The sequence below is a fragment of the Acidovorax sp. SUPP3334 genome, from assembly GCF_030159055.1.
Taxonomy (GTDB): domain Bacteria; phylum Pseudomonadota; class Gammaproteobacteria; order Burkholderiales; family Burkholderiaceae_C; genus Paracidovorax.
Window position 1 is genome coordinate 1 of record NZ_BQXQ01000021.1, and the last position, 56029, is coordinate 56029.

Annotated in this window: 50 protein-coding genes, 3 pseudogenes and 1 riboswitch (1 of these 54 cut by a window edge); of the genes and pseudogenes, 42 read left to right on the forward strand and 11 right to left on the reverse strand. The window is 68.4% G+C overall.

The genetic code is table 11. The annotated features are described in order from the left end of the window. The 9 genes and pseudogenes from AVHM3334_RS13270 to AVHM3334_RS13310 all read left to right on the forward strand — a co-directional run. Positions 1–124, forward strand: a pseudogene (locus AVHM3334_RS13270) (IS630 family transposase); the annotation flags it as partial. A gap of 49 nt (positions 125–173) precedes the next feature. Beyond that, positions 174–1184, forward strand: a complete 1011-nt coding sequence (locus tag AVHM3334_RS13275) for an ABC transporter ATP-binding protein (protein ID WP_502869906.1) — start codon at positions 174–176, stop codon at positions 1182–1184. Beyond that, on the forward strand, positions 1181–2089 hold the full coding sequence (locus AVHM3334_RS13280) for an ABC transporter permease (RefSeq protein ID WP_284412952.1): 909 nt from the start codon (positions 1181–1183) through the stop codon (positions 2087–2089). Before AVHM3334_RS13275 ends, AVHM3334_RS13280 begins: the two co-directional genes overlap by 4 nt. Positions 2090–2187: 98 nt before the next feature. Continuing rightward, positions 2188–2382 carry a DUF2905 domain-containing protein gene (locus AVHM3334_RS13285; RefSeq protein ID WP_272549218.1) on the forward strand — a complete coding sequence of 65 codons (195 nt, stop codon included), beginning with the start codon at positions 2188–2190 and terminating at the stop codon, positions 2380–2382. 92 nt (positions 2383–2474) lie between these two features. Further along, positions 2475–3377, forward strand: a complete 903-nt coding sequence (locus AVHM3334_RS13290) for an amino acid ABC transporter substrate-binding protein (RefSeq protein WP_284412954.1) — start codon at positions 2475–2477, stop codon at positions 3375–3377. Between the two features lie 170 nt (positions 3378–3547). Continuing rightward, positions 3548–4483 (forward strand): ROK family protein, encoded by a 936-nt coding sequence (locus tag AVHM3334_RS13295; RefSeq protein WP_284412956.1) that lies wholly within the window; start codon positions 3548–3550, stop codon positions 4481–4483. Positions 4484–4526: 43 nt separating this feature from the next. After that, positions 4527–5405, forward strand: coding sequence for a diaminopimelate epimerase (gene dapF / locus AVHM3334_RS13300; protein WP_284412958.1), 879 nt, complete (start codon positions 4527–4529; stop codon positions 5403–5405). Positions 5406–5407: 2 nt separating this feature from the next. Further along, positions 5408–6100 (forward strand): DUF484 family protein, encoded by a 693-nt coding sequence (locus AVHM3334_RS13305; protein WP_284413079.1) that lies wholly within the window; start codon positions 5408–5410, stop codon positions 6098–6100. 216 nt (positions 6101–6316) lie between these two features. Further along, on the forward strand, positions 6317–7258 hold the full coding sequence (locus AVHM3334_RS13310) for a tyrosine recombinase XerC (protein ID WP_284413081.1): 942 nt from the start codon (positions 6317–6319) through the stop codon (positions 7256–7258). Positions 7259–7320: 62 nt separating this feature from the next. Here the strand turns inward: AVHM3334_RS13310 and AVHM3334_RS13315 are convergent, their stop codons facing one another. Further along, positions 7321–8925 carry a methyl-accepting chemotaxis protein gene (locus AVHM3334_RS13315; protein WP_284412960.1) on the reverse strand — a complete coding sequence of 535 codons (1605 nt, stop codon included), beginning with the start codon at positions 8923–8925 and terminating at the stop codon, positions 7321–7323. Positions 8926–9162: 237 nt separating this feature from the next. Here AVHM3334_RS13315 and AVHM3334_RS13320 point away from each other — a divergent pair, with 237 nt between their 5' ends. The 24 genes from AVHM3334_RS13320 (at position 9163) to thiC (ending at position 38167) form a co-directional block, all read left to right on the forward strand. Then, complete coding sequence (locus AVHM3334_RS13320; RefSeq protein WP_284412962.1) at positions 9163–10350, forward strand: class I SAM-dependent rRNA methyltransferase; 1188 nt, start codon at positions 9163–9165, stop codon at positions 10348–10350. Positions 10351–10519: 169 nt separating this feature from the next. Further along, positions 10520–11602, forward strand: coding sequence for a CobW family GTP-binding protein (locus AVHM3334_RS13325; RefSeq protein ID WP_284412964.1), 1083 nt, complete (start codon positions 10520–10522; stop codon positions 11600–11602). Between the two features lie 175 nt (positions 11603–11777). Then, positions 11778–12509: an RNA polymerase-binding protein DksA gene (gene dksA, locus AVHM3334_RS13330; protein ID WP_502869907.1), complete on the forward strand. Its 732-nt coding sequence runs from the start codon at positions 11778–11780 to the stop codon at positions 12507–12509. A 45-nt stretch (positions 12510–12554) separates the two neighbouring features. Beyond that, complete coding sequence (locus AVHM3334_RS13335; RefSeq protein ID WP_284412968.1) at positions 12555–14276, forward strand: STAS domain-containing protein; 1722 nt, start codon at positions 12555–12557, stop codon at positions 14274–14276. A 123-nt stretch (positions 14277–14399) separates the two neighbouring features. Continuing rightward, positions 14400–14945, forward strand: coding sequence for an ATP-dependent protease subunit HslV (gene hslV, locus AVHM3334_RS13340; protein WP_092940642.1), 546 nt, complete (start codon positions 14400–14402; stop codon positions 14943–14945). Between the two features lie 82 nt (positions 14946–15027). After that, complete coding sequence (hslU, locus tag AVHM3334_RS13345; RefSeq protein WP_284412971.1) at positions 15028–16356, forward strand: ATP-dependent protease ATPase subunit HslU; 1329 nt, start codon at positions 15028–15030, stop codon at positions 16354–16356. A gap of 298 nt (positions 16357–16654) precedes the next feature. Further along, the gene (gene mraZ / locus AVHM3334_RS13350; protein ID WP_272569587.1) at positions 16655–17083 is read left to right on the forward strand and encodes a division/cell wall cluster transcriptional repressor MraZ; all 429 of its coding nucleotides are present in this window, start codon (positions 16655–16657) and stop codon (positions 17081–17083) included. Between the two features lie 7 nt (positions 17084–17090). Further along, entirely contained in the window at positions 17091–18020 is a 930-nt protein-coding gene (rsmH, locus tag AVHM3334_RS13355) for a 16S rRNA (cytosine(1402)-N(4))-methyltransferase RsmH (protein ID WP_284413083.1), read from the forward strand. Further along, positions 18017–18352 carry a cell division protein FtsL gene (gene ftsL / locus AVHM3334_RS13360; RefSeq protein WP_284412973.1) on the forward strand — a complete coding sequence of 112 codons (336 nt, stop codon included), beginning with the start codon at positions 18017–18019 and terminating at the stop codon, positions 18350–18352. Before rsmH ends, ftsL begins: the two co-directional genes overlap by 4 nt. Next, positions 18349–20094 (forward strand): peptidoglycan D,D-transpeptidase FtsI family protein, encoded by a 1746-nt coding sequence (locus AVHM3334_RS13365; protein ID WP_284412975.1) that lies wholly within the window; start codon positions 18349–18351, stop codon positions 20092–20094. Before ftsL ends, AVHM3334_RS13365 begins: the two co-directional genes overlap by 4 nt. Continuing rightward, a complete protein-coding gene (locus tag AVHM3334_RS13370) occupies positions 20091–21608 on the forward strand; it encodes a UDP-N-acetylmuramoyl-L-alanyl-D-glutamate--2,6-diaminopimelate ligase (protein ID WP_284412977.1) in 1518 nt (505 codons plus the stop codon). Before AVHM3334_RS13365 ends, AVHM3334_RS13370 begins: the two co-directional genes overlap by 4 nt. Continuing rightward, a complete protein-coding gene (locus tag AVHM3334_RS13375; protein WP_284412978.1) occupies positions 21599–23026 on the forward strand; it encodes a UDP-N-acetylmuramoyl-tripeptide--D-alanyl-D-alanine ligase in 1428 nt (475 codons plus the stop codon). The genes AVHM3334_RS13370 and AVHM3334_RS13375 overlap by 10 nt, the downstream gene beginning before the upstream one ends. Beyond that, entirely contained in the window at positions 23017–24195 is a 1179-nt protein-coding gene (gene mraY / locus AVHM3334_RS13380; RefSeq protein WP_284412980.1) for a phospho-N-acetylmuramoyl-pentapeptide-transferase, read from the forward strand. The genes AVHM3334_RS13375 and mraY overlap by 10 nt, the downstream gene beginning before the upstream one ends. After that, on the forward strand, positions 24192–26354 hold the full coding sequence (locus AVHM3334_RS13385) for a Mur ligase family protein (RefSeq protein ID WP_502869908.1): 2163 nt from the start codon (positions 24192–24194) through the stop codon (positions 26352–26354). Before mraY ends, AVHM3334_RS13385 begins: the two co-directional genes overlap by 4 nt. Next, positions 26351–27637 (forward strand): putative lipid II flippase FtsW, encoded by a 1287-nt coding sequence (gene ftsW / locus AVHM3334_RS13390; RefSeq protein WP_284412982.1) that lies wholly within the window; start codon positions 26351–26353, stop codon positions 27635–27637. The genes AVHM3334_RS13385 and ftsW overlap by 4 nt, the downstream gene beginning before the upstream one ends. Positions 27638–27716: 79 nt before the next feature. Then, positions 27717–28784, forward strand: coding sequence for an undecaprenyldiphospho-muramoylpentapeptide beta-N-acetylglucosaminyltransferase (gene murG / locus AVHM3334_RS13395; protein WP_284412984.1), 1068 nt, complete (start codon positions 27717–27719; stop codon positions 28782–28784). After that, on the forward strand, positions 28781–30241 hold the full coding sequence (gene murC, locus AVHM3334_RS13400) for a UDP-N-acetylmuramate--L-alanine ligase (RefSeq protein ID WP_284412985.1): 1461 nt from the start codon (positions 28781–28783) through the stop codon (positions 30239–30241). Before murG ends, murC begins: the two co-directional genes overlap by 4 nt. Beyond that, complete coding sequence (locus AVHM3334_RS13405) at positions 30238–31263, forward strand: D-alanine--D-alanine ligase (protein WP_284412987.1); 1026 nt, start codon at positions 30238–30240, stop codon at positions 31261–31263. The genes murC and AVHM3334_RS13405 overlap by 4 nt, the downstream gene beginning before the upstream one ends. Continuing rightward, positions 31260–32114, forward strand: coding sequence for a cell division protein FtsQ/DivIB (locus AVHM3334_RS13410; protein ID WP_284412989.1), 855 nt, complete (start codon positions 31260–31262; stop codon positions 32112–32114). The genes AVHM3334_RS13405 and AVHM3334_RS13410 overlap by 4 nt, the downstream gene beginning before the upstream one ends. 16 nt (positions 32115–32130) lie before the next feature. Further along, positions 32131–33360 (forward strand): cell division protein FtsA, encoded by a 1230-nt coding sequence (ftsA, locus tag AVHM3334_RS13415; protein ID WP_092741824.1) that lies wholly within the window; start codon positions 32131–32133, stop codon positions 33358–33360. Between the two features lie 171 nt (positions 33361–33531). Beyond that, complete coding sequence (gene ftsZ / locus AVHM3334_RS13420; protein WP_092741822.1) at positions 33532–34758, forward strand: cell division protein FtsZ; 1227 nt, start codon at positions 33532–33534, stop codon at positions 34756–34758. Positions 34759–34902: 144 nt separating this feature from the next. After that, a complete protein-coding gene (gene lpxC / locus AVHM3334_RS13425) occupies positions 34903–35826 on the forward strand; it encodes a UDP-3-O-acyl-N-acetylglucosamine deacetylase (RefSeq protein ID WP_284412993.1) in 924 nt (307 codons plus the stop codon). A 28-nt stretch (positions 35827–35854) separates the two neighbouring features. Beyond that, positions 35855–36031 carry a hypothetical protein gene (locus AVHM3334_RS13430; RefSeq protein WP_175537689.1) on the forward strand — a complete coding sequence of 59 codons (177 nt, stop codon included), beginning with the start codon at positions 35855–35857 and terminating at the stop codon, positions 36029–36031. A gap of 36 nt (positions 36032–36067) precedes the next feature. Beyond that, positions 36068–36191: riboswitch (TPP riboswitch) on the forward strand. Positions 36192–36304: 113 nt separating this feature from the next. Further along, positions 36305–38167, forward strand: coding sequence for a phosphomethylpyrimidine synthase ThiC (thiC, locus tag AVHM3334_RS13435; protein ID WP_284412997.1), 1863 nt, complete (start codon positions 36305–36307; stop codon positions 38165–38167). Positions 38168–38215: 48 nt separating this feature from the next. On the opposite strand, the pseudogene AVHM3334_RS13440 reads toward thiC, so the two are convergent. Next, positions 38216–38677, reverse strand: a pseudogene (locus AVHM3334_RS13440) (methyl-accepting chemotaxis protein); the annotation flags it as partial. On the opposite strand from AVHM3334_RS13440, the pseudogene AVHM3334_RS13445 reads away from it, so the two are divergent. Beyond that, positions 38672–39103: pseudogene (locus AVHM3334_RS13445) on the forward strand (methyl-accepting chemotaxis protein); the annotation flags it as partial. The pseudogenes AVHM3334_RS13440 and AVHM3334_RS13445 sit on opposite strands and share 6 nt — an antisense overlap. 233 nt (positions 39104–39336) lie before the next feature. After that, entirely contained in the window at positions 39337–39879 is a 543-nt protein-coding gene (locus AVHM3334_RS13450; RefSeq protein ID WP_502869909.1) for an RcnB family protein, read from the forward strand. A gap of 56 nt (positions 39880–39935) precedes the next feature. On the opposite strand, the gene ruvC is transcribed toward AVHM3334_RS13450, so the two are convergent. From ruvC to AVHM3334_RS13465, 3 genes are read right to left on the reverse strand one after another with little or no spacing between them, the layout of a single operon-like run. Next, on the reverse strand, positions 39936–40484 hold the full coding sequence (gene ruvC / locus AVHM3334_RS13455) for a crossover junction endodeoxyribonuclease RuvC (RefSeq protein WP_284413000.1): 549 nt from the start codon (positions 40482–40484) through the stop codon (positions 39936–39938). Between the two features lie 58 nt (positions 40485–40542). Continuing rightward, positions 40543–41547, reverse strand: coding sequence for a phosphatidate cytidylyltransferase (locus AVHM3334_RS13460; RefSeq protein WP_284413002.1), 1005 nt, complete (start codon positions 41545–41547; stop codon positions 40543–40545). Between the two features lie 2 nt (positions 41548–41549). Beyond that, positions 41550–42437, reverse strand: a complete 888-nt coding sequence (locus AVHM3334_RS13465; protein WP_284413003.1) for a lysophospholipid acyltransferase family protein — start codon at positions 42435–42437, stop codon at positions 41550–41552. A gap of 227 nt (positions 42438–42664) precedes the next feature. On the opposite strand from AVHM3334_RS13465, the gene AVHM3334_RS13470 reads away from it, so the two are divergent. The 4 genes from AVHM3334_RS13470 to AVHM3334_RS13485 all read left to right on the forward strand — a co-directional run bounded on the left by AVHM3334_RS13470 (position 42665) and on the right by AVHM3334_RS13485 (position 45670). Further along, positions 42665–43660 (forward strand): Bug family tripartite tricarboxylate transporter substrate binding protein, encoded by a 996-nt coding sequence (locus AVHM3334_RS13470; RefSeq protein WP_284413005.1) that lies wholly within the window; start codon positions 42665–42667, stop codon positions 43658–43660. Then, positions 43657–44016 carry a cupin domain-containing protein gene (locus AVHM3334_RS13475; protein ID WP_284413006.1) on the forward strand — a complete coding sequence of 120 codons (360 nt, stop codon included), beginning with the start codon at positions 43657–43659 and terminating at the stop codon, positions 44014–44016. The genes AVHM3334_RS13470 and AVHM3334_RS13475 overlap by 4 nt, the downstream gene beginning before the upstream one ends. Then, complete coding sequence (locus AVHM3334_RS13480) at positions 44013–44804, forward strand: HpcH/HpaI aldolase family protein (RefSeq protein WP_284413008.1); 792 nt, start codon at positions 44013–44015, stop codon at positions 44802–44804. Before AVHM3334_RS13475 ends, AVHM3334_RS13480 begins: the two co-directional genes overlap by 4 nt. A 68-nt stretch (positions 44805–44872) precedes the next feature. Then, positions 44873–45670, forward strand: a complete 798-nt coding sequence (locus AVHM3334_RS13485) for an IclR family transcriptional regulator domain-containing protein (protein WP_284413010.1) — start codon at positions 44873–44875, stop codon at positions 45668–45670. A gap of 54 nt (positions 45671–45724) precedes the next feature. Here the strand turns inward: AVHM3334_RS13485 and mtgA are convergent, their stop codons facing one another. The 4 genes from mtgA to AVHM3334_RS13505 all read right to left on the reverse strand — a co-directional run bounded on the left by mtgA (position 45725) and on the right by AVHM3334_RS13505 (position 50331). Further along, the gene (gene mtgA, locus AVHM3334_RS13490; RefSeq protein WP_284413011.1) at positions 45725–46459 is read right to left on the reverse strand and encodes a monofunctional biosynthetic peptidoglycan transglycosylase; all 735 of its coding nucleotides are present in this window, start codon (positions 46457–46459) and stop codon (positions 45725–45727) included. A gap of 7 nt (positions 46460–46466) precedes the next feature. Continuing rightward, the gene (gene aroE, locus AVHM3334_RS13495) at positions 46467–47318 is read right to left on the reverse strand and encodes a shikimate dehydrogenase (RefSeq protein ID WP_284413013.1); all 852 of its coding nucleotides are present in this window, start codon (positions 47316–47318) and stop codon (positions 46467–46469) included. A gap of 65 nt (positions 47319–47383) precedes the next feature. Then, on the reverse strand, positions 47384–48244 hold the full coding sequence (locus tag AVHM3334_RS13500; RefSeq protein ID WP_284413015.1) for an energy transducer TonB: 861 nt from the start codon (positions 48242–48244) through the stop codon (positions 47384–47386). Continuing rightward, positions 48241–50331: a ribonuclease catalytic domain-containing protein gene (locus AVHM3334_RS13505; RefSeq protein ID WP_284413017.1), complete on the reverse strand. Its 2091-nt coding sequence runs from the start codon at positions 50329–50331 to the stop codon at positions 48241–48243. The genes AVHM3334_RS13500 and AVHM3334_RS13505 overlap by 4 nt, the downstream gene beginning before the upstream one ends. 137 nt (positions 50332–50468) lie before the next feature. Here AVHM3334_RS13505 and AVHM3334_RS13510 point away from each other — a divergent pair, with 137 nt between their 5' ends. Then, positions 50469–52058 carry a PglL family O-oligosaccharyltransferase gene (locus tag AVHM3334_RS13510; RefSeq protein WP_284413019.1) on the forward strand — a complete coding sequence of 530 codons (1590 nt, stop codon included), beginning with the start codon at positions 50469–50471 and terminating at the stop codon, positions 52056–52058. Positions 52059–52067: 9 nt separating this feature from the next. On the opposite strand, the gene AVHM3334_RS13515 is transcribed toward AVHM3334_RS13510, so the two are convergent. Then, on the reverse strand, positions 52068–52655 hold the full coding sequence (locus AVHM3334_RS13515) for a YqiA/YcfP family alpha/beta fold hydrolase (protein ID WP_284413021.1): 588 nt from the start codon (positions 52653–52655) through the stop codon (positions 52068–52070). A 99-nt stretch (positions 52656–52754) separates the two neighbouring features. Between AVHM3334_RS13515 and rodA the strand changes: the two genes are divergently transcribed. Then, the gene (gene rodA / locus AVHM3334_RS13520; protein WP_284413023.1) at positions 52755–53918 is read left to right on the forward strand and encodes a rod shape-determining protein RodA; all 1164 of its coding nucleotides are present in this window, start codon (positions 52755–52757) and stop codon (positions 53916–53918) included. Here the strand turns inward: rodA and AVHM3334_RS13525 are convergent. Beyond that, on the reverse strand, positions 53915–55276 hold the full coding sequence (locus AVHM3334_RS13525; RefSeq protein ID WP_502869910.1) for an amidase: 1362 nt from the start codon (positions 55274–55276) through the stop codon (positions 53915–53917). The genes rodA and AVHM3334_RS13525 overlap by 4 nt on opposite strands. Before the next feature lie 180 nt (positions 55277–55456). On the opposite strand from AVHM3334_RS13525, the gene tldD reads away from it, so the two are divergent. Further along, positions 55457–56029 carry the start of a metalloprotease TldD gene (tldD, locus tag AVHM3334_RS13530; RefSeq protein WP_284413027.1) on the forward strand. It continues 888 nt past the right edge of the window, so 573 of the gene's 1461 nt are visible here — the first part of the coding sequence; its start codon is at positions 55457–55459; the stop codon falls past the right edge of the window.

Genomic DNA, 56029 nt, shown 5'->3' on the forward strand with positions numbered 1-56029 from the left:
ATTGCGAAAGGGGGAGAAGCTCAAGGAGCGTGTGGATGCGCAGTTGCAGTCGGTGGCTGAAGATCCTGCACTCATCAGGTCATTCTTCAGACACCCATCTGTCGCCTATATTTCTGACTTGTGAGTATTTCTTCGAAGACGCCCACACCGCGGGCGGCAGCTGACGCCACGCCATGCGGTTCCGATCCCTGAACCCCGCGCTCATGGAGCGCCTGGACCCCGAAACCGGCGCGGCCGGGGGCGGCGATTCCGCGCTGCCGGCACCTTCTGCAAGCCCGCTGGGGGCTGAGGCCGTGCCCCCTGCGCTGCTGCGGGTGGAAGGCGTGAGCATCGACTACCGCACGCGCGACACCGCCGTGCGCGCCACGCACCGGGTCGATTTCAGCGTGCACGCGGCCGACCGTTTCGTGCTGCTGGGCGCGTCGGGCTGCGGCAAATCGACCTTGCTCAAGGCCATCGCGGGCTTCATCGCGCCGAGCGAGGGCCGCATCGTGCTCGACGGCCAGCCCGTCACGCGGCCGGGCCCTGACCGCGTGGTGGTGTTTCAGGAGTTCGACCAATTGCCGCCCTGGAAGACCGTGCGCGAGAACGTGATGTTTCCGCTGCTGGCCGCGCGCCGTGCCAGCCGGGCGGAAGCCGCGGAGCGCGCGGCGCTGTACCTGGACAAGGTCGGGCTCACGAAGTTCGCCGACGCCCATCCGCACCAGCTGTCGGGCGGCATGAAGCAGCGCGTGGCCATCGCCCGTGCCCTGGCCATGCAGCCGCGCGTGCTGCTGATGGACGAGCCCTTCGCGGCGCTGGATGCGCTCACGCGCCGCCGCATGCAGGAAGAGCTGCTGGGCCTGTGGGACGAGTTCCGCTTCACGCTGATCTTCGTCACCCATTCGATCGAAGAGGCGCTGGTGGTGGGCAACCGCATCGCCATCCTGTCCCCGCACCCGGGCCGGCTGCGTGCCGAGGTCAATTGCCACCAGTTCGGGCTGCACAGCCTGGGCGGCGCCGCGTTCCAGGCCACGGCCCAGCGCATCCACCGGCTGCTGTTCGACGAGGCCGCACCCGGTGAAGGCGGCGGTGCCGCCGGCTCGGCCGGGCCCGTGCAAGCAAAGGTGCAGGCGCACGAACGGGCCGTGGCTTCGCCGTCCCTGCGCCCGGCCGGGGCCTTGCCGTTTCAGATATCCGTATGACCGCTGCCCTGACCCCTCCCGTGGACACGGTGCTGCGCGCGCGGCCCGAGCCGCCCGTGCGCCCCGAATTCGAAGGCCCGCTCGCGCCCCTGGCCGGCATCGCGCCGGAGCAGCCGCTGCCTCCCTTTGCGAGATTCTGGCAGCACAGTGCCGTGCGGCGCCTGGCCATCCTGGCGGTGCTCGCGGTGCTGTGGGAAGCGCTGGCGCGCTGGCAGAACAACGATCTGCTGCTGCCCACGTTCCTGCAGACTGCACGGGCGCTGGGCGAAGGGCTGGCGTCGGGCGAGCTGCTTGCTAAGGCGGCCATCTCGCTGTCGGTGCTGCTCAAGGGCTATCTGGCCGGCATCGCGGGGGCCTTCGTGCTCACCACGCTGGCCGTGTCCACGCAGTTCGGGCGCGATCTGCTGTCCACGCTCACGTCCATGTTCAACCCGTTGCCCGCGATCGCGCTGCTGCCGCTGGCGCTGCTGTGGTTCGGCCTGGGGCAGGGCAGCCTGGTGTTCGTGCTGGTTCACTCGGTGCTGTGGCCGCTGTCGCTGGCCACCTACGCCGGGTTTCAGGGCGTGCCGGAAACCCTGCGCATGGCCGGGCGCAACTACGGGCTCACGGGAATCCGCTACGTGCTGCAGATCCTCGTGCCTGCGGCGCTGCCGTCCATTCTTTCCGGGCTGAAGATCGGCTGGGCCTTTGCCTGGCGCACGCTGATCGCGGCCGAACTGGTGTTCGGCGCCTCGTCGGGCAAGGGCGGGCTCGGCTGGTACATCTTTCAAAACCGCAACGAGCTCTACACCGACAAGGTGTTCGCGGGGCTTGCGCTCGTGATCCTCATCGGGCTCTTGGTGGAGACGCTGGGCTTTCACACGCTGGAGCGGCTGACCGTGCGGCGCTGGGGCGTGCAGCGCTGAAAAATGGGCCGGGGCAGGCCGCGCTCGCGGCGCACCCATCCGCCGGCCAGGGCCAATCGCGGGGCTGCGATCCGCGGCAAGCCCTAAACTCCCAGCCCATGTTTCGCTGGCTGATCGTCGTTTTTCTCGCGCTGGTGCTGATCAATGGCCTCACGCCGTTGCTGCAGCGCCTGGGAATGGGCCGGTTGCCGGGAGACTTCCGGTTCAGGCTGTTCGGCCGGGAGTGGTTCATTCCGCTCACCAGCACCCTGTTGCTCAGCGCCCTGGCCAGCCTGATCGCCAAATGGGTGTGAGGCCTCCACGCGCCTGTCACCAAACCTCCATCTGCCCTTGCCACACTGGGCGCGCCCGATGTCCCGGCCGCCCCTTTGAAAGTCGTTTTTCCATGTTCCGCTCCATCGCCCGGCTGCTGCCGCTGCTCGCCTGCGCCCTCGTGCCGTTGTCCGCCTCCGCCCAGGTGCCTGCCAACACGCTGCAACGCATTCAGGAAACCCATTCCATCACCCTGGGCGTGCGCGAAGCGGCTTGGCCGTTTTCGTTCCTGGACGACAAGAAGGCCCCCGCCGGTTATTCCGTCGACCTGTGCCTGGCGGCCGTGGAAGAGATCAAGCACACGCTCAAGCTCAAGGAGCTGGACGTGAAATACAAGGTGGTGAGCGGCACGGAACGCATTCCCAAGCTGGAAGCCGGCGAGATCGACCTCGAATGCGGCTCCACCACCAACACCAAGGCGCGCCAGGACCGTGTGGCGTTCAGCAACACCGTCTTCGTGGCGGGCATCCGCGTTCTCGTGCCCAAGGGCGTCAAGATGGATGCGCTGCAGGACCTGGCCGGGCTGCCCGTGGCGGTGAGCAAGGGCACGACGTCCGAGAAGCTCCTGACCCAGCTCGCCGTCAATGAGGTGAAGATGCAGCTCAAGGTGTTCGCCTCCGACACCGAGGCCTACAAGGCCTTCCAGGACGGCACCGTGCGCGCCTATGCCAACGACGATTCGCTGCTGCTCGGCATGGCCGCCAAGAACAAGGCCGCGGACAAGGTGGATCTCAGCAAGTTCGTGCTGTCGGTGGAGCCCTACGCCATCATGATGCGCAAGGGCGACACCGAGCTGGGCGCCGTGGTGGACCGCACGCTGAACCGCCTGTTTTCCAGCCGCGAGATCGATCCGCTGTACAAGAAGTGGTTCGCCAACGACCAGTTCAACCTGCCCATGGCCCGCCTGAGCCGCGAGAGCTTCAGCCGCCCGAACAAGGAACCCGGCGTGGCGATGGTCCTGGGCTACTCCATCTGACCCTGCAGCCCGCAGCGCCGGTGGGCGGCACTGGCCTACATCGCCGTGCGGCCTTGGCGCCGATACTGCCGGGCATCGCCCCCGCCGCTGACGCCGCCCCAGCCGCACTGGCGCGGCGGTTGGCCGGCGCAGGCCCCGCACACGACAGATACCAGATAAGCGAGGTGGAGATGAGAGCATGCATTGACATCGGCGGCACCAAGATCGCCGTCGCCCTGGCCCCCGCGGGCACCGGACTGGCCGAACTGGTGGCCCGCCGCACCGAGCCCACGGCAAAGACCGGTGCCCCCGATGCCCTCGCGCGGCAGGCCCTGCGCATGGTGGACGAAGCCTGCGCCGAGGTCGGCATCACCCGCGCGCAGCTGCAGTCCACCGGCGTTTCCGCCTGCGGCCCCTTCGCGCTGCGCGACGGCCAGGTGGAGCTGGCCACCCCCAACATCTGCGGCGGTCTGGCCGGCCCCGGGCGCGAGGCAACCAACGACTGGACGCAGATTCCCATCCAGGCACCGCTTGCGGCTGCCCTGGGCGTGGTGCACGCGCAAAACGATGCCGTGGCCGCCTTGCTGGCCGAGCGCCGCTGGGGCGCGCTGCAGGGCCTGGACCACTGCGCCTATGTGACCTGGAGCACCGGCGTGGGCGTGGGCCTGTGCGTGGATGGCCGGGTGCTGCGCGGCAAGAGCGGCAACGCCGGCCACGCGGGCCACAGCTTTTCCAGCGACGGGCCGGGCGATGCGATGTGCGGCTGCGGCAACGTGGGCGATGTGGAGTCGCTCGTGGCCGGTAACTCGATGCCGCGCCGGTTCGGCCGCGATGCCGAGCAACTGGTGGACGCCGCCAAGCGGGGCGATGCCGCCGCGCACGCCGCCGTCGCGGGCATGTGCCGGGTGCTGGGCCGCATGCTCTACAACCTGGTGGCCACGCTGGACCTGCAGCGCATCAGCATCGGTGGCAGCGTGTTCCTTCACCACCAGGACTACCTGCTCCCGCCCCTGCAGGCCGAGGTGTCGGCGCACCTGCCGGCGCTCACGGCCGGCGTGCAGCTGGTGCCGGCCGGGCTGGGGCTGCGGGTGGGCGACTACGCGGCGCTGGCCGTGGCCAGCGGCTGAACCGTTACATCGCGGGCCGGCATGGCGACGATAATCCGGCCCCATGCACATCCGCTTCACCAAGATGCAGGGCGCGGGCAACGATTTCGTCGTGATCGATGAAACGCAGGGCCGCCTCGGCCTGACCGCCGCGCAATACCGTTTCCTGGGCGACCGCCACTTCGGCGTGGGCGCCGACCAGATCCTCACCGTCCGTCCCTCGCCCGCCGAGGGCATCGACTTCGAATACCTGATCCACAACGCCGACGGCGGCGAGGTGGAGCAGTGCGGCAACGGCGCCCGCTGCTTCGCCCGCTTCGTGCGCGACAAGGGGCTCACCGACAAAGACCGCATCCGCGTGCGCACGCGGTCCGGCGACATCGCCCCCGAACTCACGCCCGACGGGCGCGTGACGGTGGACATGGGCTGCCCCGTGTTCGACCCCGTGCGCGTGCCGTTCGACACGGCCGGCCTCGTGCCGGTCCCGCAGGGTTCAGGGCAAAAATGGCCTCTGGCGCATGATCCAGTAGGGGGTATTGCTATTACTTTGGTAGCGGTCGCCTCCATGGGCAATCCGCATGCGGTGCAGCTGGTGGACGACGTGGACACCGCGCCCGTCGCCCAGGCCGGCCCCCTCATCGAGCGCCACGCGCGCTTTGCACAGCGCGTGAACGCCGGCTTCCTTCAAATCGTGGACCGCACCCATGTGCGCCTGCGCGTGTACGAGCGCGGTGCCGGCGAGACGCTGGCCTGCGGCACGGGGGCCTGCGCCGCCGTGGCCAGCGGCATCCGCCTGGGGCTGCTCGACGCGCGCGTGGACGTGCAGGCGCGCGGCGGCCTCCTCACCATCGCCTGGAACGGCGGCGACACGGACCCGGTCTTCATGACCGGCCCCGCCACGACCGTTTTCGAAGGCCAGATCGACATTCCCGACGCACCATGACCATGTCCCCAAGCAGCACCCAGGTTCCTCCCATCACCGAAGACGACATCGCCGAGTTCCTGGCGCAGACGCCGGGCTTTTTCGAGCGCCACGCCGAAGTGCTGGCCAGCGTGCAGATCACCAGCCCCCATGGCCAGCGCGCCGTGAGCCTGCAGGAGCGCCAGGCCGAGATGCTGCGCGAGAAGATCAAGGGCCTGGAGCAGCGCATCATGGAAATGGTGCGCAACAGCAATGAAAACGCCGCCATCGCCCAGAAGATCCACCGCTGGACGCGCGAACTGGCCGAGGCCCGCAACCCATCCAGCCTGCCTTTCGTGGTCGAGGAGGGCATTCGCCGCCTGTTCGACGTGCCGCAGGCCGCGCTGCGGCTGTGGGACGTGGCCCCCACCTATGCCGGCGCCGACTACGCGCAGGGCGCCAGCGCCGATGCGCGCGCCTTCGCCTCGTCGCTCACCATGCCGTTCTGCGGCCCCAACCTGGGCTTCGAGCCCACGGCCTGGCTGCCCGATGCCGGGCAGGTGCAGTCGCTGGCCCTGCTGCCGCTGCGAGAAGGCGCCATCGACAGCACGGCGCCCGCTTTCGGCCTGCTCGTGCTCGGCTCGCCCGACCCGCTGCGCTTCGATGCGTCCATGGGCACCGACTTTCTGGCGCGCATGGCCGAACTGGCCAGCGGCGCACTCTCGCGGCTGCGCTGAAACCGGGGCCTATGCCGCCCCTGCCGCCATCGCCACCGCCGGCACTTTGCGACGATTTTCGACGACTTGCCCGCCATGACTGACGACACGGTGCCCGCCGACCCGGCCGCAACGCCACAGGCCGGCCATCCGGCCGATGCGACGCAGGCGGCCGGTGCTGCCGATACTGCGGCCAGCCCGCCCGACGGTGCTCCCGCCCCGCCGCCCCCCGACCCGATGGTGCTGCGCTATCTGGAACATGTGCGGGTCGAAAAGCGCCTGGCCGCGCGCACCCTTGCGCTTTACACGCTGGACCTGGAAAAGCTCGCCCGCTTTGCCGAGGGTGCGGGCGTGCCGCTGCTGCGCCTCACGACTGGGCACATCCGCCGCTTCGTCGCGCTGATGCACAGCGGCGGGCGCAGCGGGCGCGGCATCGCACTCATCCTCTCGGGCTGGCGCGGCTTTTTCACCTGGGCCGGGCAGCAGGGCCTCGTGCCGCACAACCCCGTGCAGGGCGTGCGTGCGCCGCGCGCGCCCAAGCCGCTGCCCAAGGCCCTTGCCGTGGACGATGCCGTGCGCCTGGCCGAGTTCGAGCACGCCGGCGGAGACCCCTGGCTGGAGGCGCGCGACGCTGCCATGGTGGAACTGCTCTATGGCTGCGGGTTGCGCGTGGGTGAACTGGCGGGGCTGGATGCCGTGGCCGGGCCCGACACCCAGCGCCAGGGCCGCGGCTGGATCGATCTGGAGGGCGGCGACGCCCATGTGTTCGGCAAAGGCGCAAAGCGCCGCAGCGTGCCCGTGGGGCCTGCGGCGCTGGCCGCGCTGCAGACCTGGCTGGCCCAGCGCCCGCAACCCTTCGGCGGTGCGGCGTCGGCCCGGCTGGACGCTGCGCTGTTCGTGGGCCAGCGCGGCCGGCGGCTCACCGCGCAATCGATCTGGCTGCGCCTGCGCCAGCGCAGCCAGCAGGCGGGGCTGACCACGCCGGTGCACCCGCACATGCTGCGCCACTCGTTCGCCAGCCACCTGCTGCAATCGAGCGGCGACCTGCGGGCCGTGCAGGAGCTGCTCGGCCACGCCAACATCACCACCACGCAGGTCTATACGCGGCTCGACTTCCAGCACCTGGCCAAGGTGTACGACGCGGCCCACCCCCGGGCGCGCAAGAAATCCACGGATTGACCGGATCGGGCGGCCTAGGGGCGAGTCCTGAACGGGGCTTGACCGAAGCCTGAACCGGTCGTTTAACCCTGCAGCAGCCGCAGCGAGACGTGCGGGTGGGCCAGGGCGGGGCGGTGCGGCAGCTTGAAGGCGGCGACCGCCCCGAGCAGGTCGCGTGCGCGGCTGCTCAGGGCCGACGCGGCGGCGGCCATCTCTTCCACCATGGCGGCGTTGTGCTGGGTGGTCTGGTCCATCTGCGTCACGGCCCCGTTGATCTGGTCCACGCCTTCGCTCTGCTCGCGGCTGGCGGCGGTGATCTCTCCCACCAGCCCCGTCAGGCCGCCGATGCTGCTCACCACGCTGCCCATGGTCTGGCCCGCGCGGTCCACCAACGCCGTGCCCGCGTTCACCCGTTCCACGCTGGCGGTGATGAGGCCCTTGATCTCGCCGGCGGCCTGTGCGGCGCGCTGCGCCAGGTGCCGCACTTCTCCCGCCACCACCGCGAAGCCGCGGCCTTCGGAACCGGCGCGCGCCGCTTCCACCGCGGCATTGAGCGCGAGGATGTTGGTCTGGAAGGCGATGGCGTCGATCACCCCGGTGATGTCCGCGATCTTGCGGCTGCTGTCGTTGATGCCGCGCATGGTCTGTATCACGTCGGTTACCACCGCGCCGCCTTCGCGCGCCACGGCGCAGGCGTTCTGTGCGAGCTGGTCTGCCTGCCGTGCGCTGTCGGCGTTGTGGCGCACGGTGGCGCTCAGCTGCTCCATGGACGCCGCGGTCTGCTGCAGTGCGCCGGCCTGGCCTTCGGTGCGCGCCGAGAGGTCGCCATTGCCCTGGGCGATCTGCGATGCGGCGGCCGAGACGCTTTCGGCGCTTTCGTGGATGGCGGACACCACGGCGGCCAGGTGGTCGCGCATGTGGCGCAACTGCGCCATCAGGCTGGTGTCGTCACCCGGGGCGAGTGCGATGGCCACCGTCAGGTCGCCCTGCGCCACGCTGCGCGCCAGGGCTGCGGCCACGGCGGGTTCGGCGCCCAGCTCGCGCAGGATGCTGCGCGCCACCAGGTAGCCCAGGCCCAGCGCAGCCAGCACGCCCGCGGCCACCGCCGCCACGATGCCCAGGCGCGTTTTAGCGAAGGCCTCTTCCGCGTTTTCGTAGTCGGCGTACGCCGTGTCCAGCTGCACTTGCGTGAGCGACGACAGCACGGTCTGCAGCGGGTCGAGCGCCGGGTACATCTCGCGCGCGGCGAATGCGGTCAGGCCCGCGATGTCGCCGGCCTGAAGCAGGCTTTCCAGCCGCGCCACGGCGGCGTCGGCCGCCACCTGCAGCGGGCGGAATTGCGCGACCAGCCGGCGCTCCTCGCCGATCAGCCGGGTGGACAGGTAGGCCGACCATTGCGCATCGATGTCCTTGCGCGCGCTGGCGATCGACTCCAGCCCCTGCTGCGGCGTCATGGCGCCGTCGCGCACCTTGTGGGCGGTGTCGACCACGTTCACGGCGTACGCGTCGGCCACGATCTTGATCTGCTTGAGCGGCACGACCCGGTCGTGATAGACCGAGACGAGCGCTGCGTTGGAGCCCGCCATGCCCAGCAGGCCGGCCGTGCCGGCCCCCGCGGCGAGCAGGCACAAAAGCGCGAGAAGAAGGGCCAGGCGGGTGGCGACCTTGAGAGGACCGAAGTGCAGCATGTGGATGTTTCTCCCGAAATTATTGAAATGGATCTGGTGCGAACGCTGGCAGCAGCGCTCCAACAGCGGCTCCGGCAGGGGTGCTGGAGGCTGAACGGATCGTATAAAGATGTGAGCGGATGTTTCTCAACAATGCTCAAATGTTGCTTGGCGTCCTCGCCTGCGGCCTGGGTTTCACCTGCGGGCCGATGGCCGATTTCGCCGGGAAGGGCCTTGGGGCATCGCACAATCGCGGGCATGAAAACCCTTCGCCTTCGCCCTGGCAAGGAGCGCTCGCTCCTGCGCCGCCACCCCTGGATCTTCGAATCGGCCATCGCCAAAGGCGGGGGCGACAGCGGCGAGACGGTGCGGGTCGAGTCGCACGAAGGCCAGTTCCTTGCCTGGGCGGCCTTCAGCCCCACCTCCCGCATCCGCGCCCGGGTGTGGAGCTTCGACGAAGCCCAGCGCATCGATGCTCCTTTTTTAATAGCTAAGGTCCGGCGTTCCATATGCGCCAGAGGCCGATTCGGCATTGAAAGCGACGGCGTGCGCCTGGTGCATGGCGAGTCCGACGGCCTGCCCGGCCTGATCGTGGACCGCTACGGCGACACGCTGGTGGCGCAATTCACCAGCGCCGGCACCGAGCGCTGGAAGGCCGAGATCGCCGATGCATTGCTCCAGGAAACCGGCCTGGCCCGCCTGTATGAACGCTCCGACGCCAGCGTGCGCGGCCTGGAGGGCCTGGAGCCCGCCACCGGCTGGCTGCGCGGCGAGGGCGAGACGGGCCTGGAAATCCGCGAGCACGAATGGCGCCTGACGCTGGACATCGCCGAGGGGCACAAGACCGGCTTCTATCTCGACCAGCGCGACAGCCGCAAGCGTTTTGCGGATGCCACGCGGCGCCTGGGCTTTCAGCGCGTGCTCAATTGCTACTGCTACACGGGCGGCTTCACCGTGGCGGCGCTGGCGGGCGGGGCCGGGCAGGTGACCTCGATCGATTCCTCGGGCCCCGCGCTGGAGCGCGCCCGGGCGCACGTGGCCCTCAACGGGTTCGACGCCGGCCGCGCGGACTTTCTCGATGCCGACGTGAACGCCTCGCTGCGGCAATTCCTGAAGGACGGCCGCACCTTCGACGCCATCGTGCTCGATCCGCCCAAGTTCGCCCCCACCGCTGCGCACGCCGACCGCGCCGCGCGGGCCTACAAGGACATCAACCGCCTGGCGCTGCAACTGCTGGAGCCGGGCGGCATGCTCTACACGTTCTCGTGCTCGGGGGGCATCAGCGCCGATCTGTTCCACAAGATCGTCGCCTCGGCCGGTGCCGATGCGGGGGTGGACGGCTTCATCCTGGAGCGCCTGGGCGGCGCACCCGACCATCCGATGACGCTGGAGTTTCCCGAGGGCGAATACCTCAAGGGCCTGGCCGTGATGCGCAAGCCGGCCTGAAGCCCTCCCTTGCGCCAGGGTGGAGCGGCGGCACCGGGTGTGGGGCTTGACAGCTTCGCTAAACTTCTTTCATGCCCATGGAGCGGCCGCTCCGCCCGCTCCCCGATCCCCAAATTCCGCCGCGCTCCGCCACACCTCGGCCCCGGCGGCCTTTCCCTGAAAGCCTTCCATGTCCCTCATTCCCGCCACCATCCTCACCGGCTTCCTGGGCTCGGGCAAGACCACGCTGCTCAAGCGCCTGCTGTCCGAGGCCCACGGCCAGAAGATCGCCGTGATCGAAAACGAATTCGGCGAAGAGAACATCGACAACGACATCCTGGTGACCGAATCCAAGGAGCAGATCGTGCAGATGAGCAACGGCTGCATCTGCTGCACCATCCGCGAAGACCTGCGCGAGACGCTGCAATTGCTGGCCGCCAAGAAGCGCCAGGGCCTGCTCGAATTCGACCGCATCGTGATCGAAACCACCGGCCTGGCCGACCCCGGCCCCGTGGCGCAGACCTTCTTCATGGACGAAGAGATCGCAGAGACGTACCTCATCGATTCCATCATCACCCTGGTGGACGCCAAGCACGCGCCCCAGCAGCTCAACGACCGCCAGGAGGCGCGCCGCCAGGTGGGGTTCGCCGACCAGATATTCCTGTCCAAGACCGATCTGGTGGGCAAGGAAGAGACCGACGCCCTGATCCACCGCCTCAAGCACATGAACCCGCGCGCGCCCATCAAGGCCGTGCATTTCGGCGAAGTGCCGCTGGCCGAGGTGCTGGACCTGCGCGGCTTCAACCTGAACGCCAAGCTGGACATCGACCCCGAGTTCCTCAAGGAAGACGACCACGGCCACGGGCATGACCACGACCATGGCCACCAGGACCACGACCATGAACACGGCGAGCACTGCGACCATCCCTCGCACCAGCACGGCGAGAACCACGGGCGCCACCATCACCACGACGACGATGTGAAGAGCTTCGTCTACCGTGCCGAGCGGCCCTTCGATCCCGCCAAGCTGGAGGACTTCCTGGGCGCCATCGTCAACATCTACGGCCCGCGCATGCTGCGCTACAAGGGCGTGCTGAACATGAAGGGCACCGAGCGCAAGGTGATCTTCCAGGGCGTGCACCAGTTGATGGGCAGCGACCTGGGGCCGCAGTGGGCCGAGGACGAGCCGCGTTTGAGCAAGATGGTTTTCATCGGCCTGGACCTGCCCAAGGACATCTTCCTGCAGGGCCTCGAACAATGTCTGGCCGAGTAGGACGAAGCCCCTTTCGGCGCTTGCCGCGCGGGCTTGTGTGATATCTGCCACTTTCCAGTGCGCGACGCCCCTGGATCGATACAATCGCGCCCCGGTAAAACGCCGGAAGGCCTGCTACTGCCCCCGGAGCCGCGTCGCGTGCTCCGGGCCCGCCCCTACTGCGAGGAGACAGGAAGTGAAAGCCGATACCAGCAAACCCGAGGCGGATGCCAAGGCACCCCTCAGCGGCACCGTCCGCGCAGCCGCTAAAGCGGTTGCCAAACCCAAGCCCGAGGCGGCATCGCCTGTTTCCGCGGAGCCTTCGGACGAACCCGCGCGCAGCGCCCGGCCTTCTTCCCGTTTGGCCCAATTGACCGTACCATCCATGGCACCCGCGGTGGCTTCCACCGCCGCCAAAGCCAGCTACACACACACCATGCCTACGACCCTGCAAAATTCCGGCGCGGCCGCCAAGAAAGATCCGAAGCTGGCCGGCAACTGGAAAACCAAGTCCGCCGAGGAGCTGACCGACGCCGAAGTGCTCGCCATGCCCGACACCGAGTACATGAATGAAAAACAGCTGGCGTTCTTCCGCCACAAGCTGGTGCAGTTGAAGCAAGACATGCACAACAACGCCGGTGAAACCACCGAGCACCTGCGCGAAGACACCGTGGTCGTTCCCGACCCCGCCGACCGCGCCACCATCGAAGAAGAGCACGCCCTCGAACTGCGCACCCGCGACCGCGAGCGCAAATTGCTCAAGAAGATCGAGCAATCCATCGGCCGCATCGACGCGGGCGACTACGGCTACTGCGACGAGACGGGCGAGCCCATCGGCGTCGGCCGCCTGCTGGCACGCCCCACGGCCACGCTGTCGCTGGAAGCGCAGCAGCGCCGCGAACTCAAGCAAAAGATGTTCGGGGACTGATCTTCCCGAGGTGTTTTGCGCGGCGAGCGACCTGAACCACGATCCATGAGCAAGGAAGAGTCTTCCCCCGGCCTGTTGACCAAGATGGTTCGGTTCGTCCGCAACCCCACGGTCAACTGGACCGATCTTGATTCCATCGATGCCGACCGCGAAAGCCAGTACAGCAAGCAGATGCTCAAGGAGATGATCGAGCGCAAGCGCCGCAACGATTTCGTGCGCCGCCGCGAGTTCGATCAACTGCGCAAGCTGCGCAAGCGCGAGGCCCTGCAGGGCCAGCGCACCGAAGACCCGACCGCACGCCCCTCGTTCTTTCAAAGCAGCATGGCATCGCCCGATGACCGGGCCGTCACGCTCAAGAAGATCGACGAGATCGAGGCGCAGATGTCCCAGCAGTGGTGGAAAAGCAAGAACACCGCCGTGCCCAGCGAACTCGGCGACATGGGTTCGCCGGAGTCCAGGTCCGCGGCCGATGCCCGGGCCTTCGCGCCCACGGCGCCGGCCAGCCTGTCCGGCGCACTGTCCGCCGCCCCGACTGCGGTGCAGCCGCTGTTCACGGGCGAGAGCCTGCTGCCGGGCGCTTCGTCCGAAGGCGGCGCGATCGTGCCGCCAGCGCAGCGGCCGGTGCCATCGGCCCTGGCCAGCGCGCCGCCAGCGGTCCCCGCCGTGGTTCTAGAACCGGAGGAATTCGTGCACGAACCCGACCTCGAGGAAGCCGCCATCCGTTTTGCCAATGGCGACCATGCCGGCGCGGAGTCCGGCCTGCTCGAAGTGCTGGCGCAGCACGAGCAGGACGATCCCCGGCAGCAGCTGGAAATCTGGATGACGCTGTTCGATCTGTACCGCGCCATCGGAGAGCACGAGCGTTTCGATGCGCTGGCGATCGACTACGCCGCGCGGTTCAGCCGTTCGGCCCCGCTGTGGTTTTCCATGCCCGAGCTGCTCGGCCTGCAGGTGCAGGCGGCGCCGGCCGCCTCGGGGCTGCCCCAGCGCGAGTTCAGCTGGAACGCCCCGGCTTCCCTGGCAGCGCAATCGGTGGTGGCGCTGCAGGCCTCGCTGGCCCGTGCCGCACCGCCCTGGACCCTGACGTGGTCGCGCCTGGCGGCCATCGACGAGGCCGCGGTGCCGCTGCTGGCCAATCTGTTCACGCAGTGGGCCGAGCAAGAGGTGCAACTGTCCTTCTTCGGGGTGGATGCGCTCAATACGGTGCTGGAGTCGCGCACGCAGTCGGGCGACCGCGACACGTCTCCGGAATGGTGGCGCCTGCGCATGGCGGCCCTGCGCCTCATGGGCCGGCCCGACGAATTCGAACTCGTGGCCCTCGACTACTGCGTGACCTACGAGGTTTCGCCCCCCTCGTGGGTCTCGCCGCGATGCAGCTATTCCAGTGATGACGGCTCGGCGCCCGTGCCCGAAGCGGCGTCCCTGGCCGATCTGCACGCCTCGGGCTACGGCGACCCGTCGTCCATGCCCGCGGGGCTGGAGAGCGGCGATCTGCCGGCCTCGCTGTCCGGCCACATCGAAGGCGATGCAGCGCCCCTGCTGGAGCCGTTCGAAGAGCGGCTGAAGCCCGGTGCGCCGCTGATCATCGCGTGCGACCGGCTGATCCGCGTGGATTTCACGGCGGCTGGCTCGGTGCTCAACTGGGCGGCCGAGCAGCAGGCCCAGGGCCATGCGGTGCACTTCATCAACCTGCAGCGGCTGGTGGCGGTGTTCTTCAACGTGATCGGCGTGAACGAACACGCCTGGGTCGTTCCGCGCAAGAACTGACACCCTTCCGTCCGGTCTCCCAGCCGCGCCATTCGGGCTTGGCGGTGGATGCGGGCGGTGCCTTCCGGTGCCCTTGCGAAGGGCCGGTTGCAAACCGTGAGGGCATCCCCACATGCCAACGCTATGGAACAGTTTCACGGCACCACCATCCTCAGCGTCCGCCGCCAGACGGCGGACGGCATTCAGGTCGCCATCGGCGGCGACGGCCAGGTCACCCTGGGCAACATCGTGGTCAAGGGCACCGCGCGCAAGGTGCGCAAGCTCTACCACGGCAAGGTCCTCGCCGGCTTCGCCGGGGCGACGGCCGATGCGTTCACGCTCTTCGAGCGGTTCGAGGCCAAGCTGGAAAAGCACCAGGGCCACCTGACGCGCGCGGCCATCGAACTCACCAAGGACTGGCGCACCGACCGCGTGCTGCGCCGCCTGGAGGCCATGCTGGCGGTGGCCGATGCGAGCGCCTCGCTCATCATCACCGGCAACGGCGACGTGCTGGAGCCCGAGCAGGGCATCGTGGCCATCGGATCGGGTGGCGCCTATGCGCATTCGGCCGCCAAGGCGCTGTTGAACCACACGGAGCTCAGCGCGCAGGAGGTGGTCAAGAAGTCGCTGGAGATCGCCGGCGAACTGTGCATCTACACCAACATGAACCACACCATCGAGACGCTCTGAGCGTTCTGGTGTTTACTATTAATTTGATAGCTGCCTGCCCTAGAGGAATATGCGCTGGCAGCTCATTTGATTGCAGGTCTCCATGTCGTCCATGACCCCCCAGGAAATCGTCTCCGAACTCGACCACCACATCGTCGGCCAGGCCAGCGCCAAGCGCGCCGTCGCCATCGCGCTGCGCAACCGCTGGCGCCGCCAGCAGGTGGAGGGCGCGCTGCGCCACGAGATCACGCCCAAGAACATCCTCATGATCGGCCCCACCGGCGTGGGCAAGACCGAGATCGCCCGCCGCCTTGCGCGCCTGGCGGATGCGCCCTTCATCAAAGTCGAGGCCACCAAGTTCACCGAAGTGGGCTATGTGGGCAAGGACGTGGATTCCATCATCCGCGACCTGGTCGAGATGGCCGTCAAGCAAGCCCGCGAGAGCGACATGAAGAAGGGCCGCGCCCGTGCCGAGGACGCCGCCGAGGAGCGCATCCTCGACGTGCTGGTGCCGCCCGCGCGAAGCGCCGCGCAGGACGCATCCGCACCCGCCGACAACACCGCCCGGCAGGTGTTTCGCAAGAAGCTGCGCGAGGGCCAGCTGGACGACAAGGAAATCGAAATCGATGTGGCCGACGCCCGGCCCCAGCTGGAAATCATGGGTCCGCAGGGCATGGAAGAGATGGCCGAGCAGCTGCGCGGCATGTTCAGCCAGATGGGCCAGGAAAAGCGCCACACGCGCAAGCTCAAGATCGCCGAGGCGCTGAAGCTGCTCACCGACGAAGAAGCCGCCAAGCTCGTGAACGAGGACGAGGTGAAGACCCGCGCGGTGCAGAACGCCGAGCAAAATGGCATCGTCTTCATCGACGAGATCGACAAGGTCGCCACGCGGCAGGAATCCAGCGGCTCGGACATTTCCCGCCAGGGCGTGCAGCGCGACCTGCTGCCGCTGGTGGAGGGCACCACGGTGTCCACCAAGTACGGCATGGTCAAGACGGACCACATCCTCTTCATCGCTTCGGGCGCGTTCCACCTGAGCAAACCGAGCGACCTGATCCCCGAACTGCAGGGGCGCTTTCCGATCCGGGTGGAGCTGGAGTCGCTGTCGGTGCAGGACTTCGAGGCCATCCTCACGCAGACCCATGCCTCGCTGGTCAAGCAGTACCAGGCCTTGCTGGCCACCGAAGGGGTGACGCTGGAATTCGCTCCCGAAGGCATCACGCGGCTGGCGCACATCGCGTTCGACGTGAACGAGCGCACCGAGAACATCGGCGCCCGCCGGCTCTCCACGGTGATGGAGCGCTTGCTCGACGAAGTGAGCTTCGATGCGGCCCGGCTTTCGGGCCAGACGGTGGTCGTGGACGCCGCTTACGTGAGTGGCCGGCTCGAGTCCTTGAGCCAGGACGAAGATTTATCGCGCTATATCTTGTAAAAAGATTCCGGGCCGGCGCGGCCCCTGGTTCGTTGGCGGGATTCCAGGTTGGGTGAAACCCTTCAGGTATCACTTGCACAGGCTGCCCTAAGTGCTTATTCAGTAACGCATTTTGGGTATTCCTCACTGGCACTGTCGGTGCTAAGTCGTTGATTTCATTGCAAAACTTTGTTGCACCTGGCGGGGCCCGGTATTTTTTTCCTGCTACAGTGCAAAAAAGTGCAATTAAGTGGTGAAAAGTGCCCTCGTGCGCCCATTCCGGGCGTTCAGGCGCGACAACGAGTTAGGGTTCGATTCCGTGTTTCAAGGGGCGTCATCGCTGAGTCTGGATGCAAAGGGAAGGCTTTCCGTGCCTACCCGGCATCGTGACGTCCTCGCCGCCACGGCGAACAGCCAACTCACCATCACCAAGCACCCGCACGGCTGCCTCATGGTGTTCCCTCGCCCCGAATGGGAAAAATTCCGCGAACGCATTGCCGAGCTGCCCATGTCCGCCCAGTGGTGGAAGCGCATCTTCCTGGGCAATGCGATGGACGTGGACATGGACGGCACCGGCCGGGTGCTGGTTTCGCCCGAACTGCGCCAGGCCGCGGGCATCACCAAGGACACCATGCTGCTCGGCATGGGCAACCACTTCGAACTGTGGGACAAGGCAACGTACGAGGCGCAGGAAGCCGTCGCCATGCAAGCCGAAATGCCGGCCGCTTTCCAGGATTTTTCTTTCTGAGGCCATGGTGAACGCACCGCTGCAACACACCACGGTCTTGCTGGGCGAGGCGGTCGACGCCTTGCTGGGCGCCGCCGGCCCTGCGCCCGCAGGCACCTGGATCGACGCTACCTTCGGGCGCGGAGGGCATTCGCGAAGAATCCTGGACCGATTGGGGCCGAGCGGAGGCCTCGTGGCGTTCGACAAGGACCCCGAGGCCATCGCAGAAGCAGCGCGCATCACCGATGCGCGTTTTTCCATTCGGCACGAGGGATTTCGCCATCTGGCGGACCTGCCCGAGCGCAGCGCCGCCGGCATCCTCATGGACCTGGGCGTGAGTTCGCCCCAGATCGACAGCCCCGACCGGGGCTTCAGCTTTCGTTTCGATGGCCCGCTGGACATGCGCATGGACACCACGCGCGGGGAAAGCGTGGCCGATTGGCTGGCCACGGCCGAGGTCGGCCAGATTGCGGAGGTGATACGTGACTACGGCGAAGAACGGTTTGCTGGCCCCATTGCAAAGGCGATTGTTGCTCGTCGCGAGGAGCGGGGCCCTCTTGCCACCACCGCTGAACTGGCCCAACTCGTGGCTGGCTCGGTCAAGACCCGCGAAGCAGGCCAGAACCCTGCAACGCGCACCTTTCAGGCTCTTCGGATTTTCATCAACGCCGAGCTTGAAGAACTCCAGCAGGCGCTAGAGGCCAGCCTGAGCGTGCTCGCGCCCGGTGGCCGGCTGGTGGTGATCAGCTTCCATTCGCTGGAAGACCGCATCGTCAAGCAGTTCATCGCCCAGCATTCCAAAGAGGTGTTCGACCGCCGCGCGCCGTTCGCGCAGCCGCAGCCCATGCGCCTGAAAGCGCTGGACCGCATCAAGCCCACCGCGGCCGAGATCGAGGCCAACCCCCGCTCCCGCAGCGCCGTGATGCGTGTGGCCGAGCGCACGGAGGTGCCGGCATGACGCGCCTGAGCCTGGTGTTGCTGCTCGGTGTGATGGTCAGCGCGCTGTACCTCGTGCACATGCAGTACGAATCCCGCCGCCTGTTCACCGAGCTGGACCGTGCGGTGGCCGAGTCGCGCCGGCTCGAGACCGAGCAGCAGCGCCTGCAGGTGGAAAAACGCGCCCAGGCGACGCCGCTGCGCGTGGAAAAACTCGCCCGCGACCGCCTGCAGATGCGCACGGCGACGCCGGCCATCACCCAGTACGTCGCCGACGACGGCACGCCGGTCGTGACGGCCGCCACGGCAGCGCCGGTTCCGGCGACGCCTGCTTCCCGGAGCGTGCGCCGATGAGCCGCAGCGTCAACTACACCTCCAGCCCGCTGCTGGCCAGCAAGACGCCGGTCTGGCGCAGCAAGTTCATCGTCGCCATGGTGGCGCTGGGCTTCGTGGGACTGGGCGCCCGTGCGGCCTACGTGCAGGTGTTCGGCAATGCGTTCTTTCAAAAGCAGGGCGAGGTGCGCTTCGCCCGCACGCTGGAGTTGCCGGCGAACCGGGGCCGCATCGTCGATCGCAACGGCCTGATCCTCGCCTCCAGCGTTCCGGCCGCGAGCATCTGGGCCATTCCGGAAGACGTCGAGCAGGACAATCCCGAGGTGCGCGAAAAGCTCCAGCAACTGGCCAAGCTGCTGGAGATGCCGCTGCCCGCGCTCAAGACCAAGCTCGCTGACGAAGACAAGACCTTCGTCTGGATCAAGCGCCAGCTCGATTGGGAGGTCGGCCAGCAGATCGCCGCCCTCGACATCAAGGGCATCTACCAGCGCAAGGAATACAAGCGCCAATACCCCGAGGGCGAATCGGCCGCGCACGTGGTGGGCTTCACCAACGTGGAAGACCATGGGCAGGAGGGCATGGAGCTGGCCTTCGACCAGCAGCTGGCGGGCAAGGCCGGCTCGCGCCGGGTCATCAAGGACCGGCTGGGCCGTGTGGTGGAAGGCATCGGCGCCGAGGTGCCGCCGGTGGACGGGCAGGACATGCAGCTGTCCATCGACAGCAAGGTGCAGTTCTTCGCCTACCAGAAGCTGCGCGACCAGGTGGCGCTGCACAAGGCCAAGGCCGGCAGCGTGGTAGTGCTGGATGCGCACACCGGCGAGCTGCTGGCGCTGGCCAACTACCCGAGCTACGTGCCCGACAAGCGGCAAAACCTGACGGGCGAGCAATTGCGCAACCGCGCGCTCACCGACGTGTTCGAGCCCGGCTCGACGATGAAGCCGTTCACCATTGGGCTGGCGCTGGAAACCGGCCGCGTGCGGCCTGACACCATCATCGACACCAACCCGGGCCGTGTCACCATCACCGGCTCCACGATCTCCGATACGAGCAACCACGGCGTGCTGACGGTCGAGGGCGTGATCCAGAAGTCCAGCAACGTGGGCACCACCAAGATCGCCATGCAGATGCCCGCCAAGGAGATGTGGGAGACGTTCTCTGCGGCCGGCTTCGGGCAGAAGCCGCAGATCCACTTCCCTGGCGTAGTCACTGGCCGGCTGCGGCCCTACAAGACTTGGCGCCCTGTGGAGCAGGCCACCATGTCGTACGGCTATGGGCTCTCGGCCAGCCTGTTCCAGATGGCGCGCTCCTACACCGTGTTCTCCAACGGCGGCAAGATCATTCCGGCCACCATGCTCAAGAGCCACGAGCCGGCGGTCGGCGTGCCCGTGTTCTCCGAGCGCACGGCCGACCAGGTGCGCAAGATGCTGCAGATGGCCGCAGGCCCCGGTGGCACGGGCCAGCAGGCGCAGACCGTGGGCTACTCGGTGGGCGGCAAATCCGGCACCGCGCGCAAGCAGGTGGGCAAGAGCTACGCCTCGGGCAAGTACCGTGCGTGGTTCACCGGCATGGCCCCCATCGACAAGCCGCGCATCATCGTCGCCGTGATGATCGACGAGCCCAGCAACGGGGTGTTCTACGGCGGTGCGGTGGCCGCGCCGGTGTTCAGCGCCGTCGTGCAGCAGACCCTTCGCATGATGGGCGTGCAGCCCGACATGGCCGTCAAGCCGCAGATCGTGGCCAATACCGTGGAGGAATCGCTATGACGACAACGACGACCCCGTTGCTCACCTCCGTGCACGACGCCGTGCAATGGCTGGCTGCCCGCGTGACCGGTACGCTGCAGACCGACAGCCGGCTGGTCCAGGCCGGCGACGGTTTCATCGCCTGGCCCGGCGCCGCCACCGATGGCCGCGCCCACGTGGGCAACGCGCTGGCCCGTGGCGCCGTGGCCTGCCTGGTCGAGCACGAGGGCATCGATGCCTTCCACTTCGGCGATGCGCCGGTGGCTGCGCTGCGCGGCCTGAAAGCGGTCACCGGCAGCCTGGCGGCCGAATGGTTCGGGCATCCCACGCACTCGCTGGACGTGCTGGCAGTGACCGGCACCAATGGCAAGACGAGCGTCAGCTGGTGGCTGGCGGACGCGCTCAACCTGTTGTCGCGCAACGAACTGCTCGCGCGAGGCGGCTGTGCGCTCATCGGCACCCTGGGCGCTGGAGTGCCGCCCGCGCTCGAATCCACCGGCCTCACCACGCCGGACCCGGTGCGCCTGCAGCGCGCCTTCGCGCACTTCGCCAAGGAAGGCCGTGTGGCCTGCGCGATCGAGGCGTCGTCCATCGGCCTGGCCGAGCACCGCCTGACGGGCACGCGGGTGCGTGCGGCGCTGTTCACCAATTTCACACAGGACCATCTCGACTACCACCCCAGCATGGCGGCGTACTGGCAGGCCAAGAGCACGCTGTTCGAATGGCCCGGGCTGCAGATCGCGGTGGTGAACACCGACGACCTGCGCGGCGCCGAGCTGCACGAGGCACTGTCCCAGCAACCGCTGGACCTGTGGAGCGTTTCCCTGAAGGGGCCGGCCCGCCTGCAGGCGCGGGACATCGCCTGGGGCGATGGCGGCCTGTCGTTCACCGTGGCTGAAGGCTCGCAGACCCATGTGCTGCAGACCCGGCTGGTCGGGCATTACAACGTGAGCAATCTGCTGCTGGTGCTGGCCACCCTGCGCGCGCTTGGCGTACCGCTGGAGCATGCGATGTATGCCTGCGCGCAGCTCTCTCCGGTACCGGGCCGCATGGAACAGATCCATCTGCCGCACCAACCCCTGGTGGCCGTGGACTATGCCCACACGCCCGATGCGCTCGATCAGGCGCTGCAGGCGCTGCGCCCCATTGCGGCCGACCGCGGCGGTCGGCTGTGGTGCGTGTTCGGCTGCGGCGGAAGCCGCGACCGCGCCAAACGGCCGCTGATGGGCGCGATCGCGCAGCAGCGTGCCGACGCGGTCATCGTCACCAGCGACAACCCGCGCGGCGAAGTGCCGGCGGACATCATTCATGAGGTGCTCCAGGGCACCGTGGCCGGACGCACCGTGCGCGCCGAGGTCGATCGCGCCGCCGCCATCGCGATGGCATTGTCGGAAGCGGGCCCCCGCGACGTGGTGCTGATCGCCGGCAAGGGCCATGAGGACTACCAGGAGGTGGCGGGCGAGCGCCGGCCGTTCTCCGACATGGGCCACGCACAGGCGGCACTGGCCGCCCGCGGAGGCCGCGCATGGGCATGATGACGCTGCAGCAGGCGCTGGCCTTCATCCAGCCGCGCGTGCCGGGTGCCCGGCTGGTGGGCGAGGGCGGCATGCCGCTGTCCCGCGTGCACACCGACACGCGCACGCTGCAGGCCGGCGACCTGTTCATCGCGCTCAAGGGCGATCGCTACGACGCCAATGCCTTTCTGGCCGATGCGCGCGCGGCCGGCGCGGCCGCCGCCGTGGCGCATGGCGGCGTCGAAGCGGCGGGGCTGCCCGGCATCGAGGTGCCCGATACGCTGCAGGCGCTGGGCGCCCTCGCCGCTGGCTGGCGCGCGCAGTTCCGTCTGCCGCTCATCGGGGTGACGGGCAGCAACGGCAAGACCACGGTGACGCAGATGATCGCGGCGGTGCTGCAGGCCTGGAAGGGTCCGGCCGCCTTTGCCACGCAAGGCAACTTCAACAACGACATCGGCGTGCCGTTGATGCTGCTGCGCCTGAACGCAGCGCACGAGGCGGCCGTGATCGAACTGGGCATGAACCACCCGGGCGAGATCGCCTACCTGGCCGATTTGGCAGGCCCCACGGTGGCGCTGGTCAACAACGCGCAGCGCGAGCACCTGGAATTCATGCACACGGTGCAGGCCGTGGCCGAAGAAAACGGCGCGTCCATCGCAGCGTTGCCCGCCGACGGCGTGGCCGTGTTCCCGGCAGGCGATACCTACACCGCGCTGTGGCGGCAACTCGCCGCAGGGCGCCGTTGCGTCACGTTCGGTGCGGATGGCGCAGCGAGCGCCGACGTGCGCTGCGCCGCCGCGCAGTGGGAAGGCAGCGCCTGGCGCGCCCGCATCGAAACGCCGCAGGGCGGCTTCGACGTCACGCTGCGCATCGCCGGCATGCACAACGTGACCAATGCGCTGGCCGCCACGGCCTGTGCTTTGGCGGCCGGGGTGCCCCTGGATGCCGTGGCGCGGGGGTTGTCCGCCTTCGTGCCGGTCAAGGGCCGGTCGCGCGCCTTCAGCGTGCCCCAGGAAGGACGCGTGGTCACGGCCGTGGACGACACCTACAACGCCAATCCCGATTCCATGCGCGCTGCCATCGACGTGCTGGCCGGCTTGCCCGGCCCGCAACTGCTGGTGCTGGGCGACATGGGCGAGGTGGGCGAGCAGGGGCCGCAGTTTCACGCCGAGGCGGGTGCCCAGGCGCGCGCCAGCGGCATCGGCGGGCTCTTCGCGCTGGGCGCGCTCAGCACTCACACCGCGCAGGCCTACGGGCCGGATGCGCGGCATTTCGACGACATGGCATCGCTGCTCGCAGCGGTGCAGCAAGCCCTTCCCCAGGTGGGCAGCGTGCTGGTGAAGGGATCTCGGTTCATGAAGATGGAGCAGGTGGTGCAGGCGCTCGAAGCCCGTGCGGACGCGATGAAGAACGCACGCGGGGGCGCTACATGCTGCTGATGCTGTCGCAGTGGCTGCAGGGCCTGTCGCCGGAATTCGGCTTCTTCCGGGTGTTCCAGTACCTCACCTTCCGTGCGGTGATGGCCGCGCTCACGGCGCTGGTGATCGGGTTGGTCGCCGGCCCCAAGGTGATCCGCATGCTCACCTCGCTCAAGATCGGCCAGCCCATCCGCGGCTATGCGATGGAGTCGCATCTGTCCAAGAGCGGCACGCCGACCATGGGCGGTGTTCTGATCCTGGGCGCCATCGCCATCTCGACGCTGCTGTGGTTCGACCTGTCCAACCGCTTCGTGTGGATCGTGCTGGCCGTGACGCTGGGCTTCGGCGCCATCGGCTGGGTGGACGACTGGCGCAAGGTGGTGCGCAAGGATCCGGAGGGCATGCGTTCGCGCGAGAAGTATTTCTGGCAATCCGTCATCGGCCTGCTGGCTGCGCTGTACCTGGTGTTCAGCATTTCCGAGAACTCCAATTCGCGCGTGTTCGAGTTGTTCATCACCTGGGTGCAGTCCGGTTTCTCGCTGGACCTGCCGCCGCAGGCCGGGCTGCTGGTGCCGTTCTTCAAGGAAGTGAGCTATCCGCTCGGCGTGCTGGGCTTCGTGATCCTGACTTATCTGGTGATCGTCGGATCGAGCAACGCCGTCAACCTGACCGACGGACTTGATGGCTTGGCGATCATGCCGGTGGTGATGGTGGGCTCGGCGCTGGGGCTGTTCGCCTATGTGGCCGGGAGCACGGTGTATTCCAAGTACCTGTTGTTTCCGCACATCGCCGGCGCGGGCGAGCTGCTGATCTTCTGCTCGGCCATGGCCGGCGCGGGCCTGGCCTTCCTGTGGTTCAACACCCATCCGGCGCAGGTGTTCATGGGCGACGTGGGCGCGCTGGCGCTCGGCGGCGCTTTAGGCACCATCGCGGTGATCGTGCGCCAGGAGATCGTGCTCGCCATCATGGGCGGCATCTTCGTGGTCGAGGCGCTGTCGGTGATGCTGCAGGTGGCCTGGTTCAAGTACACCAAGAAGCGCTATGGCCAGGGCCGCAGGCTGCTCAAGATGGCCCCGCTGCACCACCATTTCGAAAAGAGCGGCTGGAAGGAAACGCAGGTGGTCGTGCGCTTCTGGATCATCACCATGCTGCTGTGCCTCATCGGTCTGACCACGCTGAAACTGCGATGAACCCGCACGACCCCCTTCTTCCTGGCGAGGCGCCCGGCCTGCCGCAGGGCGCCACCGGCCCCGCCGAAAGCGTGGCTGCGCCTGCGCGCCTGGAGGACTCGTCGGGGGATGGCGTGCCAGGCACGCCGGATGGCTCGCCACCACAAGCCCAGCCCGCGCATGTGGTGACGCAGGCCCTCGCGAGGGTCGTTGCCGAAGAGGCCGGACGGTCCGAGCCGCCTGAACTGCAGGCCCTTCCCGAAACGCCCGAGGTGCCGGAAACCTCGCTGCCGCAGGCGCCGGCGGCTGCCGACGCCGCTTTCGTGGCCCCGCCTGCGCCAGTGCCGGCGGACGACCGCATGGCGCAGGCGCTGGCCGGGATGACGGCCCCTGCCGTGTCCGCCGCCGCAGCCGCCGCCGCTTTCGTGGCGCAAATCTTCGCCGACGTGGCCACGCCCGATCCGCGCAAGGCGGCAGCGCCTGGCGGTGCGGGTGCCGATGCCGCCTCCACCGATACCGAGGCGTCCGTTGAGGGCGCTCCTGCCGCCGATGCTGCCGAAACGGAAGGCACGGGCGGCGGTGTGCCAACCCCTGCCGGGAGGCCTGGCGAAAACCTGGCGCCCCTGCAGGGCCAGAACATTCTCATCCTCGGCCTGGGCGCTTCGGGCCTGGCCATGGCGCGCTGGTGCGTGCGCTGTGGCGCCGCCGATGTGACCGTGGCCGACACCCGGGACGCACCGCCGCAGCGCGGCACGCTGCACGCCGAGCTGCCCCAGGTGCGATTCGTGGCCGGTGCGTTCGATGAACGGCTGATCGAGGGCCGCGCGCCGCATGCGATCTACCGCTCGCCCGGCCTGTCTCCCGTCAACCTGGCCGCCTTGTCGGGTGCAGCGCAAACGCGCGGCATTCCGTTCGAGGGCGAGCTGGCCCTGTTTGCCATGGCGCTGCGCGATCTGCGCGCGTCGCACGGCTATGCGCCGGCGGTGCTGGCCATCAGCGGTACCAACGGCAAGACCACGGTAACGTCGCTCGCCGGAAAGCTGGTGGACTGCGCCGGCAAGACCGTGGCGGTGGCCGGAAACATCGGCCCGACCCTGCTGGACACGCTGGGCCAGCACATCGACGCCAACACGCTGCCCGAGGTCTGGGTGCTGGAGCTGTCGAGCTTCCAGCTGGACGGGGTCACGGGCTTCGAGCCCACGGCGGCGGCGGTGCTCAACATCACGCAGGACCACCTGGACTGGCATGGCAGCCTGGCCGCGTACGCCGCTGCCAAGGCGCGCATCTTCGGCCAGGGCGGACTGATGCTGCTCAACCGCGAAGACCCTGAGGTCATGGGCATGCTGGCCGGCGCCAGCGCTGGCGGCCCTGCTGCCGGCGGGGCCGTTGCCAAGCCGGCATCACGCCAGAAGCCGCCCAAGGTGCAGGTGCGCCCGCACGTCACGTTTGGCGGCGACATGCCCCAGCGCCCTGGCGATTTCGGCCTGGAGATCGTGAACGGCATGGCCTGGCTCGTTCGCGCCCAGGAGGCGGACGAAACCGCGCGGCGTTCGCGCGTGCAGGACGAAGAGCTGTACATCCAGCGCCTCATGCCAGCGGATGCGCTGCGCATCCGCGGCCGGCACAACGCCGTGAACGCCCTGGCCGCGCTGGCGCTGGCCCAGGCGGCGGGCTGCGCGCTGGGCCCCATGCTGTACGGCCTGCGCGAGTACCGGGGTGAGCCGCACCGGGTGGAGCCCATCGGGCTCATCGGCGACGTGGAGTATTTCGACGACAGCAAGGGCACGAACGTGGGCGCCACCGTGGCCGCGTTGACGGGCCTGGGGGCCGAGCGTCGGCTGGTCGTCATTCTGGGCGGAGACGGCAAGGGGCAGGACTTTTCGCCCCTGGCCGCGCCCGTGTCGCGCTATGCCCGCGCCGTGTTGCTGATCGGCCGCGATGCGCCGCAGATCCGCGCAGCGCTGCGCGATGCGGGCGTGGCGCTGCTGGACGCGCAGACCCTGCCCGAGGCCGTGGCCCTGGCCACGCAGCGCGCCCACGCCGGCGATGCGGTGCTGATGTCGCCCGCCTGTGCCAGCTTCGACATGTTCAACGATTACGAGCACCGTGCGCGCGTGTTTTGCGAAGCGGTGCAGGCACTGGCGAACGACCGCGGCCAAGACCTGGAGGGCTCCGCATGAGCACCGTACCCGCATCGCCCAGCCTGGCGCAGCGCCTGTCCAGCCGATTCGGCGGATGGTTCGGCGGCAAGCCGGCCCAGCCGGCCGATGTGCTGCCGGTGCGCGTGGGCGGCACCGAATACCGCCAGACCACGACCACGCCGGCCAGCGTGCTCGGCTTCGACCAGGCCCTGCTGTGGGTCGTGGTGGCGTTGCTCGCGTGGGGCCTGGTGATGGTGTATTCGGCCTCCATCGCCATGCCCGACAACCCGCGTTTCGGCAAGATCGCCCCGACCCATTTCCTGGTGCGCCACATCATGGCGCTGGTGATCGCCTTCGTCGCGGCCTTGCTGGCGTTCCAGGTGTCCATGGCCACGTGGGAGCGCGTGGCCCCCTGGCTGTTCGTGCTGTCCATCGCCTTGCTGATCGCGGTGCTGATCCCCCATGTGGGCACGGTGGTCAACGGTGCGCGGCGGTGGCTGTCGCTGGGCGTGATGAATTTTCAGCCGTCCGAGCTGGCGAAATTCGCGGTGATCATCTATGCGTCCGACTACATGGTGCGCAAGATGGATGTGAAGGAACGCTTCTTCCGCGCCGTGCTGCCCATGGGGGCCGCCGTGGCGGTGGTCGGCGCCCTGCTGCTGGCAGAGCCCGACATGGGGGCCTTCATGGTGATCGCCGTGATCGCCATGGGCATCCTCTTTCTGGGCGGCGTGAACGCCCGCATGTTCTTTCTGATCGCCGCCGTGCTCGTGGGCGCGTTCGCCCTCATGGTGATGATGAGCGACTGGCGGCGCGAGCGCATCTTCGCGTACCTGGACCCATGGAGCGAGAAGCACGCGCTGGGCAAGGGCTACCAGTTGTCGCACTCGCTGATCGCCATCGGCCGTGGCGAGATCTTCGGCGTGGGGCTGGGCGGCAGCGTGGAAAAGCTGCACTGGCTGCCCGAGGCGCACACCGACTTCCTGCTCGCGGTCATCGGCGAAGAGTTCGGCCTGGTCGGCGTACTCGTCCTGATCGTGCTCTTCCTGTGGATGACCCGCCGCATCATGCACATCGGCCGCCAGGCCATTGCCCTGGACCGCGTGTTCGCGGGGCTGGTCGCGCAGGGCGTGGCGATCTGGATGGGTTTTCAGGCCTTCATCAACATGGGCGTGAACCTGGGCGCGCTGCCGACCAAGGGCCTGACGCTGCCGCTGATGAGCTTCGGCGGGTCGGCCATCCTGATGAACCTGGTGGCGATTGCGGTGGTTTTACGGGTGGATTATGAAAACAAGCACCTCATGCGCGGAGGCCGCGTATGAGGTGCTTGTTTCAACAAAACAGGCACCGCATGGCGTCAGCCATGCCGGGCGCGCAGCGCACGGTGCGCGGAGGCCGCGCATGAGCACGCAGAAGACCGCGCTGATCATGGCCGGCGGGACCGGCGGCCACATCTTTCCGGGCCTGGCCGTGGCCGAGGAACTGCGCGCGCGCGGCTGGCGTGTGCACTGGCTGGGCACGCCCGCCAGCATGGAGTCGCGCCTGGTGCCGCCGCGCGGGTTCGCGTTCGAGCCCATCGACTTCTCCGGCGTGCGCGGCAAGGGGCTGGTCACGCTGGCCTTGCTGCCGCTGCGCCTGCTGCGCGCTTTCTGGCAATCGCTGGCGGTGGTGCGGCGCGTGAAGCCCGATGTGGTCGTGGGCCTCGGTGGCTATGTGACCTTTCCGGGCGGCATGATGGCGGTGCTGCTGGGCAAGCCGCTGGTGCTGCATGAGCAGAACTCGGTGGCGGGCCTGGTGAACAAGGTGCTGGCCGGCGTGGCCGACCGGGTGTTCACCGCCTTTCCCGACGTGCTCAAGAAAGCCCAGTGGGTGGGCAATCCGCTGCGCACGGCGTTTACCCGGCAACCGGCGCCGGCCGATCGCTTCGCCGGCCGCACAGGGCCGCTGCGCCTGCTGGTCGTGGGCGGCAGCCTGGGCGCGCGGGCGCTCAATGAGATCGTTCCCCAGGCGCTGGCCCGCATTCCGGCGGATCACCGCCCGGTGGTCACCCACCAGAGCGGCGCGGCGCAGATCGATGCCCTGCGCGAGCACTACGCGAAGGCGGGCGTGCAGGCCACGCTCACGCCATTCATCGACGACACGGCGGCGGCGTTTGCCGACGCCGACCTCATCGTCTGCCGCGCAGGGGCCAGCACCGTGACCGAAATCGCCGCCGTGGGCGCGGCGGCGGTCTTCGTGCCGTTTCCCCATGCGGTGGACGACCACCAGACCGCCAACGCCCGCTTCCTCGTGGACACCGGCGGCGGGTGGCTCGTGCAGCAGCGCGACCTCACCCCCGAATGGCTGGCGGAGATGCTACAAAATTCAGAGCGCACTGCCCTAGTGGATATTGCGCGGAAGGCCAAAAACATGCAAAAGATCAACGCCACCCGCGAAGTGGTGACCGCCTGCCAGGAGCTTGCCGGATGAAACACGCCATTCGCCACATCCACTTCGTCGGCCTGGGTGGCGCCGGCATGTGCGGCATCGCCGAGGTGCTGTTCAACCTGGGCTACGGCATTTCCGGCTCGGACCTGTCCGACAGCGCCACGCTGCGCCGCCTGCAGGCGCTGGGCATCCGCACCTGCGTGGGCCATGCGGCCGCGCACATCGAAGGCGCCGACGCCGTGGTCACCTCGACGGCCGTGCAAGCCGACAACCCCGAAGTGCTGGCCGCCCGCGAAAAGAAGATTCCCGTGGTGCCGCGCGCCCTCATGCTGGCCGAGTTGATGCGCCTCAAACGCGGCATCGCCATCGCCGGCACGCATGGTAAGACGACCACCACCAGCCTCGTCACCAGCGTGCTGGCCGAGGCCGGGCTCGACCCGACGTTCGTGATCGGCGGGCGGCTGAACAGCGCGGGCGCCAACGCCAAGCTGGGCAGCGGCGACTACATCGTCGTGGAGGCGGACGAATCCGACGCCTCGTTCCTCAACCTGCTGCCCGTGATGGCCGTGGTGACGAACATCGACGCCGACCACATGGAAACCTACGGGCACGACTTCGGCCGCCTCAAGGGCGCGTTCGTCGAGTTTTTGCACCGCATGCCGTTCTACGGCACGGCGATCCTGTGCGTGGACAACCCGGCCATCCGCGACATCCTGGCCGACGTGACCTGTCCCATCACGAGCTACGGCTTTTCCGAAGACGCCCAGGTGCGCGCGGTGGACGTGCGGGCCGATGCGGGCCAGATGCGCTTTCGCGTGCAGCGGCGCAACGGCGTCACGCTGCCGGACATCGACGTGGTGCTGAACCTGGCGGGAGAGCACAACGTGCTGAACGCGCTGTCGGCCATCGCGGTGGCGGTCGAGCTGAACATTCCGGACGACGCGCTGCTGCGTGCCCTGGCCAGCTTCAAGGGCGTGGGCCGGCGCTTCCAGCGCTACGGCGACATCTCGGCGCCGGGCGGCGGCACGTTCGCGCTGATCGAAGACTATGGCCACCACCCCGTGGAGATGACGGCGACGCTGGCGGCGGCGCGCGGCGCCTTTCCGGGCCGGCGCCTGGTGCTCGCGTTTCAGCCGCACCGCTACAGCCGCACGCGCGACTGCTTCGAGGATTTCGTGAAGGTCATGGGCAGTGCCGATGCCGTGCTGCTGACCGAGGTGTATGCCGCGGGCGAAGCGCCCATCGTGGCCGCCGATGGCCGGTCGCTCACCCGCGCCCTGCGCGTGGCCGGCAAGGTCGAGCCCGTGTTCGTGGACGACGTGGGCACGCTCGCGCAGGCGATCGTGGACAACGCCCGCGACGGCGATGTGGTGCTGTGCATGGGTGCCGGCTCGATCGGCGCCGTGCCGGCCAAGGTGGTGGAGATGCTGCAAACAGAACCAACGCAAGAAGCGCGACAAGCGCAGGAAGCGCCAGCCCTGGCGGAGGCCGCACGATGACGATCAACGAAGACACCACGCCGGCCATCGACGTGCGCTCCCTGGGCAAGGTCGCCGTGCTGATGGGCGGCTCGTCCGCCGAGCGCGAGGTATCGCTCATGTCCGGCGGCGGGGTGCTCCAGGCGCTGCGCGCCCGGGGCGTGGACGCGCACGCGTTCGACCCTTCCCAGACCGACCTGTCCGAACTGCGCCACGGTGGCTATGCGCGGTGCTTCATCGCGCTGCACGGCCGCCATGGCGAAGACGGCACGGTGCAGGGCGCGCTGGAACTGCTCGGCATTCCGTACACCGGCCCGGGCGTGATGGCGTCCAGCATCGCGATGGACAAGATCATGACCAAGCGCATCTGGCGCTTCGAAGGGCTGCCCACGCCGGACTGGCGCCTGGTGTCGAGCGCCGCGGAAACCGCGCAGGCCCTGCAGGCGCTGGGCGCACCGATGATCGTCAAGCCCTCGCGCGAAGGCTCCACCATCGGGCTCACCAAGGTGACCTCGCCCGGTCAGTGCGAACAGGCCTACCTGCTGGCTTCCCGCTACGACCCCGAGGTGCTGTGCGAGGAGTTCATCGAGGGCGACGAGACCACCTGCCCGGTGCTGGGCCAGGGGGCGGGCGCCCGGGCGCTGCCGGTGATCCGCATCGTGGCGCCGGCCGGCAATTACGACTACCAGAACAAGTACTTCACCGACGTCACCCAGTACCACTGCCCGAGCGGCCTTCCCGAAGCGCAAGAGCGCGAGATCCAGCGGCTCGTGGTCGAGGCTTTCCGCACGCTGCAGTGCCGGGGCTGGGCGCGCGCCGACATCATGATCCGCGCCAGCGACCGCAAGCCTTTCCTGCTGGAGATCAACACCTCGCCCGGCATGACCGGCCATTCGCTGGTGCCCATGTCGGCCCGCGCGAGCGGCGTGAGCTACGAGGCGCTGTGCCTGAGCATTCTCGCGAGCGCCTCGCTCGACGGGCTGCAGGGCAGCGCCGGCGCGGCAACCTTGGCCGCCGCCCCAGGAGCGCCGGGAGCCGCATGAACCCCTCGCTGCCCGCACCGCTTGACGTCAAGCTCATGAACCTGACCGCCACGGTCCTGTTCGTGGGCTGCGCCGCGCTCGTGCTGGTGGCGGGCGGCTCGTGGCTGCTGCGCCACCCGGCGTTCGCCATCGGCCGCATCGTGGTGCAGGGCGAGCTGGTGCACAACAACGCCGTCACGCTGCGCGCCAATGTCGGTCCGCACCTGGTGGGCAATTTCTTCACCGTGGACCTGCGTGCCGTGCGCGAGGCGTTCGAGCAGGTGCCCTGGGTGCGCCATGCCATGGTGCGGCGCGAGTTTCCCAACAGCCTGCGCGTTGAGCTGCAGGAGCACGACGCGGCCGCCTACTGGGGCGCCGAAGAAGGCTCCACCCTGGTCAACAGCCAGGGCGAAGTTTTCGAGGCCAACGGCGACGATCTGGATGCGGACGATTTGCCCCGCCTGCAAGGGCCGCAGGGCCACTCCCTGGAGGTGCTGCAGATGTACCACCGCCTGGGCCCCGTCTTTGAGCCGCTGGACGCGAAAGTCGATGCGCTCGAACTCACCGGCCGTGGCGGCTGGCGCGCCACGCTGGACGGCGGAGCCACGCTGGAGCTGGGCGGCGGCACGCCCGAAGAGGTGGTGCAACGCTCACAGCGCTTCGTGCGCACGCTGGCGCGCGTGGCCGGCCAGTACGGACGGCGCGCGGATGCGCTCGAATCGGCCGATCTGCGCCATGCCGACGGCTATGCGCTGCGGCTGCGCGGTGTGACCACGGTGAATGGCGACGTGCCCAAGGCCGCCGCCAGGGCCCCCGCGCGCAACGCGGCGCAGCGCGCACGCCCAGGCAGAACAACAGGGCAGAACCACTGAGGGCAGGACACAGAATATGGCAAGAGAATACAAAGACGTGGTCGTGGGGCTGGACATCGGCACCGCCAAGGTGATGGCGGTGGTCGCCGAGGTGCTGCCCAACGGCGAACTCAAGCTCGCAGGGCTGGGCGTGGCGCCGAGCAACGGCTTGAAGCGCGGCGTGGTGGTGAACATCGACGCCACGGTGCAAAGCATCCAGCAGGCGCTGAAAGAGGCCGAGCTGATGGCCGACTGCAAGATCCAGCGCGTGTACACCGGCATCACCGGCAGCCACATCCGCGGGCTCAATTCGAGCGGCATGGTCGCGGTCAAGGACAAGGAAGTCACCCAGGCCGACGTGGCGCGCGTGGTGGAGACGGCCAAGGCCATCAACATCTCCAGCGACCAGCGGCTCCTGCTGGTCGAGCCGCAGGAATTCGTGATCGACGGGCAGGATGTCAAAGAGCCCATCGGCATGAGCGGCATCCGCCTGGAGGCCAAGATCCACATCGTGACCGGCGCTCAGAGCGCGGCCGAGAACATCATCAAGTGCGTGCGCCGCTGCGGGCTCGAAGTGGAGCAGCTCATGCTGAACCCGCTCGCCTCCAGCCAGGCCGTGCTGACCGACGACGAGCGCGAACTGGGCGTGGCGGTGGTGGACATCGGCGCTGGCACCACCGACGTGGCGATCTTCACCGGCGGCGCCATTCGCCACACGGCCGTGATCCCGATCGCGGGCGACCTCATCACCAGCGACATCGCCATGGCGCTGCGCACGCCCACCAAGGACGCCGAGGACATCAAGGTCGAAAGCGGCTACGCCAAGCAGCTGCTGGCCGATCCGGAGGCGCAGGTGGAAGTGCCCGGCCTGGGCGACCGCAGCCCCCGCATGCTCAGCAAGCAGGCGCTGGCCGGCGTGATCGAGCCGCGCGTGGAGGAAATCTTCTCGCTCGTGCAGCAGGTGATCCGCGAGTCCGGCTACGAAGAAGTGTTGTCCTCTGGCATCGTGCTCACGGGGGGCAGCGCCATCATGCCGGGCATGGTCGAGCTGGGCGAGGACATCTTCCTCAAGCCCGTGCGCCGGGGTATTCCGAAGTATTCGAGCGCGCTGGCGGACATGATCGCCCAGCCGCGCGCAGCCACCGTGATGGGCCTGCTCGAAGAGGCGCGCCTGGCGCGCCTGCGCGGCTTCAAGGTGGCGCAAAAGAGCGGCTCGGTCAAGACCGCGTTCGGCCGCTTCAAGGATTTCATCGTGGGGAACTTCTGACATGTTCCTCCCTCTGCCCTGGCTTGCTCGCGCCGGCCCCCAAGCGCTTTCCTGGCTTCGATGGCGGGGCACCGGCCCGCCGTTCGTTCCCCGGACTGTCTCGCAACCCATTTCAACCATCCAGCCTTTTTGGCCCCATGCAATTCACGTGAAAGACTAGGAGCACCCACCATGACCATCGAAATGATCGAAGCCGAAGAATTCAATCAGGGCACCCAGATCAAGGTGATCGGTGTCGGCGGCGGCGGCGGCAATGCCGTGGCCCACATGATCGCGCGCAATGTCCAGGGCGTGGAGTTCGTCTGCGCCAACACCGACGCTCAGGCCCTCACGCGCAGCCCCGCGCACCGCACCATCCAGCTGGGCGGCAGCGGCCTGGGCGCAGGCAGCAAGCCCGACAAGGGCCGCGACGCTGCCGAGGCGGCCGTCGAAGACATCCGCAGCGCCATCGCCGGCGCGCACATGCTGTTCATCACCGCCGGCATGGGTGGCGGCACGGGCACGGGCGCCGCGCCCGTGATCGCGCGCGTCGCCAAGGAAATGGGCATTCTCACCGTGGGCGTGGTCACCAAGCCCTTCGACTGGGAAGGCGGCCGCCGCATGGCCAATGCCGACAACGGCCTGGCCGAGCTGGAAGCCAACGTCGATTCGCTGATCGTCGTGCTCAACGAGAAGCTGCTGGAAGTGCTGGGCGACGACATCACCCAGGACGAAGCCTTCGCGCACGCCAACGACGTGCTGAAGAACGCCGTGGGCGGCATCGCTGAAATCATCAACGAATACGGCCACGTCAACGTCGACTTCGAAGACGTGCGCACCGTGATGGGCGAGCCCGGCAAGGCCATGATGGGCACCGCCACGGCAGCCGGCCCGGACCGCGCACGCATCGCCGCCGAACAGGCCGTGGCCTGCCCGCTGCTGGAAGGCATCGACCTGTCGGGCGCCAAGGGCGTGCTGGTGCTGGTGACGGCGGCCAAGGGGAGCCTCAAGCTGTCCGAGTCGCGCCTGGCGATGAGCACCATCAATGCCTACGCCTCGCCGGATGCGCACGTGATCTACGGCGCCGCCTACGACGACAGCCTGGGCGAGGAAATCCGCGTGACCGTGGTGGCCACCGGCCTGTCGCGCCAGAACGCACGCCGCCAGCCCATCTCGGTGGTGCAGGGCGGCCTGCGCACCGGCACGGACAACGTGGCCTACCAGATGCCCATCGCCGGCGCGACGCTGGGCGGTGGCCTGGTCGGCGCGGGCTCGGCGCAAGCGGACTACGGCAACATGTCGGTGCCCAGCGTGTGGCGCACCAACCGCACGCAGGCGGCAGCCCGTGTGGACGCGCTGTCTTCCGGCGGCATGGACGACCTGGAAATCCCCGCATTCCTGCGCAAGCAGGCCGACTGACCGGGAGGGCCGCCCGGCCTTTCTTGTTCACACAACCGCCGCCCTTCGCAAGGGGCCGGCGGTTTTTTTACACCCCGCCTGGCCTATCACCTTCATAGATGCGGGGATGCCCCACGATGGTGCCCACCCCTCTAAAATCGCCCGATGCTCCAGCAACGCACGATCAAGACCCTGACCCGCGCCGTCGGCGTAGGCCTGCACAGCGGACAGCGCGTCGAATTGACGCTGCGCCCGGCACAGCCCGACACGGGCATCGTGTTCCGCCGGGTGGATCTGCCGGAGCCGGTGGACATTCCGATCACCGCCATGGCCGTGGTGGACACGCGCATGGCGTCCACCATCGGCGTGGGCAGTGCCAAGGTGCACACGGTGGAGCACCTCATGTCCGCGTGTGCCGGCCTGGGGCTGGACAATCTCTACATCGACATCACGGCCGAAGAGGTGCCCATCCTCGACGGGTCTTCGGCCTCGTTCGTGTTCCTGCTGCAGAGCGCGGGCGTGGAGCTGCAAAAGGCCCCCAAGCGTTTCATCCGCGTGATTCGGCCGGTCGAGGTGCGGGAAGGCACCGGTGCCAACACCAAGTGGGCGCGGCTCGATCCCTACCATGGCTACAAGCTGCGCTTCGAGATCGACTTCGCGCACCCGGCGGTCGATTCGACCGGGCAGAGCGTGGAGTTCGACCTGGGGCAGGGCAACTACACCCGCGACATCGCGCGCGCACGCACCTTCGGTTTCACCAAGGACGTGGAGATGATGCGGGCGAGCGGGCTGGCGCTGGGCGGCGGGCTCGACAACGCCATCGTCATGGATGACTACAAGGTGCTCAACAGCGATGGTCTTCGCTACGACGACGAGTTCGTCAAGCACAAGATTCTCGATGCCATCGGCGACCTGTACCTCGTGGGCAAGCCGCTGCTGGCCGCCTACAGCGCTTTCCGCTCGGGCCATGCGATGAACAACCTGCTGCTGCGCGAACTGCTCTCGCAAAAGGACGCCTGGGAAATCGCCACGTTCGAGAACGAGCGCCAGGCGCCGGCCGGCTTCGCGCAGCCGGTGGCTGCGTGGTAGGCCCGAGCAACGACGGTTCGGGTTCGGCATGCTGATCTTTCGCTGGCTGGCGACCTTGCTGCTGCTCATGGCGGCCGTGTCGTTCGCGTTCTACGTGGGCACGGGGCAGGCGCGCTACAAGCGCTGGGGCCTCATCATCCTCAAGTGGACGGTGATCGCCGCGTTCGTGTTCTTCGCCGTGCTCATCCTGGGGCGCATCGCTTGAACGGACTGGAGCGCGCCGGGGTGCTGGCCTATACTGGCGCCTGCTCCGGGGTGTGCTGATGCGCTGAGATGCGGGCGGCCTGACGAATGTCAGGCTGGCTTGCGAACCCGACGAACTTGATCCGGTTCATACCGGCGGAAGAAGAGCCGACCTCCCGTGACCGTGCCCGCACCCGCGTGGCACGCACCGCTTCAACAGGCGCCGTGCGCCTGTTCCGGCGCAGGTCCATTTCCGGAGCAGCCCCACCGCCCCCGGAAACAGGAGACCTGCCCCATGAACGCACCCGAACCCCTCGCCCGCGAAAAATTCGCCGAACTGCTCGCACTCACCCGCGAGCCCTTTCCCGCATCGCGAAAGGCCTATCTGCCCGGCCACACGCACGCGGACGTGCGCGTGCCGGTGCGCGACATCGCACTCACCAACGGCGAGCAGGTCAGCGTGTACGACACCTCGGGGCCGTACACCGACCCCGAGGCCGTGATCGACGTGCGCCAGGGCCTGGCCAGCGTGCGCGGCGGCTGGATCGCAGCGCGGGGCGATGTGGAGCACTACGAGGGCCGCGCGCCCGTGGCGCTCGATGACGGCCAAAAGAGCGAAGACGCGGCCCGTCTGGCCCAGTTGCGCGCCGAGGCCGCCGCGCTGCAGCGCCGGCCGCTGCGCGCCAAGAGCGGCGCCAACGTGACGCAGATGCACTACGCACGCCGCGGCATCGTCACCCCCGAGATGGAATACGTCGCCATCCGCGAGAACGGCCGCCGCGAATGGATGGAGCAGTACATGCAGGACGCCGGCCGCGAGCAACGGCTGATCGGCAACCCCATGGGCGCCAGCATTCCCAAGATCATCACGCCCGAGTTTGTGCGCGACGAAGTGGCCCGTGGCCGCGCGATCATTCCCGCCAACATCAACCACCCCGAAGTGGAGCCGATGGCCATCGGGCGCAACTTCAAGGTCAAGATCAACGCCAACATCGGCAACTCGGCCGTCACCTCCAGCATCGAGGAAGAAGTGGAAAAGCTGGTGTGGGCCATCCGCTGGGGCGCCGACAACGTGATGGACCTCTCCACCGGCAAGGCCATCCACACCACGCGCGACTGGATCGTGCGCAACTCGCCGGTGCCCATCGGCACGGTGCCGATCTACCAGGCGCTGGAGAAGGTCGGCGGCGTGGCCGAGGACCTCACCTGGGCCATCTTCCGCGATACGCTCATCGAGCAGGCGGAGCAGGGCGTGGACTACTTCACCATCCACGCGGGCGTGCGGCTGGCCTACATCCACCTCACGGCCCAGCGCCGCACCGGCATCGTCTCGCGCGGGGGCTCCATCATGGCCAAGTGGTGCATGGCGCACCACAAGGAGAGCTTCCTGTACGAGCACTTCGAGGACATCTGCGACATCATGAAGGCGTACGACGTGTCGTTCAGCCTGGGCGACGGCCTGCGCCCCGGCTGCGCGTCCGACGCCAACGACGAGGCGCAGTTCGCCGAACTGCACACGCTGGGCGAACTCACGCAGACGGCCTGGAAGCACGACGTACAGACCATGATCGAAGGCCCGGGCCACGTGCCCATGCACCTGATCCAGGCCAACATGAACGAGCAGCTCAAGACCTGCCACGAAGCGCCTTTCTACACGCTGGGCCCGCTGACCATCGACATCGCCCCGGGCTACGACCACATCGCCAGCGCCATCGGCGCGGCCATGATCGGCTGGATGGGCACAGCCATGCTTTGCTACGTGACGCCCAAGGAACACCTGGGGCTGCCCGACCGCGACGACGTCAAGCAGGGAATCATCGCCTACAAGATCGCGGCGCACGCGGCCGACGTGGCCAAGGGGCACCCCGGTGCCCGCGCGCGCGACGACGCGCTGAGCCAGGCGCGTTTCGATTTCCGCTGGCAGGACCAGTTCAACCTGGGCCTCGACCCGGAGACGGCCAAGGAATACCACGACGAGACGCTGCCCAAGGACAGCGCCAAGGTGGCGCACTTCTGCTCGATGTGCGGCCCCAAGTTCTGCTCGATGAAGATCACCCAGGAAGTGCGTGAATTCGCTGCCAAGGGCCTGCAGGAAAAGGCGGTGGAGTTTCGCGGCACGGGCGGCGAGCTGTACGTGCCGATCCAGCCGGTGGCTTGAACCGCCTTCGATCGGTCGCGCCGCCTGGCTGGGCGGCGCGCGAGCCGCTCAGGCGTGCGTCAGTCGCAATCGCATGGCGGGCGCTGGCGCCGACGGGTGAGCGGCCCGCGGCGTTGCTTCGCCGCTGCCGGCGGACTGCGGCAGCGCAAACTGGCTGATCACCGCCGACAGGTCATGCGCCTGGCCGCGCAGGCTTGCCGCGGCGGCGGCGGATTGCTCCACCAGGGCGGCGTTTTGCTGCGTCATCTCGTCGATGCGCGACATGGCGGCGTGGATGGCGGCGATGTCCTGGTTCTGCGACTGGGTGTGGCTGCGGATCTCGCCCATGGTCTGCGCGGTGTTCTGGATGGTGGAGACCACGCGTTCCATCGTGCGGCCCGCGTGCCCGGCCAGGCTGGCGCCCGAGGCCACCTGCTGCACCGACTCGGCGATCAGCGCCTTGATCTCGCGCGCGGCCTCGGCCGAGCGGTTGGCCAGGCTGCGCACTTCGCTGGCCACCACGGCGAAGCCGCCAAGGAGATCAAGGGCCTCATCGGTTCATCGGTGGACCGTGTCGAAGACGGCTCGCGGCTGGTGACCGAAGCCGGCGCCACCATGAACGAGATCGTGGGCAGCGTGCGCCGCGTGTCGGACATCATTTCCGAGATCACCGCGGCGTCGTCCGAGCAGAGCGACAACATCGGGCAGATCAGCCAGTCCGTGAGCCAGCTCGACCAGATGACGCAGCAGAACGCGGCCCTGGTGGAGCAGTCCACGGCCGCCTCGGAATCGCTGCGCGACCAGGCCAATCAGCTCACGCAGGCGGTGAGCCAGTTCAAGCTGAGCGATGCGGACGCGGTGCGGCCTCTCGCAACGGGCGAAGGCGTGAGCGCGAGCGTGGCCCGCACCCGTGCGGTGCCGGCCGTCAAGCAAGCCTCGGCGCTGCAATTGCGCTGAGGCACCTGCGCGTGCGCCTGCGGGCGGATGCATCTGGTTGCGCGTGTGCGCCGCTTGCAAACCTGTGCCAACGCCGGGAAAACCTCTGGTAAAGCAAGGGTTGCCGAAGGAGAAAACCGCGCGAATTGCGGCACCATGCGGGCATGTTCAACCTTTTCGAAGGGCTTGAAATGTCGCGAGACGCTTCGATCCTGAATGACTCCCGCGGCCTGTCCGCCGCAGAGACCGCCTCGATGGCTTCCCCCTCCCGTCGTCTGCAGGGCCTGGCGGCGGCCTGCGTTGCCTTCCTCATGGGCGCCGCTTCGCTGGGCGCCGAGGCCCAGCCCCGCGACGACCGGCACGAGCAGCGCCATGGCCAGCGCCACGGCGACCACCGCGATCGCGACCGGGGCCGGGACGACGGCCGCCATGGCGACCGCCGGTATGAAGGCCCCCGACACGACGACCGGCGCGGCCCGCCGGGCTACCGGCATCCCGGTCCGCCACCGCACGCCTACCAGGGCGGCCCCGCCTATCGCCCCGGTCCGCCCATGGTGCATCCGGGCCACCGCCCGCCGCCGCCGATGTACGGGCACCGGGGCGTGGGGCCCCAGCACGACTGGTACCGCGGCAGCCGCGTGCCGCCCATGTACCGCTCGCACCATTACGTGGTCAACAACTGGCGCCACCACCACCTCGCGGCGCCGCCGCGCGGCTACCACTGGGTGCAGAACGGGCCGGACTATCTGCTGATCGCCATCGGTACCGGGGTGATCGCGCAGATCGTCTTCCAGTAGGGCGAGAGGGCAGCGGCCCCGGAGCGGGCGGGGCGCCCTTCGCGCAGCGCTTGCGGTCAGTAGCTCCGGCCGCCCTTGTACATGGCGTGCTGGCGCCGGTTGAGCGTGGCCGCCTCGCCCAGGCGGGCCATGGCGGCTCCGGCGTGCGCGTGGGTGATGGCCATGCCCAGCGCGTCGGCCGCATCGGAGCCGGGCAGGCCGGGCAACTGCAGGAGGCGCCGCACCATCTCCTGCACCTGCGTCTTGGCCGCTCGGCCGTGGCCGACCACGGCTTTCTTCATCTGCAGCGCGGTGTACTCGGCCACCGGCAGATGGCTGGCCACCAGCGCGGTGATGCACGCACCCCTGGCCTGTCCCAGCAGCAAGGTGGACTGGGGGTTCACGTTCACGAAGACGATCTCCACCGTGGCCACGTCGGGCTGGTAGCGCGCCGCGACTTCGGTGATGCCGTCGAACAGCACTTTCAACCGCCCAGGCAGATCGCCCAGCGCCAGCGCCGTGGTGCGGATCGTCCCGCTGGCGACGTAGCTCAGCGCGTGGCCGTCCATGTCCACCACGCCGAAGCCGGTGGTCTGCAGGCCGGGGTCGATTCCCAGGATTCTCATGTGCTCACTTATTGATAGCTGTCACCGCAATGGATACGGCGGCAGTGGTCGATTCGACCTATAAACCGAAGTACCAGCGCACGGAGTGGAAAAACACCGGCGCCGCAAAGCACAGCGCGTCCACCCGGTCCAGCAGGCCGCCCGCGCCGGTGACCGACTGGCCCTGCATGCCCCAGCTCCTGATGCCGCGGTCGCGCTTGAGGGCTTTCATCACCAGATGCCCCAGGCTGCCCGCCAGGCAGGCCAGCAGCGCCATGCCCAGCGCCTGGCCCGGCTTGAACGGCGTGATGAACGACAGCATGACGCCCGCCACGCCGCCCACCGCGACGCCGCTGGCCCAGCTCAGCCATTGAAAGCTCTGGCTCACCTGCGGCGCCACGGGCCGGTGCGGAAATTTTCGACCCAGCAGATGCTGGGCGATCACGCCGGCCTGCACCACCACCACCAGGAAGAATACGAGGAACGCGCCCTTGCCCTCGTAGCCCGGAAAGTCGAGCAGCAGCAGCGCGGGCACATGGCTCATGCCGTACACGCACACCATGATTCCCCACTGCAGCTTGGCGTTGCGCTCCAGGAAGCGCTCGGGATCGTTGGCCAGCGCGCTGGCCACCGGCAACGCCAGAAACACATAGACGGGAATGAACACCGTGAACAGATCGAACTTGCGCGTGCCCACGATGATGAACTGCAGCGGCAGCACCACGAAGAAAGCCAGGACCAGGCTGCGGTGGTCGCCCCGCCGCGTGGGCGATAGCGTGATGAACTCGCGCAGCGCGAAGAACGCCACGATGGCGAACAGCACCGTGGCCACTGCATCGCCCAGCGCCCAGCCGATCCAGAACACCGTGGCCATGAACCACGAGGTTTTCAGCAAGCTCCAAAAACGCCGCCATTCCTGCTGGTGCGCTTCGTGTTCGGCCTGGTCGTGCTCGTCGGTGCTGCGCGCCTCGCGCAGCGTCTGGAAGAACGCATACAGCGTGACCAGCGACAGCAGGCCGAACATCGCGATGAACAGCGCGCCGATCTGCTGCGTGGTGGTGAGATTGCGAAGGAAGTCGTTCATCCTCAGAGCTCCCGCAGCGCGATGACGGCGCGGCGTGCGCGGTCCAGGAACGGGCGGCGCTCTTCGCCGGGCTCGACCTGGATGGGCGCGCCGAAGGTCACCGAGCACAGGATGGGCACCGGCACCACTTCGCCCTTGGGCATGACGCGCTGCACGTTGTGGATCCAGGCCGGCACCAGCACCGCCTGCGGGAACATCAGCGCCAGCTTGTACAGGCCCGACTTGAACGGTTGCGGCTCATCGCCTTGGCCGCGCGTGCCTTCGGGAAAGATCACGATCGAGTCGCCGCTCTCAAGGGCCCGTACCAGCGGGGCCAGCGGATCGTCGGGCGCCAGCGCATCGCGCAGGGCTTGCGCGTCGAGGACCGGAGCGTCTGAAGCCGCACCGGACGCGGGCGCCGGCTCGGCCGCATGCGTCATGTCGGGCAGCGCGGAGGGGGCGGCGGGCGCGGCAGGCATTTCGGCCGCCACAAATCCGGACAACGGAATCTGCTCGCCTTCCGCCGGGTTTGGGGTGCCCAAAGGCGCCGCGATCCCGGGCGAGTCGAGCGACGGCTCCACCCTGACGGCCTCGACCGGCGCCGCGGCCGCGGCTGCGGCCGGCGGGGTGCCCGACTGGCGATCGACATACACCGCGTTGAACACGGCCGTGGTGATCCATTGCCTAAACGGCGTCTTGGTCCAGTAGTCCTTGGCGGCGATGGGGCGCGTGATGCTGCGCAGCTCCTGCGGCAGGGCCGCCCAGATCATCACCAGGTCGGCGTGGCTCTGGTGGTTGGCGAAATAGATGCGTTGCTCCGCCTTGGGCGGGCAGCCGTACCAGCGGGCCTGGGAGCCGGTCAGAAAGCGCACCAGTCCCAGGAGGAAAAGGCTCATCAACTTGGAAAGCATGGCGGCCATGATACGGGCGCAGAAAAGGGCCGCCGCAATGGCCGAGCCCGGGTGCGCGCTACGGCTGAACAGACGCCGCCACGGTTTTTCCGCATCGGGCTGAAATTCCATTCTGCAAGGCGGAATTTTTCAAGTTCGCGCTTTTCTTTCATTAGGGCACTTCTAGACTATCCGTACCGTTCGAAAGCGGTTGGGTTTTCCATCTACAAGAAATAAGGGGGTTTTCCATGAATTTTTCGACCACGCGCCGCAAGGCACTGGTTCTGGGCCTATCGGGCGCCTTGCCCTTCGGGGCGCAGGCGCAGGGAGCCCCTTCTTCGACGGCCGACTACCCCTCGCATCCCGTGCGCCTGATCGTGCCGTTCGCACCCGGCGGCTCGACCGACATCCTCGGCCGCCTGCTGTCGAAGCATTTGTTTCCAGCCAGCGGCCAGCCCATGGTGGTGGAAAACATGGCCGGTGCGGGCGGCAATCTGGGCGCGTCGCTGGTGGCCCGCTCTCCGGCCGACGGCTACACGCTGGAGATCGGCGCCATGTCCACGCATGCCATGAACGGCAGCCTGTACAAGCAATTGCCCTTCGACCCGATGAACGATTTCGATACCGTGGCCATGCTGGCCTACGCGATCAACGTCATCGCCGTTGCGCCCAGCGTGCCCGCGCGCAACTTCGCCGAACTGCTGGACTACATCCGCGCCAATCCGGGCAAGCTCAACTACGCCTCGGGCGGCATCGGCACGCACAACCATCTCACGCTCGCGCTGCTGGCGAAGACCGCGCAACTGGACATCGTTCACGTGCCCTACAAAGGGGGTGGCCCCGCCGTCGCCGCGCTGTTGCAGGGTGAATGCCAGATGTTCGCGGGCGGCGCCTCGCTGCTGCTGCCGCATGCGCAGGCCGGCAAGGTACGCCTGATCGCCGTGACCGAAAAGACCCGCTCCGACCTGCTGCCCGATGTGCCCAGCGCGTCCGAAACGCTCAAGGGTTTCGAGGTCACCAACTGGTATGGCGTGTTCGCGCCCAAGGGGCTCGATCCGGCGCGCCGTGCCGTGATCAATCACGAAATCAACCGGGTGACGGGCCTGCCCGAAGTGGCCGAACGGCTCAAGGGTCTGGGCATGGTGCGCGCGCCCGTCGATCCGGTTCAGTTGCGCGAGATCCTGCAGGCTGACTACCGGCTGTGGTCCTCCACCGTCAAGTCGCTGGGAATCGCCTCCGAATGAATACCCCACACCCCCTGTCCGGGGCGCTGAACAGCGTCGACTGGAGTGCCTTGGAATGGACGCCCGTGCGCCGCGGCATCGAGCGCAAGGCGTTCGGCAGCGAGCACGTCACGCTCGCGCTGCACCGGCTGATGCCGGGGCACGAGCCGCGTCCGCACTCCCATCCCCATGAGCAGGTGGTGTACATCCTTTCGGGCCAGATCGACTTTTTCATCGACCAGCAGGTCAAGCGCCTCGGCCCCGGGGGACTGCTGGTGATTCCGCCCAACGTCCAGCACTACGGGGTGGTCGTGGGCGACGAGCCGGTGCTCAATCTCGACGTTTTCACGCCCGCGCGCCCGGAATACCTGGCATGAGCGGCGCCCCCCAAGGCGCTGGCGACGGCCGTTCCCTGCGCGAACGGCTTGTGGCGGGCGAGCCTTTGTTCTCGACCTTCGTCAAGACGACCTCGCACCAGACGGTGGAGGTGCTCGCCGCCACGGGCCTCGATACCCTGGTGCTCGACGCCGAGCACGCACCGTTCGGCCCCGAGAGCCTGGACCGCAGCCTGCTCGCCGCGCGCGCCTGCGGCCTTCCCGTGCTCGTGCGCGTGCCGTACCCGCGCGGCGCGGCCATCCAGCAGGCGCTGGACATGGGGGCTGCCGGGGTGATGGTGCCGCACGTGGACTCCGCCGCCGTTGCACTCGACGTGGTGCGCGCGGCGCGGTATGGCGGCACCCGTGGTTATTCCGCTTCGCCGCGCGCCGGAGGCTATGGCCAGCGCGGCATGGCCGAGCATCTGCGCCTGAGCGACGCGCATACCGCCGTTCTCGTGCAGATCGAAAGCGGGCAGGCCGTGGCGCAGGCGCGAGAGATCGCGGCCGTGCCCGGTGTCGACTGCCTGTTCATCGGCCCTGCCGATCTCGCCGTATCGATCGGGGCCGACAGCCCGACCGATCCGCGCGTGACCGAGGCGGTGGCCCAGGTGTGCGAAGCGGGGCGCCAGGCACGTTGTGCCGTAGGCTGCTTCGTGTCCGATGTGCGTCAGGTGACTAGCCTGCGTGCGCTGGGCGTCGCGTTCTTCGTCGTCGGCTCCGACCAGGCGCTCTTGCGTGCCGCGGCACGGCAGGCGATGGCGGGAGCGCTTGAATCCATGGCGGCATAGGCTGCGTACCGCTGATTGCGTAGTGCGCACGTGCGCCATACTGCCCAACCCGAGACCGAGAGAGAAACATGAGTACCGAAGTCCGTTCCGTGCAGCGTGCGCTGCTCATCCTTCGCGTGATGAACGAGCGATCCACCTGGAGCCTGCAGGAACTGCACCAGCGCACCGGCCTGGCCAAGTCCACGCTGCACCGGCTGCTGAGCACGCTGGAGTCCGAGAAATACGTGCGCAGCGATCCGCACGCCTACGGCCAATACCAGCTCACGCTGGCCGTGGGCAACCTCAGCAGCGGCATCAACGAAAAGCTGCGCCTGGCCGAAGTGGCCGCGCCGCTCATGATCTCCACCACGCGCCAGATCAAGTGGCCGCTGTCGCTGGGCGTCATCGAGGGGCACCAGATCCGCGTGGTGTTCTGCACCATGCCTTACAGCCCCTACGCCATCCGGCCCTCCAGCCTGGGGCGCCGCTACGAGCTGATTCCCTCGGCGCTGGGCCGCACCTACCTGTCGTTCTGCAGCCGCGCCGAGCGCCGCATCCTGGTGGAGTCGGCCAACCTGCACGGCGACGAGAGCCAGAAGATCACCGACCTGTGGGGCATGCGCAAGATCGTGCAGCAAACGCGGCGCCAGGGCTACGCCATTCGCCACGCCCGCAGCAACGCCGAGAGCACGGCGTTCGCCGTGCCGGTGTTCGGCGGCGGGGTGCTGCGCGGCGCCCTGGTGTATTCGACGTTCGCCAGCCAGATGGACGAGCGCATGCTCAAGCGCTTCCTGCCGCTGGTGCAGGCCACCGCGGACCGCATCGGCGAAGAGGCAGCCGTCATGCCCGGCCCGGTGGGCGACATGCTCAACGGCCCGCACGTCTGAATCCAGGCGCCTCGGCTCCGGGGCTTCTGCCCCGACCTGACCTGACCTGGGTTTCTAGGGCAGTTCGGCGGCTCCCATGCGGCCCAGGATCACGCGCGTGCGGCCGGACAGGTAGGCCGACCCCGGCGCTTTTTCAAATCGCTTGGGCTGCGGCAGCATCACCGCCAGCCGGGCCGCTTCGGCCGCGCTGAGTTTGGCGGCGCTTTTGCGAAAGTAGTGCTGCGCGGCGGCCTCGGCCCCGAACACGCCGTCCCCCCATTCCACGCTGTTCAGGTAGATCTCCAGAATGCGCTGCTTGCTCAGCAGTTGCTCCAGCGCCAGCGTGAGCACGAACTCCTGCCCCTTGCGCAGCAGCGTGCGCTCGCCCGACAACAGCAGGTTCTTGGCCAGTTGCTGCGTGATGGTGGAGCCGCCGCGGATCTTGGGGTTGCGCACGGGCCGGTCGGGCTGCGCCTCCTGGCGCTTGGCGGCCTGGGCCTCGGCGCGGGCGTTGCGCTCCCAGGCCTTTTCGATGGCGTTCCAGTCCACGCCGTCGTGGTTGACGAAACCGTCGTCCTCCGAGGCGATCACCGCGCGCTTGAGGGTGTCGGCGATCTGGCCATAGGGCACCCACTGCTGGCGCCACTGCAGCGGGCCGGGGCCGGCGATCTGAGCCCAGGCTTCGGAGCGCTGGAACGCGGTGGATTCCGGGTCGATCACCACCATGGCCGCGATGCGCCCGATGAAGAAGACCTGCAGCGCCACGAAAGCCAGCAGCACCAGCCCGATCCATCGCAGCAAGGCTTTCATGGCGGGCTCAATGGCCTGCCGCCATGGCGGCGCGCAGTTCGTCCAGCACCTGGGCCGCCGGAGGGCGCACCCCGCGCCAGAGCGCGAAGGCTTGCGCCGCCTGCTCGACCAGCATGCCCAGGCCATCGCGCGGCACGGCGCCGTGCTGGCGGGCCCAGTCCAGGAACCCTTGCGCCGCGGGGCCGTACATCATGTCGTAGGCCAGGCTGCCGGCGCGCAGCACCTGGGCCGGCACCGGAATGTCGCCACCGGCCAGGCTGCTGGCGGTGGCGTTGACGATCAGATCGAAATCGGCCTCCAGCGCATATATCTCTAGGGCATCTAGCTCTGTTTTTTGTAGCAAAGCCAGATCCGCATGCGCCTGCACCAGGGCCTGTGCTCGGGCGGCCGTGCGGTTGACCACCACGATGCGGCGCGGGCGCTCGTGCAGCAGCGGCCCCAGCACTCCGGCCGCCGCGCCGCCCGCACCCACCAGCAGCACGTCGCGGCCCGCCAGCGGCACGCCGGCGTTGCGAACGATGTCGGCCACCAGGCCCAGGCCATCGGTGTTGTCGGCGGCCACGCTGCCATCGTCGTCGAAGGTGAGCGTATTGGCCGCGCCGGCAAGCCGCACCCGTTCGCTGGCGCGGTGGGCCAGCCGGGCGGCGTCGAGCTTGAAGGGCACCGTCACATTGCAGCCGCGCCCACCGGATGCGGCGAAGTCGGCCAGGGCCTGGCCGAAGCCCTCCAGCGGCACGAGGCGGCGGGCGTACGAAATGCGCTCGCCGGTGAGTTCGGCGAATCGCGCATGGATCCAGGGCGAGCGGCTGTGCTCGACCGGGTTTCCCATCACGCAGTAGGAGTCCACGGGTGAAGTCATCGGGGTGCGTTGTGGATAAAAGGCGTTGAGTCGGCCGCAAGCGGCCCGGAGCGCGCGGACATCGATCAGCGCACGCTGGTTTCGAGGGTCTGGTCGCGCGTGAACTTGAAGCGCGACACCACGGCGATCTGGTCGGCCTTGGCCCGCATGGCCGGGCCGAATGCGCCGAACGGGCCGGCCGACCGGGCGATGGCCTGGGCGCGGTTATCGAGCAGCCGGTTGCCGGAGCCCTGCACGATCTCGGTCTCCAGCACCGTGCCGTCGTGGTTCACGGTCACGATCATCGTGAGTTCGCCGTAGAGCTTTTTGCCGCCCTGCTCGGGGAAGTTGTCGGTGCCCTTGTCCTCGATCTTGCGGCGCAGCCCGTCGTAGTACACGGCGTACACCTCCTCGCGCGTGGCGGGGCTGATGTAGCGCTTCTTGGGACGGGCGTTTTCTTCGTTGATGCGCTTTTCGATCTCGGCCAGCAGCTTGATGAGCTGGCGGCGCTTTTCTTCCTGCGCCAGGGCGTCGGCGCTCTGGCTGGGCTGGCGCGGATCGGGCACGGGCAGGGTCGCCAGTTGCTTGCGCAGCTGGGCCAGCAACTGGCTTTGCTGCTCCTGCATGGCATCGAGCTTGCGCTGGGCCTCTTCGAAGTCGTCGCCCACCGCGGTCAAAGCCGAATAGGGCAGGGGGCTGGTGGCGCGGCCCTTGGCCGCCTCGCCGCCGCCCGCCAGGGACGACTGCGCGATCGCCTGCGCCTTGTCAGGCCGCTCGTTGGACTTGGCATTCACCAGGATCACCTCCAGCGGCGTGTCCTGGAAAACGCGGTTGAAGCCTTCCGGGTCGATGAACCGCACCGACAGCAGCACCGCATGCACGGCGACGGACACGCCGAGCGCCAGCTGCAGCGTGCTGAATCGTTGGAGGAAGGCGGGCGGTTTCACGGCGCCCGATTATCCGTGCCGGGGCTCGCGCCGGCCTCGGTTTCGTTCACGTCCACCGCGATGGCGATGGGGCCCGCCACCGCTTCTTCGTCGTCCTCGCCCGCCTCGTCGCCCTGCGGCGCGGCATCGGCGCTGTCGGCCGGGCTGTCCAGGCGCTCCAGCACGGAGCCGTTCACATCGAGCGTGATCTCATCGATCTCGCCGAGCTTCACGCGCACCCGCGCTCCGCGCGGCAGGTTCTGCGCGCCCAGCACCGGCAGCACCAGCGGCAGCGCATCGGCCCGCACGAGGAAGCTGCCGCCGGGGCCTTCCTTGAACACGGTGGCCTCGATCTCGGTGATCTCGTTTTGCTGCAGGTATTGCAGCGTCCAGAAGCGCTCCATGCCGGCCTGGTAGCCGTTGTAGGCGCTGTAGGCTGCATCGAAGCTGCTGATGACCGAGAACAGGTCGGCATCCTTGGGCTTGAACGGTGCGGCCAGCGCGGCCGTGCGGCCATTGCGCACGCACGCGATGATCTGCCACTGGTTCACCAGATCGACGTAGCGGCGCAGCGGCGAGGTCGCCCAGGCGTAGCTTTTGACGCCGATGCCCGCGTGCGGCAGCGCCTTGGTGCCCATGCGCACCTTCACGCCGGGCGCCAGGCTGGCCTGACTGCGGTAGATGCCGGGCACGCCGTGGTCGGCCAGCAGGCCGCCCCAGGTGCTGTTGGCCACGATGGCGGCCTCGGCCACGATCAGGTCCAGCGGCGCGCCGCGGCGGCGCGTGGTGATCGAGACCGTCTCGCGGCCCTGCGGCTCGGCGCCGTCATTGCCGGTGAGGCGAAAGTTGTAGTCCGGCCGGTTGAAGGTCTCGGGCTTGCCCCGCACTACTTCGCGCTGGGCCTTGAGGCTCCTGGCCAGGCGATGCAAAAAAGATAGCTGCCCACGCAGGTCCAGCAAGCGCTGGGGGGCATCCGGAGCCTGAAACGACGGATCGGTCAGCCACTCTTCGGTCACGATGTGGTCGAGCTGATCGTGCCGCAGGTTCGCCACCACGGGCACGCGTTCGAGCTTCGTCTCGGTGCCGGAAATCTCCAGCGTGGCCTCGTCGATCGTGACGTACAGCGACACGGCCGGGTTGGCCCGGCCTTCGTCCAGCGTGTAGATCTTCACCACCTCGTCGGGCAGCATGGTGATCTTGTAGCCGGGCATGTACACCGTGGACAGGCGGTTGCGCCCCAGTTGGTCCAGCGGCGTGCCCGGCACGATGGCAAGGCCCGGCGCGGCGATGTGGATGCCCAGCACGACGGTGCCCGTGCCCAGGCCTTGTACCGACAGCGCATCGTCGATTTCGGTGGTCTGCGAATCGTCGATGGAATAGGCCTGCACGGGGGCCAGCGGCAGGTCTTCGGGCGGCTGCGGCGCCGTGACGGCGGGAAAGCCGGTGCCCTTCGGGAAGTTGTCGAACAGGAAGCGCTTCCAGTGGAACTGGTAGGCCGAGTCGATGGCGCCGGCCCGTTGCAGCAGCTCCAGCGGCGGCAGGTGGGTCGCGCGGCTGGCCTCCACCACGGCCTTGTACTCGGGCGCGTTCTTGTCGGGCCTGAACAGGATCTTGTACAGCTGCTCGCGGATCGGCTGCGGGCACTCGCCCCGGCCGAGTTGCTCGGCCCAGTCGGCGATCTGCTGCAGCACGAGCTTCTTCTTCTCGATGGCGGCCAGCGCCTGCTGCAGGATCTCGGCCGGAGCCTTCTTGAACCGGCCCTTGCCCGCACGGCGGAAGTAGTGCGGCGCCTCGTACAGCGCGAACAGCGCGCCGGCCTGCTGGACCAGGGTGGCGTTCTCGGAGAAATAGTCCCGTGCGAGGTCGGCGAAGCCGAATTCGTCCTCGGGGGCGAATTCCCAGGCCAGGTCGAGTTCGATCGACGCGGCCACGGCCTGCGCCTGGGCCAGCATCTCGGCTGGCGAGGGCTTTTCGAACCGGATCAGCAGGTGGGCGGCCTTGACCTTCACCCGTTTGCCCGAGTCGAGTTCGATCTGGGCTGAGCTTTCGGCCTCGGAAAGGATGCGGCCGGCGAGGAATTTGCCGGCCTCTTCAAACAGTGCATGCATGGGCCGGATTGTCCCATGGGCGCCGAAGGCCCCGGCCGGCACCCCGGACCGCGCCGCCGGGTTTTCGCCAGTCCGCAGATCCAGGCCGTGCGCCCGCCTGCCTATGATCGGGTTCTTTGCCTGCGCCGCACCCGTTCATGCCCCTGTTCAACGCCTTCGCCAGTGTGCTGGCTCTCGTGGCCGTGGCGCTGCCGTTCCTGTTCGCCCACACCCAGGCACCGCTGTCCAATTTCTGGCCCCAGATGGCATCGGCCGCCTGCGCCCTCGTGCTGGCCGGGATGGCGGTGGGTGCGGCGCAGGCGCAGCCGGCCCGGGGCGGGCTGCGCCGGTGGGCGGGCTGGGTGCTGGCCGGTGGCTTGCTGCTGGCGGCGGTGCTTGCGTCCGTGGTGGGGCTGGTGCAGTTCTTCTGGGGCGATGTGGGCGCGTCGCCCTTTATCTATCCGTCCACGCCGGGACTGGCGCTGGGAAATCTGCGCCAGCGCAACCAGCAGGCTTCGCTGCTGGCCATGGGGGCCTGGTCGCTGGCCTGGACGATGGGCCGCCTGCAGGCCGCGCTGCCGGCCATCCGCCGGCCGGCCGTTGCGGTGGCCGCTGGCGTGCTGGCCGCCTGGGCGCTGGTGCTCATCAGCGCAGCGGACGCGGCCACCGCGTCGCGCACGGGCATCCTGGAATGGGGCGTGATGCTCGGGCTGCTGGTGCTCTGGCGCCGGTCGCTGGGCGTGTTCCCGCTGGCCTTCGCGGCCACCGGCGCGATGCTTTATGCGCTGGCGGCCTGGCTGCTGCCCTGGATGCTGGAGCACTGGATGGGCGTGCAGATGGACGGGTTGTTCCAGCGGCTGGCGGACGAAGGCCAGGGCTGCGTCAGCCGCAAGGTCCTCTGGAGCAACATGCTCCACCTGATCGCGCAAAAGCCTTTCACCGGATGGGGCTGGGGCGAAATGGCCTATGCCCATTACGCCACCCTGTTCCCCGGCGAGCGCTTTTGCGTGCTGCTGGACAACGCCCACAACCTGCCGCTGCATCTGGCCGTGGAGCTGGGCTTGCCGATCACGGCGCTCCTGTGCGCGTTGGCGCTGTGGGGCGTGTGGCGCCTCTCCCCCTGGCGGGAGACCGATCCGGTGCGCCAGCTGGCCTGGGGCGTGCTGGCCATCGTCGGCGTGCACAGCCTGCTGGAGTTTCCGCTGTGGTACGGGCCGTTCCAACTGGCCACGGTGTTCGCGCTGCTGCTTTTGGTGCGCCGCGAGCGCACGGGGCCCCCTCTGCGGCCAGGCCGTGTGGGGATGGGCGCCGCAGCCCTGGCGTGCGGCGCGGCGCTGGCGCTGGGCGGGCTGCTGGTGCGGGACTACGAGCGGGTGAGCCAGCTGTACCGCGCGGTGCCCGAGCGCGATCCGGACTACCGCGAGGACACCGCGCGCAAGGTGCTCGCCAGCATTGCGTTCTTTCGGGAGACGGCCCATTTCGCCACCGTGACGACCACGCCGGTGACCGCCCAGAACGCGGCGGAGATCCATCCGCAGGCGACGCGGCTGCTGCACTATTCGCCGGAACCCCGCGTCATCGAAGCGGTGCTGGCCAGCGCGGCCCTGCTGGGGCGCCAAGCCGAGGTCGATTTCCACACCGTGCGCTATCGCGTCGCCTATCCGCAGGAATACGCGCGCTGGGCGGCCAGCCATCCGCAGGGAGGCAGTGCCGGCGCCGCGCCGCCCGCCTCGGCAGCGGCTCCTTGAGCCCGGCGCCTATGCCAGGCCGCAGAACCGCGCCACCGTGGCGATGTGCGCCGGGAAATCGCTCAGGGCATGGTCGCCGCCTTCCAGCAGCACCTGCTGCGCGGCGGGGTAGCGCCCCGACATTTCGCGCCAGTCCAGCAATTCGTCGCCTTTGGCAATGATGGCCAGTTGCGGGCCGGCGGGCGGCAGGCCCCGCACATCCAGTGCACGCAGTTCCCCGATGTATTCGGGGAGGAAGAAAAAGCGCTCTGCCGGATCGTGCCACGCGGTCTGCTCGCCGATGTAGCGCTCCAGATCGCGGGCCGGGTCCACGGCCGGGTTGAGCAGAACGCTGGGGCAGCGCGCCTGCTGCGCCACCCAGCTGGCGTAGAACCCGCCCAGCGACGACCCCACCACGGCCATCGCGCCGCGGGGCCAGTCCGCGATGCCCTGCGCCACCTGCTGCATGGCTGCGCGCGGCGAAGGCGGCAATGGCGGGCACCAAAAGTGCACGGCGGGATGGTGGGCAGCCACGTAGGCCGCCATCTGCCGGGCCTTGGCCGACTGGGGCGACGAACGGAAGCCGTGCAGATAGAGCAGATGGGTGGTGGCAGGCATGCGGGACGGTGCGGGTGGCAGGCAATGGTGCGGCAGGGCCGGGGGCCTTCGATTGTGCCGGGGCGGCGGCGCCATCGGCCGGCCGGATAATCGCGCCCCATGTCCGCCGTTTTCGACAAACCCTCCCTGCTGCAGCGCGTCCTGCCCCTGTTCCGTGGCTTCGACTGGCTGCTCATTCTGGTGCTGCTGATGCTGGCATCGACGGGGTTGGTGGCGATGTATTCCTCGGGCTACGACCACGGCACGCGCTTTTACGACCATGGCCGCAACATGCTGCTGGCCGCCGGCATCCTTTTCGTGGTGGCCCAGGTGCCGCCCCAGCGGCTGATGGCCATGGCCGTGCCGCTTTATACGCTGGGGGTGGCCTTGCTGGTGGCGGTCGCGCTGTTCGGCATCACCAAGAAGGGCGCCCAGCGCTGGATCAACCTGGGGGTGGTGGTGCAGCCCAGCGAATTGCTCAAGATCGCCATGCCGCTCATGCTGGCGTGGTGGTTCCAGCGGCGCGAGGGCCAGTTGCGGCCGCTGGACTTCGTGGTCGCCTGCGCCTTGCTGGCGGTGCCGGTGGGCCTCATCATGAAGCAGCCCGACCTGGGTACCTCGCTGCTCGTGCTCGCGGCCGGGCTGTCGGTGATCTTCTTCGCGGGCCTGCCCTGGAAGCTGGTGCTGCCGCCCATGCTGATCGGGGGCATCTGCATCGCGCTCATCGTGTGGTTCGAGCCGCAGATTTGCGCCGACGGCGTTCGCTGGCCCGTGCTGCACGACTACCAGCAGCAGCGCATCTGCACGCTGCTGGACCCCACGCGCGATCCGCTGGGCAAGGGCTTTCACATCATCCAGGGCATGATCGCCATTGGCTCGGGGGGCTTCTGGGGCAAGGGCTTCATGGCCGGCACGCAGACGCACCTGGAGTTCATTCCCGAGCGCACCACCGATTTCATCTTCGCTGCGTTTTCAGAAGAGTTCGGGCTGGCGGGCAACCTGTTTCTCATCGTCTGCTTCCTGATGCTGGTGTGGCGGGGCCTGGCCATCGCGGTCGGGGCCACCACGCTGTTCTCGCGCCTCATGGCCGGCGCGGTGTCGATGATCTTCTTCACCTATGCCTTCGTGAACATGGGCATGGTAAGCGGCATCCTGCCCGTGGTGGGCGTGCCGCTGCCCTTCGTGAGCTATGGCGGCACCGCCATGGTCACGCTGGGGCTGGCGCTGGGCGTGCTGATGTCCATCGCGCGGGCGCAGCGCATTCCCATGGCGGAACGCAGCTAGCCAGCCGCAAGGCACGCCTCGATCGCACGCCCCACCTGCAGCACGCGCGCATCGGCGCCGTGCACCCCGCCCACCGATAGGCCCACTGGCAATTCGCCGGGGCTCTGGCAGGGCAGCGACAGCGCGCAGCCGTCCAGGAAATTGAGTACCGTCGTGTTGCGCAGCACCAGCCCGTTGGTGGCAAGGAACTTGGCGTCGTCGCTGGCCAGGTCCGCCAGCAGCGGCGCGCGCACCGCCACGGTCGGCATCAGCCAGGCGTCGAAATCGCGCAGGCGCTCCCGGGCGGTGGCCTGCAAGCTCAGCCGGGCATCCTGCAGGTCGATGTAATCGGCGGCCGAGATCGCGGCGCCCCGGCGGGTGCGCTGGGCCACGCGGGGGTCGTAGCGCGCCGCCTGCGTGGGATCGTCCAGGCGGGCGCGGTGCACGTGCCAGGCTTCGGCTGCGATCAACCCGCCCGCTGCGTTCAGCGCGGGCAACCGGTGCAATTCCGCGAAGCCGAAGCGCACGATGCGGGTACCGCCCGCGGCCAGGCGCTGGAGCGCGGTTTCGAAGGCGGCCGCCACCGCCGGCTCGACGCCGTCCATCACGTAATCGTCCGTCACGCCAAGGCGCAGGCCCGCCAGCGGCGCCGCGCGCGTGTCCAGCGTTTCGCCGCTCAGGATGGCATCGACGATGGCGCAGCAATCCACGCTGCGGGCCAGCGGGCCGACCGAATCCAGGCTGCGGGACAAGGGATATGCCCCTTGAAGCGGCACCCGCCGGGCCGTGGGCTTGAACCCCGTCAGCCCGCAAAACGCAGAGGGAATGCGGATCGAGCCGCCCGTGTCGGTGCCCAGCGCCACGGTGGCCATGCCGAGCGCCACGGTAGCGGCGGCGCCGGAGCTGGAGCCTCCGGTGATGCGGCCGCGATCTTGCGGATGGGCGGGCGTGCCGTAGTGCGGATTCAGCCCCAACCCTGAAAACGCGAACTCGCTCATGTTCGTGCGGCCCAGCAATACCGCGCCCGCGGCGCGCAGGCGCGCCACGGCCACGGCATCGGCTGTGGCGGGGGGGCGATCGGCCATCACGGTGGCGCCGGCACGAGTGACCTGGCCGCGCACGTCGAACAGGTCCTTGATCGACACCGGCAGGCCGGCCAGCGCAGAGGGGACGTTTCCGGCAGCACGGGCGGTATCGATGGCGCGGGCGGCCTGCAGCGCCCCCTGGGCGTCGATGTCGCCCACGTACGCATGCCCTGCGGCCGAGCGGTGCGCGTCGATGCGCTCCAGCGCCGCCTCGACCAGTGCCACGCTGGTGGTGGCCCCCCGGGCCAGGGCGTCGGCCTGCTCGCGGACGGTCGGGTGGTGGGTCGTGGCCAGGGCCTTCATTGCGCGATCTCCAGGGGCGTTGGGGGTGATGGGGGGCTTTGGATTGCCAGCAGGAGGTTTTACCCCAGTCGAGCGGCCCTGGCGCCCACGATTGCCGACATGGCCGTGCCGCCGGTCGGGATGCTCGCCAAGCGCCACGCCACCGGGCGACAAGGCTTCTAGAATCTGCCCATGATCTCCCGCGAACCCACCATCGAACGCCTGTCCGTCGCCCGCCGCCTGCTCCTGGAGCCTTTCGGCCTCGACGAAACCCACCTGGCGCGCGCGCTGGCCGACATCCGCGCCCATCAGGTGGACGATGCCGACCTTTACTTTCAATACACGCGCAGCGAGGGCTGGAGCCTGGAGGAGGGCATCGTCAAGACGGGTTCCTTCAGCATCGACCAGGGCGTGGGCGTGCGGGCCGTGAGCGGCGAGAAAACGGCCTTCGCCTATTCCGACGACATCTCCGAAGCGTCTTTGCTCGACGCGGCACGCACCGTGCGCGCCATCTCTGCGGTCTCCCAGGAAAAGCGGGCAAAAATCTCGCTGAAGAAAATCTCCGCCAGCCGATCGCTCTATCCCGGCACCGACCCCATCGCCTCGCTGGACAGCACGGCCAAGGTGGCGCTGCTGGAGAAGGTGGAGCAGCAGGCCCGCGCCAAGGACCCGCGCGTGGCCCAGGTCATGGCCGGCCTGGCCAGCGAATACGACGTGGTGCTGGTAGCGCGCTCCGATGGCACGCTGGCCGCCGATGTGCGGCCG

Coding starts and splice junctions, on each gene's coding strand:
- mraY (WP_284412980.1), top strand. CDS start 23,017: ATGCTGCTGATGCTGTCGCAGTGGCTGCAGGGCCTGTCGCCGGAATTC.
- AVHM3334_RS13320 (WP_284412962.1), top strand. CDS start 9,163: ATGAAAACCCTTCGCCTTCGCCCTGGCAAGGAGCGCTCGCTCCTGCGC.
- AVHM3334_RS13475 (WP_284413006.1), top strand. CDS start 43,657: ATGAATACCCCACACCCCCTGTCCGGGGCGCTGAACAGCGTCGACTGG.
- AVHM3334_RS13370 (WP_284412977.1), top strand. CDS start 20,091: ATGACGACAACGACGACCCCGTTGCTCACCTCCGTGCACGACGCCGTG.
- AVHM3334_RS13285 (WP_272549218.1), top strand. CDS start 2,188: ATGTTTCGCTGGCTGATCGTCGTTTTTCTCGCGCTGGTGCTGATCAAT.
- AVHM3334_RS13290 (WP_284412954.1), top strand. CDS start 2,475: ATGTTCCGCTCCATCGCCCGGCTGCTGCCGCTGCTCGCCTGCGCCCTC.
- aroE (WP_284413013.1), bottom strand. CDS start 47,318: ATGACTTCACCCGTGGACTCCTACTGCGTGATGGGAAACCCGGTCGAG.
- AVHM3334_RS13510 (WP_284413019.1), top strand. CDS start 50,469: ATGCCCCTGTTCAACGCCTTCGCCAGTGTGCTGGCTCTCGTGGCCGTG.
- AVHM3334_RS13480 (WP_284413008.1), top strand. CDS start 44,013: ATGAGCGGCGCCCCCCAAGGCGCTGGCGACGGCCGTTCCCTGCGCGAA.
- AVHM3334_RS13485 (WP_284413010.1), top strand. CDS start 44,873: ATGAGTACCGAAGTCCGTTCCGTGCAGCGTGCGCTGCTCATCCTTCGC.
- AVHM3334_RS13405 (WP_284412987.1), top strand. CDS start 30,238: ATGACGATCAACGAAGACACCACGCCGGCCATCGACGTGCGCTCCCTG.
- AVHM3334_RS13280 (WP_284412952.1), top strand. CDS start 1,181: ATGACCGCTGCCCTGACCCCTCCCGTGGACACGGTGCTGCGCGCGCGG.
- lpxC (WP_284412993.1), top strand. CDS start 34,903: ATGCTCCAGCAACGCACGATCAAGACCCTGACCCGCGCCGTCGGCGTA.
- AVHM3334_RS13385 (WP_502869908.1), top strand. CDS start 24,192: ATGAACCCGCACGACCCCCTTCTTCCTGGCGAGGCGCCCGGCCTGCCG.
- AVHM3334_RS13430 (WP_175537689.1), top strand. CDS start 35,855: ATGCTGATCTTTCGCTGGCTGGCGACCTTGCTGCTGCTCATGGCGGCC.
- AVHM3334_RS13470 (WP_284413005.1), top strand. CDS start 42,665: ATGAATTTTTCGACCACGCGCCGCAAGGCACTGGTTCTGGGCCTATCG.
- AVHM3334_RS13315 (WP_284412960.1), bottom strand. CDS start 8,925: ATGCTGCACTTCGGTCCTCTCAAGGTCGCCACCCGCCTGGCCCTTCTT.
- AVHM3334_RS13450 (WP_502869909.1), top strand. CDS start 39,337: ATGGCTTCCCCCTCCCGTCGTCTGCAGGGCCTGGCGGCGGCCTGCGTT.
- AVHM3334_RS13275 (WP_502869906.1), top strand. CDS start 174: ATGCGGTTCCGATCCCTGAACCCCGCGCTCATGGAGCGCCTGGACCCC.
- murC (WP_284412985.1), top strand. CDS start 28,781: ATGAAACACGCCATTCGCCACATCCACTTCGTCGGCCTGGGTGGCGCC.
- thiC (WP_284412997.1), top strand. CDS start 36,305: ATGAACGCACCCGAACCCCTCGCCCGCGAAAAATTCGCCGAACTGCTC.
- AVHM3334_RS13365 (WP_284412975.1), top strand. CDS start 18,349: ATGAGCCGCAGCGTCAACTACACCTCCAGCCCGCTGCTGGCCAGCAAG.
- ftsW (WP_284412982.1), top strand. CDS start 26,351: ATGAGCACCGTACCCGCATCGCCCAGCCTGGCGCAGCGCCTGTCCAGC.
- AVHM3334_RS13410 (WP_284412989.1), top strand. CDS start 31,260: ATGAACCCCTCGCTGCCCGCACCGCTTGACGTCAAGCTCATGAACCTG.
- AVHM3334_RS13295 (WP_284412956.1), top strand. CDS start 3,548: ATGAGAGCATGCATTGACATCGGCGGCACCAAGATCGCCGTCGCCCTG.
- dapF (WP_284412958.1), top strand. CDS start 4,527: ATGCACATCCGCTTCACCAAGATGCAGGGCGCGGGCAACGATTTCGTC.
- hslV (WP_092940642.1), top strand. CDS start 14,400: ATGGAACAGTTTCACGGCACCACCATCCTCAGCGTCCGCCGCCAGACG.
- AVHM3334_RS13310 (WP_284413081.1), top strand. CDS start 6,317: ATGGTGCTGCGCTATCTGGAACATGTGCGGGTCGAAAAGCGCCTGGCC.
- mtgA (WP_284413011.1), bottom strand. CDS start 46,459: ATGAAAGCCTTGCTGCGATGGATCGGGCTGGTGCTGCTGGCTTTCGTG.
- ruvC (WP_284413000.1), bottom strand. CDS start 40,484: ATGAGAATCCTGGGAATCGACCCCGGCCTGCAGACCACCGGCTTCGGC.
- AVHM3334_RS13460 (WP_284413002.1), bottom strand. CDS start 41,547: ATGAACGACTTCCTTCGCAATCTCACCACCACGCAGCAGATCGGCGCG.
- AVHM3334_RS13375 (WP_284412978.1), top strand. CDS start 21,599: ATGGGCATGATGACGCTGCAGCAGGCGCTGGCCTTCATCCAGCCGCGC.
- AVHM3334_RS13305 (WP_284413079.1), top strand. CDS start 5,408: ATGTCCCCAAGCAGCACCCAGGTTCCTCCCATCACCGAAGACGACATC.
- AVHM3334_RS13325 (WP_284412964.1), top strand. CDS start 10,520: ATGTCCCTCATTCCCGCCACCATCCTCACCGGCTTCCTGGGCTCGGGC.
- rodA (WP_284413023.1), top strand. CDS start 52,755: ATGTCCGCCGTTTTCGACAAACCCTCCCTGCTGCAGCGCGTCCTGCCC.
- murG (WP_284412984.1), top strand. CDS start 27,717: ATGAGCACGCAGAAGACCGCGCTGATCATGGCCGGCGGGACCGGCGGC.
- ftsL (WP_284412973.1), top strand. CDS start 18,017: ATGACGCGCCTGAGCCTGGTGTTGCTGCTCGGTGTGATGGTCAGCGCG.
- ftsA (WP_092741824.1), top strand. CDS start 32,131: ATGGCAAGAGAATACAAAGACGTGGTCGTGGGGCTGGACATCGGCACC.
- hslU (WP_284412971.1), top strand. CDS start 15,028: ATGTCGTCCATGACCCCCCAGGAAATCGTCTCCGAACTCGACCACCAC.
- ftsZ (WP_092741822.1), top strand. CDS start 33,532: ATGACCATCGAAATGATCGAAGCCGAAGAATTCAATCAGGGCACCCAG.
- AVHM3334_RS13335 (WP_284412968.1), top strand. CDS start 12,555: ATGAGCAAGGAAGAGTCTTCCCCCGGCCTGTTGACCAAGATGGTTCGG.
- AVHM3334_RS13515 (WP_284413021.1), bottom strand. CDS start 52,655: ATGCCTGCCACCACCCATCTGCTCTATCTGCACGGCTTCCGTTCGTCG.
- AVHM3334_RS13505 (WP_284413017.1), bottom strand. CDS start 50,331: ATGCATGCACTGTTTGAAGAGGCCGGCAAATTCCTCGCCGGCCGCATC.
- AVHM3334_RS13465 (WP_284413003.1), bottom strand. CDS start 42,437: ATGCTTTCCAAGTTGATGAGCCTTTTCCTCCTGGGACTGGTGCGCTTT.